This window comes from Halomonas sp. OfavH-34-E (genome assembly GCF_024124525.1).
Lineage (GTDB): Bacteria > Pseudomonadota > Gammaproteobacteria > Pseudomonadales > Halomonadaceae > Halomonas > Halomonas litopenaei.
The window spans coordinates 55,944-101,824 of sequence record NZ_JAMXRY010000012.1 but is presented as its reverse complement, the minus strand read 5'-3'; the positions used below and the strand labels follow the sequence as shown (position 1 = coordinate 101,824).

The following is a 45,881-nucleotide window of genomic DNA, read 5'->3' as shown; positions in this document are numbered from 1 at the left end:
GGTATGCCCGAGCGGGCAATGTCGCTCGAAGCAGGGCGAGCAGGACAAAGCCAGATAGTGAATCCGGGCGTTGTCGGTCAGCGGCGGCGTATAGGCCGGCGACGAGGAGCCATAGATCGCCTGGATATGGCGCGATCGAGGCCGGCGTCCTGCAGCAGGTGTTCGATGGCGGTGCCCAGGCGCGCGGTGACATTGCCGGGGCGTGCCAGCGCTCGGCCCGCCAGGGTCAGGGTGCGCTCGATCATCGGCTTGCCGAGCGCCACCGCGTCGTGGATGGCCGCCAGGGTCCCGGGATTGTGACACAGCACGCCGGCGTCAACCGGCAGCTGGTCAGAGGCGAGACGGCGGCCCAGCAGGCGCTCGATCAGCTGGCGCTCGCCGCCGCTGGGGTAGCGGGTGGGGATCACCTCGAGTCGTGCCGGACAGGGCAACTCGTTTAGCCGGGCCCGCACGGCGCTGGCCGCCTCGGGCTTGTCGTCTTCGATGCCGATGACAATAGAGGCGGCCCCGGTGGCATGGGCCACCATTGCTGCACCGAGCAGCACCCGGTCGGTGTGCTGGCGCAGTGTCTGGTCATCGGCGCTCAGGTAGGGTTCGCACTCGGCGGCGTTGACCACCAGGGTATCGATGCCCGCCTGGCGTGCCGCGCGGACCTTGAGATGGGCCGGAAATCCGCCGCCGCCCATGCCGGCGATGCCGGCGTCGGCAATCCGTTGGATGATCTCGTCGGGGGCCGCGCCTTGCCAGTCGAGCGGCGGCAGCCAGTGGTGCTGTGAAGCGCCGTCGGCCTCGATCACCACGGCGGGCGGGTGTTGTCCGCCGGCGTCCGCCTCGTCGTGCATGAACAGCGCGCTGACGTGGCCCGAGATGCTGGCGTGCACCGGCAGCGCCAGGTGGCCGACGGCGCGTGCCACTGGCTCGCCGGCACGCACGTACTGGCCTGGCTTGACGATGGGCTGGACCTCTCGCCAGGGCTGGTCGCGGCCATCTTCCAGCAACAATGTCACCCTGGCCGGTAGCGGCGGCGTGCGTATGCCCAGGTCACGGGTCTGCGACTTGCGGGTAGGAGGCAGCACGCCGCCAGCGGGCCGGGTACCCGTCGCCAGTGATCGCCAGAGCCGCTCAAGTACTGCCATGAAGCGTCTCCGTGGTACGGTCGCTGGGGATGATGCCGGCGGTCCAGCGGGGTTGTGGCTCTCTTGGCAGCATGTCGATGCAGTCCACCGGACAGGGAGCGATACACAGATCACAGCCGGTGCATTCGTGTGCGATGACCGTGTGCATCATCTTCGAGGCACCGAGGATGGCGTCCACCGGGCAGGCCTGGATGCACTTGGTGCAGCCGATGCATTCATCTTCCCGAATAAAGGCCACCCGGGGGGTATCGTCGGCGTCGCCGTCGAGCGGCAGAGGTTCCCGACCAAGCAGTTCGGCCAACTCAAGAATGGTTGCCTCGCCGCCCGGTGGACAGCGGTTGATGGCCTCTCCCTGCTCGACGGCTTCGGCGTAGGGCCGACAGCCGGGATAGCCACACTGGCCACATTGGGTCTGGGGCAAAAGGGCGTCGATCTGCTCCACCAGGCCATCCTCGCCGTCCTTGAAGCGACGGTTCAGCCAGCCCAGCAGTCCGCCGCAGACGCCGATCAGCGCGACCATCAGGACCACGCCGACAAGACTCGTCAGGCTCATGGGGAGCCCCCGGTGGCAAGTCCGGTGAAGCCCATGAAGGCCAGCGACATCAGGCTGGCGGTGATCATGGCGATGGCTGCACCGCGAAACGGGCGGGGTACATCGGCGCCCGCCAGGCGTTCGCGCATGGCCGCCAGCAGGATCAACACCAGCGAGAAGCCCAGAGCGGCGCTGAATCCGTACAGCAGCGCATCGAAGAAGCCGCCGTCGCGACCCAGGCTCAGCAGCGCCACGCCCAGCACCGCGCAGTTGGTGGTAATCAGCGGCAGGAAGATGCCGAGCACCCGATGCAGCAGGGGGCTCAGGTGGCGGACCATGACCTCGGTGGCCTGGACTACCACGGCGATCACCACGATAAAGGCGATGGTGCGCAGGTACTCAAGATCCAGCGGCACCAGCAGATAACGGTGCAGCAGGTGACTGGCCGCCGATGACAGGGTCAGTACGAAGGTGGTGGCAAGGGACATGCCCAGCGCCGATTCCAGCTTCGAGGACACCCCCAGGAAAGGGCATAACCCGAGAAACTGCACCAGCACGAAGTTGTTGACCAGGGCGGTACTGACGAGGACGAGAAGAACGTCGGTCATGGAATGCACGAGGTAACGGCCGGCGGGCAGGGTCCCGCCGGCGCATGGGCTTGATGGAACCCCTTAGCTGACCCGCTGGCCGGGTTCTGCGCCACTGTGGGGTTCGAGCAGATAGATGCCGTCGTCGTTGCCAGCCGCCAGCACCATGCCTTCGGAAACACCAAAGCGCATCTTGCGCGGTGCCAGGTTGGCCACCATGACGGTCAGCTTGCCTTCGAGAGCCTCCGGCGAATAGGCGCGACGGATGCCGGCGAAGACCTGGCGGCTTTCGCCGCCGAGATCCAGCGACAGCTTGAGCAGCTTGTCGGCCCCTTCGACGTATTCCGCCTTGGCGATTCGGGCGATACGCAGGTCCACCTTGGCGAAGTCGTCGAAGCTGATCTCGTCGGCGATCGGCGTCTCGGCCAGCGGTCCCTTGGGCGTTTCCTTGAGCTTCTGTTCTTCCACCAGATCCTCCTTCGATGCTTCGATCATGGCATCGATACGATCGTTCTCGACCCGGGTCATCAGCGGCTTGAACTTGTTGACGGGGTGATCGCCCAGCCAGGTCTCGCGGCTGTTCCAGTCGAGGGTGTCGAGATTCATGAACAGTCTGGCCTGTTCGGCCATGGCCGGTACGACCGGGGCCAGGTAGACCATCAGCTGACGGAACAGGTTGATTCCCATGGAGCAGATGTCGAGCACTTCCTGCTCGCGGCCTGCCTCCTTGGCCAGCACCCAGGGGGCCTGGTCGGCGATGTAGCTGTTGGCCTCGTCGGCCAGTTCCATCACCTTGCGCATGGCGCGGCCGAACTCCCGCTGTTCATAGTAGTCGGCGATCTCGTCACCGGCGGCGATGAAGCGTGCCAGCATGTCCGGCTCGGCGCAGTGAGTCGACAGCTGCCCACCTCCGAGCTTCTTGACGAAACCAGCGCAGCGGCTGGCGATGTTGACCACCTTGCCCACCAGGTCGGCATTGACCCTGAGCGCGAAGTCCTCGAGGTTCAGGTCGAGGTCATCGACACGGGAGGTGAGCTTGGCGGCGAAGTAGTAGCGCAGGTACTCGGGATTGAGATGCTCGGCGTAGGTCGCGGCCTTGATGAAGGTGCCGCGTGACTTGGACATCTTGGCGCCGTTGACCGTGACGAAGCCGTGGCAGTTGACTGCGGTGGGGGTGCGCATCTCGGCCCCGTGCAGCATCGCCGGCCAGAACAGGGCGTGGAAGTAGACGATGTCCTTGCCGATGAAATGGTAGACCTCGGCCTTTGAGTCGCGCTCCCAGTAGCTGTCGAAGTCCAGCCCCTCACGCTCGCACAGGTTCTTGAAGCTCGCCAGGTAGCCGATCGGAGCGTCCAGCCAGACATAGAAGTACTTGCCCGGCGCGTCAGGAATCTCGAAGCCGAAGTAGGGCGCGTCGCGGCTGATGTCCCACTCGTTGAATCCGGACTCGAACCATTCCATCAGCTTGTTGCGGATCTGCGGCTGGACATGGTCGTCCTTGATCCAGGCACTGAGGAAGTCGGCGAAGTCAGGCAGCTTGAAGAAGTAGTGGGTGGAGCTGCGGACTTCCGGGGTGGCGCCGGAAATAGCCGATACCGGATCGATCAACTCGGCAGGGGTATAGGTGGCGCCGCAGGCCTCGCAGTTGTCGCCGTACTGATCCGCGGTGTGGCACTTGGGACAGGTGCCCTTGATGAAACGATCGGCCAGGAACAGACCCTTGACCGGATCGTACATCTGCTCGATGTCACGGGTGGCGATGTGCCCCTTGTCGCGCAGGCGCTTATAGATAAGCTCGCTGAAGTGGCGGTTTTCCTCGGAGTGGGTCGAGTGGTAGTTGTCGAAGGCCACGCCGAAACGGGCGAAGTCCTGCTGGTGTTCGCGGGATACGCGGTCGATCAGCGCCTCGGAGGTGATGCCCTCCTGCTCGGCACGCAGCATGATCGCGGTGCCGTGGGCGTCATCGGCGCAGACGTAGTGGCACTGGTGGCCGCGACTCTTCTGGAACCGCACCCAGATATCCGTCTGGATGTACTCCAGCAGGTGGCCCAGGTGAATGGCGCCGTTGGCGTAGGGCAAGGCGCTGGTGACCAGAATCTGGCGCTTGTCGGGTGCGGTGATGGACATGGTGTGACGTGATATCCCGTTGAAAATCAGGCGACGATTGTAGCTAGGATCGAGGTCGTGTGCATCCGCTATCGTGCTTGGGCGCAGCCATGAAAAAGCCGTTGCGCAGACGGTGCATTGTCAGGAGGACGCCACCAGCAGGCCGACATGCTCAAGGCCTCGGTCCTTGAGGTGCAGCGCCTGGAGGCGGCTCATGACACCCTGGTCACAGTAGAGGAGATAGCGGGTGTCGGGATCAAGCGCATCGCTGCGGGTCGCCAGTTCATAGAAGGGAATATGATCGACGGGGCAGGCGAGTGGCCCAAGCGGACGGCGCTCGACGTCGTCCGGGGGCCGCACATCGATGACCCGGGTCGCCGTTCGGGCGAAGTCGTGGAGGCCTCCAAAGGAGACTTTTGCCAGAGGCTCCTGGGAGGGTGCGCTGACGCCTTTGGATACTGGCGCATCGACAGGCTGGCGAGTGGCGCTGGCCAGGGCGCGATCCAGCAGGTCGGCCGGTAGCCTGGCCTCTGCCGCCTGAAGTTCCTTCAGCGACGCCTTGACCCTGGGGCGGCTGGACATCCCGCCGCAGTACTCGGGCATTCGGCTCGACGCCTCAGCGGTAGCGATCCGGTGGGCCTCATCGATGATGGTCTGCTTGTCATCGGTCAGCAGCGGTCGCAACACCGGCAGGTGGCTGGCGCGGTCGATCAGGCCGAGATTGGTCAGTGTCTGGCTCGATACCTGGGCGATCGCCTCTCCTGTCACCAGGGCGGGGATGCGCGCGCGTTGCGCGACTCTTGCGGCGGCCTCGATCATCAAGCGCTTGAGCACCAGCGACACCAGGCCATCAGGTACCTCGCGACGCAGTGTCTCGACCACTTCCTCGAAGGGAACGGTGATGAAGTTGGCCTTGTGGGAGGCGCTGTATCGTTGCCACAGGTCTCGGGTCAGCGCCTTGACCGCGCTTTCCTGTTCCTGTCCGCCAAAACGAAAGAGGACAAAGTGACACTTGATGCCGCGCCTGAGCATCCGATAGGCCGCCACCGGGGAGTCATAACCCCCTGACATCAGTACCAGTGCCTCTCCCTGGGTGCCTAGTGGAAAGCCACCGAGGCCCGGCCCAAGGTCGACTTCCTCGATCAAGGTGTCGCCATCGATCCGCAGTGGCATCACTACCTCCGGGGTGCTCAGGTCGACCCTGGCATCAGCAGCATGGGCGAGCAGCGCTGCGCCCAGCGCACGCTCTACCTCCACCGAACCGAAGTCGTGATGTCCCTTGCGCTTGACCTTGACCTTGAAGCGCTTGCCTTCGAGCTCCGATGCTCGTTCGCGTGCCAGTTGTTCGATGGTGTTCCGCCAGTCCCCAAGCGGCCTGTTACGTGTCCTGGCCACGCGCTGAACGCCCGGTATCCGGGTCATGCTTGCTTCCAGTGCCAGACGATCCCCGCGAGAAAGCTCCCGCGGAAGTCTTACGACAAGATGGTCCCATTGGGCAACGACCTTGGTCTTGGGCTCCTGGCGCCTGAGTGCATTGCGCAGATTGGTGGCCAGGCAGCGACCCATGTGGCGTCTCACCGAGGCGGACTTGGTGGCGATGTCGGCAGAAAGGGAAAGACGATATTCCATGGTGTGAACGCCGAAACTACGATGTAAGAATAGTAACCTTGATCCAGATCAAGTTTGATGGAGATCTTCGAGATTCCGCCGACGGCAGGGGGGCGATCGGCGGGGGGCAGGAAAAAAAGAGGAAAAAATGCGTCAGTACAGCGCTTTTTCTTCCTGTACGACCTCTTTGAGAAGCTCCAGGAAGAGCCGGTCGGCTTCGGAGTGCTCCTCGGCGCTGTCAGGGATATGAATGCTGGTGGTGTCCGAGATTTCGTTGGCAATGTCGGCCATGACGCCACTATCGCTGCCACTCTCCAGGTGCCGGCGGGCGATCTCTAGAGAGGTCTCCAGGACCTTGGGGTCCTGCAGCAACTTTTTGATAAAGCCGGTCAATTCATTGATGACACGGGTTTTTTGAATTTCGGATGAGGCCATCGGTGACTCCTTGGCTAGGCGCTTGATCCAAGGGATTACGATAGCATGTTTGTGGACTGCTACGGGACAGGTTTGCTGTAGGGCGATGTTGTGGATTCTGTCAAGTGGTGCCTTGCCTGACCATGATGACATTGAATGACGAGATGTTACCGAATGTGTTCGAATGTGAGAGGATTGTAGTTGTAACAGTAGTTGTGGCTGGATGGGATGTTAGCAGCGTTGGGGAAGCGCTCGACAATCGGCGCTACAGGGAAACTGCTCGCCCATCCCGGGGATGATGAGAATGGTAGCGCCGAAGCAGCACGGCTGGTCCTGCAGAATCCGGGGTTGTTGGGCTAGTTCGTTGGTACTAGATTCAACTGTACTGGCTGCGGCCATTGATAATTAAGGGAACACGAATGAAAACGATCCGCCGAGAACCTCGCTCTTCCATGGTGCGGCCGCTGGTCAGTGCCATCGCATTGGCCTCTACGTCAATGCTGATGGGGTCAGGTGTCATGGCCCAGGACGCGCAGACATTGCCGCCTGGCACGACATCGCCCGGTGCGGCGACCCTGCGTGACGTCGTGGAGCAGACCATCAATACCAATCCTGAGGTGCTGGCCGCCTGGAATGGTTTCCAGGCGGCGGGCCACGATGAGCGGGTGGCCTTTGGGGGCTATCTGCCTCAGATTGACGTCAACGCAGGCGTCGGCCTCGAGGATCGTCAGAACGATCAACAGGGCAGCTACGACACCGACTATGTCGAGGTGACGCTGAACCAGATGATCTATGACGGCTTCGCCACCGCCAGCGAGGTCGAGCGTCTGAGCCGGGCAGAACTGGTACGCTACTACGAGCTGCTGGGGGCGAGTCAGGACGCGGCGTTGGACGCAACTAATGCCTATCTTGATGTTCAGCGTTACCGCCGCCTGGTGGGCCTGGCCCAGGACAACTATCAGAAGCACCTGGAGGTCTACCAGCAGATCGAGGCCCGTGCGCTGTCCGGCGCCGGTCGTCGCGTCGACCTCGAGCAGATCAGCGGTCGTCTGGCACTGGCCGAATCGAATCTGATCACCGAAGCCTCCAACCTGCACGATGTGTCTGCGCGATTCCAGCGTCTGGTGGGCGAATTGCCGCCGGAAGCGTTGGCGCCGGCGCCGACCTTTGCCGAGCAGCTACCCGCTGACGTCGCCCAGGCGTTGCAGCTAGCCTACGAGGGTAACCCGGACTTCCATGCCGCCATCGAGAACATCGAGGCCGCCCGCGCCGAGCGTGAAGGCACCAAGTCGCCCTTCCATCCCAGGCTTGACCTGGTGGGCCGCAGTGGTACCTACAAGGGCAGTGACACCGACGGCGACTTCATTTCCGACAATGATCATGAAGACCGTCACAGCATCGAACTGGTGGGTAGCCTCAATCTGTATCGCGGCGGCAGCGACCTGGCGTCGTTCCGCGCCGCCAGTGATCGCGTCGAGCAGGCGGTCAATCTGCGTGACAAGGCATGCGTCGACATTCGTCAGACCACCACCATCGCCTACAACGACACCCGTCGTCTGCGCGACCAGTTGGAATACCTGAACGAGCACCGTCAGACGACCGATCGCGTACGCGGAGCCTACAAGCAGCAGTTCGATATCGGTCAGCGTTCGCTGCTCGACCTGCTGGACATCGAGAATGAGTACTTCGAGGCGAGTCGTGCCTATGTGAACGCGCAGTATGACGTTGCTCTGGCAGATGCGCGCACCCTGCGTGCCACCGGTAGCCTGCTGGAGGTGCTGGAGGTACGCAAGGATGGACTGCCGAGCCTCGCCGAGCTGGACAGCAACGGTGTGTCGATCACGCCGGATATCGTCTGTCCGGCGGTAGGTCCGCGGTCCTACAGCATCGAGGAGCTCACCGGCTCCACACGGGCTCCGGACGTCGTCATGCCTGCGGACGCTCTGTTCGAGATCAACAGCTACGTGCTGAGCGCGAGCGCCAAGCAGGAACTGAGTGCGTTGGCCGACCGTATCCGTGGCCGTAACGACCTGGTCCGGGTATTCATCGCTGGCCATGCGGACATCTCGGGTACCGATGCCATCAATGATCCACTGTCGCGTAATCGAGCGGCAGCGGTGGGCCAGTACCTGGTCAGCCAGGGCGTCAGTGCTTCGCTGATTGAAACCCGGGGCTATGGCTCGCATCGGCCTGTTCAGTCCAACGACACCGTCGAAGGTCGTCGCCAGAACCGTCGAGTGGAGATCACACTTGAACGCAGTGGCGAGAATCTGGACATGGGGGCATTGCCTGGTTCCGCCGGTGATGACAGTGTGTCCCTTGCCTGGGCGCGAGGGGAACACGGTCGCGGCCTGGAGGGCTAGAAGCTCAGTGGATGATCGCGTCCTCGCTTATCGGGGACGCCATTTCCCGGAATATGGATGCAACTGCCACGTTCTGGTCCTTGCATTGCCGCAAAGGAAGCCGTGACGACAGCAGGGATGATAGGCCGGGTCGCACGGAAAGGGCGTTCTGGTACAGCCATCGGCCGACAGAGAGGTTTACGTGGACGATTCACGAGTTGCGGATGAAGCAGAATTTACAACACCTGAAGCGCAGGAGCAGGACGAAGACAGAGGCCCAGTCAAGGATGAGTTGCTGGAAGTGCTGCTGTCGATTGCTCACTATCACGAGCATGATGTCAGTGCGGATTCCCTGACAGCCGGGCTGCCGTTGGAAGATGGTGCACTGACGCCAGGGATATTTCCCCGGGCGTCGGAACGTGCCGGGCTGACGGCGCGACTCGTCAAGAGTCGCCTCGTTCAGTTGAATCCTGCGCTATTCCCTGTCGTGCTGTTGCTGGAGCCGGGGCGCGCCTGCGCATTGCTCGATATCGATGTCAAGGCGCGTACCGCTCAGGTGATTTACCCCGAATTGGGGCAGGCGTCGGTAGAAATCTCGCTGGACGAGCTTCACGAACGTTACAGCGGGACGGCGATCTATACGCGGCCGCGGTTCCGTTTCGACGCCCGGTCGAAGGATGTCAACGAGAAACGTTCTGGGCATTGGTTCTGGAGCGTGATCAAGGAAAACAGACGCCTTTACCGTGACGTGATACTGGGCTCCGTCGCCATCAACATCTTCGCGCTGGCGATGCCCCTGTTCGTTCTCAATGTCTATGACCGCGTGGTGCCCAATCACGCCACCGAGACACTGTGGGTGTTGTCCATCGGTGCATTGATCGTACTGGCATTCGACTTGACGCTCAGGTTGATGCGTTCGAGCTTTGTCGATCTTGCGGCCAGTCGAGCTGACGTCAAGCTCTCGTCGCGTATCATGTCTCGCGTCATGGGGATGCGGATGGAGGCCAAGCCTGCCTCGACCGGTTCCTTTGTCTCGATGCTGTAATCCTTCGAGTCGGTTCGGAGCTTTATCGGCTCCGCCACCGTGATCGCCTTGGTGGACCTGCCGTTCGTTCTGATGTTCATCGCCATCATTGGCCTGATAGGACCTGCACTGGTCATTCCTATCGTGGTTGGCGTGCTGTTTATCTTGCTCTACGCCCTCGGTGCCCAGGGAAAGCTGCACGACTTGTCGGAAACGACCTTGAAGGTAGGGGCGCAACGTAACGCCACTCTGGTGGAATCGGTCTCCCAGCTCGAGACGGTCAAGACGCTGCGGGGCGAGAGCCGAGTTCAGGGGCAATGGGAGCAGGCCAGTGCCTTCCTTTCGCGTACCGGCGCTCAGCTGAAGTTTCTCGGAACCTCGGTCACCAGTATCGCCCAGTGGACCCAGAATACCGTCGGTATCTGCGTCATCCTTATCGGCGTCTATCTGATCATCGACGGCAATCTCTCCCAGGGCGGGCTGATCGCTGCCTATATGCTGTCGTCTCGTGCGCTGGCACCGGTCAGTCAGGCCGCCGCACTGCTGGCTCAGTATCATCAATCGGCCACGGCCCTGGAGTCGTTGGATAGAGTGATGGAAATGCCGGTGGAACGTGAGGAAAAGAGCTACATCGATCGTCCCGCCGTCAAGGGGCTGGTGAAGTTCGACAAGGTTACCTTCCGCTACCCCCAGGCCGAGAATGACAGCCTTCGCGACGTCTCTCTGTCGGTAGCACCAGGCCAGAAGGTGGCGCTGCTGGGGCGAGTTGGCTGTGGCAAGACCACGTTGCAGAAGTTGTTGCTCGGTCTGTACCAGCCGACGTCGGGAGCGGTGCTGATCGACGATGTGGACATTCGTCAGTTCGACCCTCTGCAGTTGAGGCGACATATCGGCTATGTGCCTCAGGACGTTCGCCTGTTTTACGGCTCACTGAAGGACAACATCATCGCCGGTGCCGGCAGCGAAGGGGTGGATGACGATCTGCTGCTCAAGGCCATCCGTATCAGTGGGCTCGATGGACTCGTCAGCACACACCCTCAGGGCGTCGAGCTGCAGGTAGGCGAAGGCGGACAGATGCTTTCGGGTGGTCAGAAGCAGGCGGTAGCGATCGCGCGAGCCATCGTGCACGACCCGGCGATCTTGTTGCTGGATGAGCCGACCAGCGCCATGGACCACGCCAGCGAGGAGGCCTTCAAGCGCAACCTCAAGGATTACGCTGGGGGCAAGACGATGGTGGTGGTGACGCACCGCACGTCACTGCTGTCGCTGGTGGATCGTATCGTGGTCATCGACTCTGGCAAGGTGGTCGCAGATGGTGAGCGTGACAGCGTCATGGATGCGCTGCGCAAAGGCCAGATCGGGAGGGCCAGCTGATGTCCAGCAAGAGTGCCGAACAGAAGGGATTCGAAGGCGTCGGTCGCGTATCACGCAAAGGTGGCAAAGTCTTTCGCCCCTTTATCGACCGGTTGTTTGCGCGTCGCGTCAGCGCATCCCATCTCAACAGAGATTGGGCGAGCGACGCAGACTGGGCGCGAATGCAGCAGGATCCTCTGCGCGCCAGGCTGATGCTGTACATGGTTGTCGTAGCGATCATCTGCGTGATCGTCTGGGCCTGCTTTGCGCCGATCGATGAGGTGACACGCGGTAGCGGCAGGGTCATACCCTCCAGCCAGCTTCAGCGGGTGCAAAGCTTCGATGGAGGCGTGGTTCAGGAGATTCGCGTCAGCGAAGGTGATTTTGTTTCCACCGGCGATCTGCTGATGCGCATCGACCCGACGCGTTTTCTCTCGAACTTCAACGAGAACCGGGCGAAGGCGGAAACCCTGCAAGCCAAGGCCGAGCGACTGAGGGCGCTGGCTACCGGGTCGGACTTCTCTCCGTCGGAGGCATTGATCGAGCAGGCGCCCAATATCGTCTCCCGTGAGCGCGAGCTATACCACAGTAGTCTGGAAACGCTGGATGAGCAGAAGCAGATACTGCAGGAGCGACTGGCACAGCGCCGGGCGGAGCTCAACGAGGCGACTGCGCGTCGCAACGCAGCCAGTCGCGAGCTGAATCTTGCCAGTCAGGAACTCAACATGACGCGCCCTCTGCTGTCCAGCGGGGCGGTCTCAGAGGTTGAAGTGCTGCGCTTGCAGCGTGAGGTCTCCAGGGCGAGTGGTGAGCGCAATCAAGCGACGGCTCAGGTGTCGCGGCTGGAGTCGGCGATTCAGGAGGCGCTGGGTGAGCTTCGTGAGGTCGATGCGAAGGCGCGCAATGAGTGGCGTCAGGAGCTGTCGGCGACCCTGGGTGAACTGTCGGCCCTGGACGAGTCCAGCGAGGGGCTTCAGGACAGGGTGCGTCTCTCCGAGATACGCTCGCCGGTCGATGGTGTCGTTCAGCGTCTGGCGATCAATACGATCGGCGGGGTGGCTCAGCCCGGTCAGGAGGTGGTGGATATCGTCCCGACAGACGACGCCCTGGTGGTCGAGGCCAAGATCGCGCCGCAGGACATCGCGTTTCTACGCCCGGGCCTGCCTGCGACCATCAAGTTGACGGCCTATGACTTCTCCATCTATGGCGGGTTGGATGCCCAGCTGGAGCACATCAGCGCCGACACTACTACCGATGAAGAGGGAAACACCTACTATCGGGTTCGAGTGCGAACCGAAGACAGCGCTGAAGCCGAAGCGGTGGATGTCATCCCGGGCATGACCGCTCAGGTGGATATCCTGACCGGCAAGCGAACGGTGATGCAGTTCCTGCTGAAGCCGGTACTGCGCGCCTGGGGTAACGCGATGGGAGAGCGGTGATGACTCGATACCTGGTCTACCAAGGAAGTAGCGAGGTACCGCGCTGGAATGATGCCTTCAGTGAACTGGAAGTGGTCGCTCCTCACAGTGTCATCGACCATGCCGTCAAGGGCGATCTCGCCTGGGTAGTGGTTGAAGGCGGCGACTGGACGGGACTGTGCACGCGTTTGGCCAGCAAGGGAGTGCTGGTGTCGGTGCTGTCCTTCAACCCGCATTCCGCAGAAGCGTATGAAGCCTTCACCGCTGGCGCCAGGGGCTATGTCCACGCGCTTTCTACCCCCGAAGTGCTGCGTCAGGTCGATGTCGTGGTGAGGCACCGGGGCATCTGGCTTTGGCCCGAGTTGATGGACAGCCTGGTGGGCGGTGTCTTCAAGGCCATGGGTGGGGCGCCTGCCGTGCACCACGACTTGCTGGAAGGTTTGACCGAGCGCGAGAAGGATGTTGCGCTGGCTGTGGCGGAGGGCCAAAGCAACAAGCTGGTGGCGCGAGAGCTCGGTATTACCGAGCGAACCGTCAAGGCCCACCTCGGGGCAGTCTTCCGCAAGTTGGGGGTCAAGGATCGGATGCAGTTGATCCTGCGCCTCTCCAGGGATCGTTGACGGCGAAAGAAGTGGTCATTACCGCGCGACAGTTTAAAGGGGGCTTTTTGCCCCCTTTTTCTGTGGTAGAACGGTTGATCTGATGTCGTCAAGTGCTGGCGTCTCGGCCTCTGCACCTTACTCCGGAAATAGAGCCCTGGAATAGTGCCGTTACTTTTCGGTCTGGGAAAGTCGTTGGTTGAAGTAAGAGATTATCTTTATATTTTGCAATAAACACTTCTTAACTGTGCATTTGTGGGTTGTTCCGATGGAGAACTCTCCCACTTGACCTACTAGACAGTATCGCCCGCACGGGGCCGCCCCTATTTTCTGTGGAAACCCAATAAGCAGAAAGCACGGGGCTAAACCCATGAATATCATTGCTACCGCAGGAAGTGTGTGGATTGTCGACCAGGCAGGCGAACAGCGGGTGGCCAGGCCCGGCGATGTGCTGCAGCCAGGCCAGCGACTTGTCGCCGGAGATGACGGGCGAGTGGTTGTTTCGTCAAGTTCAGGACAGCTACCGCTGGTGCTTGAATCAGGCGAGACAATGGAAATGCCGCTGGGCCAGGGCGACGCCCAATCGTTTCCCTCAGATGATTTGCTTCTTGCGCAGACTGTCCCGTCCGAGTTGATTCAGGCTTCGCTGCTGCAGGACGAGCAGTTGGAAGAGGTGTTCGAGGTGCTGGAATCGGGCCGGGACCTCTTCGATGTCTTCGACGAGCCTGACGCGGGTCCGGGTGCTGGCCCCGGCAACGACAATGGGCATTCTTTCGTCCGTCTTTTGCGTATTCTCGAGCAGGTTTCTCCACTCGCCTTCGAGTACGGCCTGGACTCGTCCGATGGACAGGAACCCCGACTATTCCTGGGAGATATCGTCGATGGCGACAACCCTGGCGAGGACGGTGGCGAAGAGGAAGAAGACAACGATGTCAGCCTAGGCGGCTTGGAAGGTGGTCCAGACGGCTCTGGTATAGACCCAGACGCTGGTGATCTTCCGGGGGGGCTGGAAGGTGCCGAGCTCGTGGTACGAGAGTCTGCGCTAGCCCAGGGTAGTCGTCCATCGGCGGACGCCTTGGCGCAGTCCAGCAGTTTCAACTTCGACACTCCCGATGGTCTCGGCGCGCTGACGTTGGGAGGGACGCTCTCCTTGACGCTGGCGGACCTTCAGGCCCTGGAGGGGACTCCCAGGTCCCTCGATACGCCCCATGGCATCCTCTGGCTTGATGGTTTTCAGGGTGACGCCACTGGCGGGACCGTGCTTTACCACTTTGAGCTGACCAGTACCGTCGACAATGACGAGACGCAGGGGGCCACCGATGGCGGCTTCCTGGAGCAGATCGAAGTGACGGTGACGGATGTCGATGGTGACGGCCGCACTGCCAGCCTGGATGTGCTGATTCTCGATGATGTTCCCGGCATCGAGCTGGGCGGTCCCGCCGAGGTGGGGGAAGGCAGTACCATCGAGGGGAGCTGGAGCGCCGTTGATGGTGCCGATGGTGTGGCCAGTCTCGTTGTGTCGGTCGCTGGCATCGATGAGTCCTTTGCGCTGGGACAGGAGATCGTGCTCGAGGAAGGACGGTTGATCGTGGAGGCTGATGGAAGTTGGTCATTCACCGCTGCCGTCGGACTCGATCAGGGAGCATCACCGTCGGTGGAGTTCAGTCTGGTACAGACCGACGGAGACGGTGATCAAGCCGATGCTCACCAGCGTATCGAGATCTTCGACGCAACAGTCCCGACCACACCCACGGATGGCGGTGATCCGGATGCGGCGCCTGCCGAGGTAGTGCTCGATGAGGACGGCCTGGATGGCGGTATCCCCGGCGGTGATGGCGATGTCGCGGGCGAGGCCACGGTCATCACCGGTGCGCTCGGCTACGACTTCGGCGATGACGGGCCGGCAGTCAGCGGCGCCTTTGCCTGGTCGCAGGTGGGTCTGCCGGCGTTGAGCTCCCGCGGTGAGGTGCTGAATTTCGCCGTGTCGGATGATGGCCTGAGCCTGGTGGCGGCCACGGCAGCGGGCGAAGAGGCGCTGCGCATCACCCTGACAGACCTCGCCAGCGGTGCCTTCGAGGTGAGCCTGCTGCGTCCGCTCGACCATCCGGAAAATTCCACCGAGGACGATCTGGCCATGTCGGTCGGCTATACCGTCGCCGATATTGACGGTAGCGAGGCATCCGGCCAGCTTGACATTCGCATCGACGATGATACCCCGGTGGCGTCGGTGACCACGGGGAACACCCTGATCGACGCCAACGCCAGCTCAGGCGTTATCCAGGTGGCCGAGGGCGCCACCGTCGAAGGCAACTGGTCTCTGAGCCCCGGCGCGGATGGATTCTCCGTCATCGACGTACTGATCAATGGGGCGCCCCTGAGCTTTTCCAGTCTGCCTGGCAGTGACGAGCAGACCACGTTGACCCTGGCACAGGGCGACCTGACCCTGAGGGGTGACGGTAGCTGGTCCTTTACGGCAGCCAGCGGACTCGACAACAGTACGCCGCAGAACATCGATGTCGTGCTTCGCGTGACCGATGGTGACGGTGACGTCGTCGAACTGGATATCAGTGGCGAGATCCTGGATGCATCGGGGCCCACCACCCCAACGGATGGCGGTGATCCGGATGCGGCGCCTGCCGAGGTAGTGCTCGATGAGGACGGTCTGGATGGCGGTATCCCCGGCGGTGATGGCGATGTCGCGGGCGAAGCCACGGTCATCACCGGTGTGCTCGGTTACGACTTCGGCGACGACGGCCCGGCAGGCAGCGGCGCCTTTGCCTGGTCGCAGGTGGGTCTGCCGGCGTTGAGCTCGCGCGGTGAGGTGCTGAATTTCGCCGTGTCGGATAATGGCCTGAGCCTGGTGGCGGCCACGGCAGCGGGCGAAGAGGCGCTGCGCATCACCCTGACAGACCTCGCCAGCGGTGCCTTCGAGGTGAGCCTGCTGCGTCCGCTCGACCATCCGGAAAATTCCACCGAGGACGATCTGGCCATGTCGGTCGGCTATACCGTCGCCGATATTGACGGTAGCGAGGCTTCCGGCCAGCTCGACATTCGCATCGATGATGATACCCCGGTGGCGTCGGTGACCACGGGGAACACCCTGATCGACGCCAACGCCAGCTCAGGCGTTATCCAGGTGGCCGAGGGCGCCACCGTCGAAGGCAACTGGTCTCTGAGCCCCGGCGCGGATGGACTCTCCGTCATCGACGTACTGATCAATGGGGCGCCCCTGAGCTTTTCCAGTCTGCCTGGCAGTGACGAGCAGACCACGTTGACCCTGGCGCAGGGCGACCTGACCCTGAGAGGTGACGGTAGCTGGTCCTTTACGGCAGCCAGCGGACTCGACAACAGTACGCCGCAGAACGTCGATGTCGTGCTTCGCGTGACCGATGGTGACGGTGACATCGTCGAACTGGATATCAGTGGCGAGATCCTGGACGCATCGGGGCCTACCACCCCAACGGATGGCGGTGATCCGGATGCGGCACCGGACGAGGTGGTGCTCGATGAGGATGGCCTGGATGGCGGTATCCCTGGCGGTGATGGCGATGTCGCGGGCGAGGCCACGGTCATCACCGGTGCGCTCGGCTACGACTTCGGCGACGACGGCCCGGCAGGCACCGGCGCCTTCGCCTGGTCGCAGGTGGGTCTGCCGGCGTTGAGCTCCCGCGGTGAGGTGCTGAATTTTGCCGTGTCGGATGATGGCCTGAGCCTGGTGGCGGCCACGGCAGCGGGCGAAGAGGCGCTGCGCATCACCCTGACAGACCTCGCCAGCGGTGCCTTCGAGGTGAGCCTGCTGCGTCCGCTCGACCATCCGGAAAATTCCACCGAGGACGATCTGGCCATGTCGGTCGGTTACACCGTCGCCGATGTTGACGGTAGCGAGGCATCCGGCCAGCTCGACATTCGCATCGATGATGATGCGCCGGAGGGCATCGTCTCGGAAGCTTTACTGCTTGAAAATGGCAGCACTGGAGAACTGGCAATTCCGGGCGGGTATGGTGCGGATGGGCAAGGGGCCCCGATCCGCTTCGACGGTGCGCTGGATGAGGCGCCGGTGGAAGACGTCAATGGCAACACCATCATGTTGGATGGCGGACCACTGTCCTGGAGGCTGGCCGACAATGGGGTCGAGCTGGAGGCGGTGACAGCCACCGGACAGGTAGGCTTCAGCGTGGTGCTGGATGAATCAAGCAATCAGGCCCGTCTCGTTGTCGGGGAAGGTGAGCTGTCTGTTTTCATTCGGCTTGATGGTGACATCGTGGCGACCGCCATTTCGCAGAGCGCGACCCAGGGTGTGCTGGATGTCTCCGAGGGCGGTCTTGATTCGCAGCTGGTGTTCTCCGCGGTGGCCGGCGTTGCGATTGCCGACGGATCACTCATCGTCGGGGCGGGACAGATTGATGAAGGAGACCAGCTGCGTGTCGATATGGTCGCGGGGGCCGAGGAAACCGGCGGTGTGGTGTCCTGGGACTCACATGTGCGCGTCGGCGAGTTTCGCCAGAGTATCTCGATGGCTGGCGCTGACAACGCGCGAGCCACCCTGCTGCTCAGTGCCCGGGCCTACTCGTCACAGCAGGGGGAAGATGAGCCTCTGCCGCTGTCGGCCGGGGACCTGCGCATTCTCGATCAACGGGGCGTGGATGTGACGTCGGAGGTTCAGATCGATGTCATCGATGGGGATCTCAAGGTTGAAGGCTTGCAGGATGGCTGGTCGTTTGTCATCAACAGCGCCGAGGGCATCCAGGCCATCATCATCGAAGGCGGGAACGGTGAACCCTTTGGGCTTGGCAGCGTGGACATCGTCCGTGGGGCTGCGCCAGGAGACGCATCGGTGCCGCTGCCCCTCGAGGCTGCCGATGGCGACGGTGACAAGGCGTCCGGTGAGCTTTCCTTGATCCTGTCAGGCCCGGGCGAGCTCGTGGTGAGCAACAATGCCAACAATACTATCACCACGGGTGGGGGCGACGATGTCGTCATCGCGGACAAGGGTGGGGCAACGATCATCATCGACCCAGCAGGCAACTATAACCTCTCCTTTATTCTCGACTCGTCGGTCAGCATGAATGCAGAAGTCGATACGCCCAGGCCGGATGGATCGGGCAACTATACCCGCCTCGAGCTGCTGAAGGCAGCAATGCTGCGACAGCTCGAGACCCTGGCAGACTTCGAAGGTACCTTGAATCTTCAACTGATCGATTTCGACGGCGTAGCACGAAATCCTGTCGTGTTCGAAGACTTCAGTAGTGCTGACCTGGCTGCGGCCAGGGCCTATATCCTCGGTATGGAAGCCAAGGGATCCACCAATTTCGATGCAGGCTTCGTTGCCAGTACGGACTTCTTCACCCGCATGTCGGATATCAACAGCTTCGAGTCAACGGCGGTCTTTGTCACCGACGGGCTACCGACAATCTGGCTGGACGAGGATGGCAAGCTGGTGATACCCGAACCGCTGGAGCCCGGTTCTCTTGTGGCGGTGGAGGAATCGGTGGCGTCCTTCGAAGCACTGCTCGAAGTGGCTGATTCGGTCCACGGGATCGGCATAGGGGAAGATAGTCTGGTTGATTACATCCGCCATTTTGACAATACCGACATCCTGGCGGGTGACGTCGAGACTGCGTTGGAAGACGGCAATACCTATACCGGCTCCGCCGGTGAGATCAACGTGGTCAACACCGAGGAAGATCTAAATCTTGCTCTTGATACGGGGTCAAGTACCTCGGATCTAGAACCCTTGGGGAGTGACCAGGTGTTTGCCGGGGCGGGGGATGATCTTGTATTCGGTGACACGGTCAACTCCGATGATCTCGAATGGGTTAACGGCGATTCCGGGGAGGAGTTTTCATCGGGTGAGCACAATGGTCTAGGTTATGAAGGCCTCTATGAGTTTCTGAAGTGGTCTCCCGATTTTGGCAATGGCACCGCGCCAACGACTGATGAGGTCAAGGCGTATGTTCTGGCCAACGTAGATTCACTGATGAACCTTGAGCGCCAGGACGGTGGTATCGATGAGCTATATGGTGAAGAGGGCGATGATGTCCTGATAGGCGGGGCAGGGCAGGATGTTCTGGTGGGCGGTAAAGGAGACGATGTTCTGTGGGGAGGCCTGGATAGTGATCAATTTGTATGGGATGCCGCAGACGCCGAGGTCCCTTCTGTTGATCGTATCGAGGACTTCACTCTCGGAACCACCGATCAAGCTGACAAGCTCGATCTGAGCGGTCTGTTGATCGATGGCGCTGCGTCGGACCTGTCCAGCTATCTGGTGGCTGTCGACGAAGGCGAGGATATTCTCCTGAAAATCAAGACCGATGGCGGGATTGACGCGTCCGGGAACAACGCTGATCTGACCATCGAACTGGGCGGCCTCGGTGTGGCCGGAAGTGGTGAACAGGTGCTGCAGCAGATGCTTGATGATGGACAATTGATCGTCGAGTGACGATGCGTTTTGCAAAAGGGCCTGGCGATGCCAGGCCCTTTTTGTATGCGTCAGTTCACATTCGAGTATCAACAGCAGGACTTTCCTTCAGAAGCAGCCAGAGATGGCTGTGGTGGTCCGAGCGAAGCCGGGAAAGGAGGCATGATCCAGCTGCTGACGCTTTGTCATGTTTTGCTTTGCAGCTTCGCTATTTCTTCCTTCGTTTGTGCGAGGATTGTTCTTTAGTACGGTGCGTGTGCTCCCTTGCCTGTCATTTTTAGTGTTGTATGGATGAAATCGCATTAGGGACAGGTAAAGTGTCATGGAAGATGCCGTAATCGTCGCCGCTTCAGGAGGCGTCTGGATAAAAGACGCCGAAGGAAATCTGAAGGTGGCCTTGGCGGGAGATCGCCTTGAAGAGGGGAGTGTTCTGGTAACAGTGCCGACGCGAGTGGCTCGAGTAGATAGGGGAAAGGGCCTGCTCGACGAGCACAGCCTGCCCAAAGGTATCGCCGGCGGTCCCGGCGACGCCCCGGGAACCGAGGTGGTGAACACCGGCTGCAACGACAGCGCGAGCGCCAACCTCGGGTTCGACGCTGGGGCTGATGGTGCTGCCGTGCAGGGTGCTTTCCGCTGGGATCTCGACGGGCTGCCTGAGTTGACCAGCCGAGACTCTCCAGTCGAGTTTGTGGTGAGTTCAGACGGCTACACCGTGATGGGCAATGATGCTGATGGCGAGCGGGTCCTGACCATTAGTCTGGTGGATGCCGAGGCCGGTGATGTGGTGGTCTACCTGAGCAAGGATGTCGACCACCCGAAGGGCGGCCAGGAAAGCGATCTGTCGCTCGAGTTGGGCTACGCCACTACCGACAAGGATGGCTCGACAGTGAGCGGGACGCTTGAGGTGGTGATCAATGACGATACGCCAACCATCACCGGCATCGATCCGGAGGGCTTCGGGGCCGCGATGGCAGGGTCAAGCCGAGCAGCCGCGCTACCGCTGTTGGCGGAAGAGGATGAGCTGGCCTGGAGTCTGGGAGAGCCTGCGTCCAGCGCTGACAGCTCCTACGCCACTGCGGTCGATGTCTTGGGCAATATGCTGGATCTAAGAGAGTTGCTCGAAGACATTGGTGATCTGGAAGGTGGTGAAAAGGTCCTGGCCATCGCAGATGGCGAAGACACCGTGGTCCACGTGAAGCTCGATGGAGGGCTCTTGCAGGACGGCAGCAATGCGGATGTTCAGGTGACGCTAACGGGGGTGTCCATGGACGGAAGCAGTGACGACTTTCTGGTCAGGCTGCTGGAGAGTTCACAGCCGGATATCGGTTGAGCGAGTGGCAGCACGCCCGGCTGTAGCCGGGCGTGCTGTCAGGATGACGGCAGTGCTTTCTGGCGAGACAGAGTTGTCAGGCCGGCTGCTGTCGGTCAACGGCAGGTTGCGGTGACGCCAGCCGTTGCACCATTGCCGTCACCATACGGCTGGAGTGATCAGCCGCCTGCTCGAGGAATTCCTCGAAGGACAGGTGGTTGTCACCTTGCCCGGCGATATCGGACAAGGCGCGAATCACCACGAAGGGGCAACCGTAGAGGTGGCAGGTCTGGGCAATCGCGGCCGCCTCCATTTCTGCCGCCAGCATGGTGGGAAAGCGGTTGCGGGTGCGCGAGACAAGATCGGGGCACGCCATGAAGACGTCGCCGGTCGCGATCAGGCCCTCGACCACCTTGACCTCAGCCATGCCTTCGACGCAGTCCCGTGCCACCCGAACCAGGCGTTCATCCGGGAGATAGGCCGCCGGCATATTGGGCACCTGGCCATGTTCGTAGCCGAATACCACCGCGTCGACATCGTGGTGGCGCACCTCGCTGGACACCACCACGTCGCCGATCGACAGTCCTTCGCCGAACCCGCCTGCGGAACCCGTGTTGATGATCGCCTCGGGCTGGTAGTTGTCCAGCAGCAGCGTCGCCCCGATGGCGGCGTTGACCTTGCCGATCCCGGATTGCAGCAGTACGACCTCGACCCCATGCAGGCGGCCGATGTAGAAGGTGGAGCCGACGTGGGTGCGGGTCCTGACGTCTTCCAGCTGGGCCGCCAGTTGGGCGACTTCCTGCGCCATGGCTCCGATGATGCCAATGCGTTTCATGCGATTCCTCTTGAGGTGGAGCCTCGGCTCAGGCGAAGACCTGGTGCCACTCGTCACGCTTGGCCAGCAGGCCTTTTGCCAGCTCCTGGGCGCCTTCCAGGCTGTGGGATGCGGCCCAGCCACACTGCATTTCGTTGCAGGCAGGAACTTCGGTCGCCGACAGCACGTCGTTGAGCGTACCCTCGATCAGTGCCAGCACGTCGTCGTAGTCGTCGTGGTTGATCATGGCGATATAAAAGCCGGTCTGGCAGCCCATGGGGCTGATATCGACAACCTTGTCCGAGTGGTTGCGCGACAGCTCGGCCAACAGGTGCTCCAGGGAGTGCAGGGCAGGCATCTCCATGTGCTCCTTGTTGGGCTGGCAAATCCGCAAGTCATACTTGTGGATGCGATCGCCGTTGGCGCCGGTCTTGATATCTGCCAGACGCACATAGGGGGCGCGAACCTTGGTGTGGTCGAGGTTGAAGCTCTCGACATTCATCTTCTTGTCGCTCATGGAGTGTCTCCGTGATCCTGTGTTGGATGGGCGCGATGCTACGTCAATTGAGTCCATCACGCATGGATGTCGCAAGTGCAGGTTCAGCCGTCGGGAGTTTCGCGATGCTGGCCGTCATGAATGTCTGCGGCCATCAAGGTGTTTTCCAGCAGGCTGGCTACCGTCATCGGGCCAACGCCACCCGGGACCGGTGTGATGTGACCTGCACGTCGGGCGGCCTCGTCGAAGTCGACGTCGCCCACCAGGCGCCCATCTTCCTGTCGATTGATGCCCACATCGATGACGATCGCGCCGTCACGTACCCATTCGCCTTTCACCAGTCCTGGTTTTCCGACCGCAACCACCAGCAGTTCCGCCTTGCGTACCTGAGCCTCGAGGTCACGGGTAAAGCGGTGACAGACGGTGGTCGTGCAGCCCGCCAGCATCAATTCCAGTGCCATCGGCCGTCCCACGATATTGGAGGCACCGACCACCGTGGCGTCGAGGCCTCGCACCGCCAGACCCGAGTGATGCAGCAGCGTCATCACGCCCTTGGGGGTGCAGGGGCGCAGCAGCGGCAGACGTTGGGCCAGCCGTCCCAGGTTGTAGGGATGGAAGCCGTCCACGTCCTTGCTTGGCAGGATGCGCTCGAGGATAGGGCGAGCGTCCAGGTGGTCGGGCAGCGGAAGTTGAACCAGAATGCCATCGATGGATGCGTCGGCGTTGAGCTGGTCGACCAGGGCTTCGAGCTCTGCCTGTGATGTGGAAGCGGGCAGGGCGTGTTGAACAGATGAAATACCCGCCTGCTCGCAGGCGCGATGCTTGTTGCGTACATAGACGTGGGAGGCGGGGTCTTCACCGACCAGCACCACAGCAAGCCCCGGGATGCGTTCTCCGGCATCGATCCGCGCCTGTACCTGACGGGCGACCTGCTGGCGTACTGTGGCGGCAATGGACTTGCCATCGATGAGCTGGGCGGTCATGGGGTTCCCTCGGTCAGAAGTTGGTGTGCTGGATGAAATTGGCGGCCACGGATTTTCGCACGCTCCGCCATCCAGGCAAAGCTTGAGCCCGAATGACAACAGGAATGTCTCGGTAGCCTGTTGACTTGGCGGGAAAGTTCCGTAGAATACGCAGCGCTTGCAGAGACTGCTTCGGCGGTTTGCATGGCCGAGCGGCTGGCCGGCGGGGTGTAGCGCAGTCTGGTAGCGCGCCTGCTTTGGGAGCAGGATGTCGGGGGTTCGAATCCCTCCACCCCGACCACAACAGCTTGTTGGAGAAGAAGTTTTTCTCGAAAAGCGGGTTGTGGTGAAGAGTTCGGTTCTGTAGAATGCGCCTATAGCTCAACCGGATAGAGCAACGGCCTTCTAAGCCGTAGGTTGCAGGTTCGAGTCCTGCTGGGCGCGCCAGTGAAGTTTGCTGGTAGCTGCTTTTGACAGGCTCGGGCAAAGGTTGTAGCGGTATTGTCCTGATATGGTGGATGTAGCTCAGTGGTAGAGCCCCGGATTGTGGCTCCGGTGGTCGTGGGTTCGATCCCCATCATCCACCCCATTCAGGCGATGCAAGTGTGGTCAAGCCCGAACGTGGGTTCGGTAGCTGACAGGTTGTGGTGGATGTAGCTCAGTGGTAGAGCCCCGGATTGTGGCTCCGGTGGTCGTGGGTTCGATCCCCATCATCCACCCCATCAACCTGATTCCTTCCCCGAGTTTCTTTCTTGAACAAGTCGTTGTCGAATCTGAAGCTGGCAGGCAAAGTTGCTTGTCCGGCGTTTTGTCGTGCCTGTGTTTCGCCCTCGGCGGCGGTCGTGTCGTCATTCGGTGGCCACGAATTTTCCGATAGCCCCTTGTAAAAGACATGCCAGGCCCCATGTTGTGGGCGTTGGCGCTTGCCAGTGCCCGGCGGGATTCTTAGAATCTCCCCTTTGACGTTTTCAATTTTTCAGTACGCCCCCAGTCGGTAGAGGATTATTCATGCAAGTTTCCGTCGATACGACCTCCCAGATCGAACGCCGCATCAACGTCCAGGTGCCGGCCGCCGAGATCGACGAGGCCGTCGCCGCCCGTCTCAAGGATGCCGCCAAGAACGTTCGTCTCGACGGTTTCCGCAAGGGCAAGGTGCCGATGTCGGTCATCCGCCAGCGCTATGGTGCTGATGTGCGCAACGAGGTGGTGGGCGAGGTCATGCGTGAGCGCTATGTTCGCGCCATTACCGATGAGAAGCTCAATCCGGCCGGCTACCCGCAGATCGAAGCCACCGTCAACGAGACCGGCAAGGACCTGGAGTTCACGGCCACCCTCGAGGTCTATCCTGAGTTCGAGCTGGCGACCATTGAAGGCGCCGAGGTCGAGCGTCCGGTGGTTGAAGTGACCGATGCCGACGTCGACGAGATGATCGAGACGCTGCGCAAGCAGAACGCTGCCTGGGAAGAGGTTGAGCGTGCTGCAGAGCAGGGCGATCAGGTCAATATCGACTTCCAGGGCTTCCTGGGTGACGAGCCGTTTGAAGGCGGCAGCGCCGAGAGCCACGATCTGGTGCTGGGTTCCGGCAGCTTCATCCCCGGCTTCGAGGATCAGCTCGAAGGTGCCAAGGCGGGTGAGGACAAGGTCATCAGCGTGACCTTCCCCGAGGACTACCAGGCAGAGCAGCTGGCCGGCCAGGAAGCGACCTTCAAGGTCAAGGTCAACGCGGTCAAGGGCCAGGCGCTGCCGGAAGTCGATGCGGAATTCATCGAGAAATTCGGTGTCGAAGGTGGTGACGTCGAGGCGTTCCGCGCCGAGGTCAAGAAGAACATGAGCCGTGAGGCTGACCAGGCGGTCGAGAATCGCGTCAAGCAGCAGGTGCTCGAGGCCCTCAAGCAGGCCAACGAGATCCCCGTTCCCGAGTCGCTGGTCCAGCAGGAGGTCGATGGCCTCAAGCGTCAGGCGGCGCAGCAGTTTGGTCTGGGCGAGGACTTCGACGTCAGCCAGTTGCCCAACGAGCTGTTTACCGAACAGGCCAAGAGCCGCGTGCAGGTCGGTCTGCTGCTGGCTGAGGTGATCAAGGTCAACGAGCTGGATGCTTCCGACGACGAGATCAAGGCAAAGGTCGAGGAGCTTGCACAGCAGTATCAGGAGCCCGAGCAGGTCGTCGAGTACTATATGGGCAACGAGCAGATGAAGACCCAGGTCAAGTCTGCACTGCTGGAAGAAAAGGCCGTCGACGCTTTGCTCGATCAGGCCAATGTGAAGGACGTGGAAATGTCCTACCAGCAGGCCCTGGCTGCCGCGCAGCAGCAGCCGGGCGACGAGGCGGAGGAAGGCGAGGACGCTTGAGGCGCCTCTCCTGGCCGGCCCCGTCGGGCCGGCTTCGTCGTTTTGTCACGCAAGGAAACAAGGACATCTCCTCATGAACACCGAGTTCGATATCAACGCTGCCGGCGGCCTTGTGCCCATGGTGGTCGAGCAGAGCGCCCGCGGCGAGCGTGCCTACGACATCTACTCCCGGCTGTTGAAGGAGCGGGTGATCTTCCTGGTGGGGCCGGTCGAAGACTATATGGCCAACCTGCTGGTCGCCCAGCTGTTGTTCCTGGAGTCCGAGAACCCGGACAAGGACATCCACCTTTACATCAATTCGCCCGGCGGTTCGGTGACGGCGGGGATGTCCATCTACGACACCATGCAGTTCATCAAGCCTGACGTCTCGACCGTCTGTATCGGTCAGGCGGCGAGCATGGGAGCCCTGCTGCTGGCCGGTGGTGCCGCTGGCAAGCGCTATTGCCTGCCCAACTCGCGGATGATGATCCACCAGCCGCTGGGTGGCTATCAGGGGCAGGCCTCGGACATCGAGATTCACACCCGTGAAATTTTGGGCATCCGCGAGCGACTGAACCAGATCCTGGCGCACCACACCGGCCAGGATATCGAGACCATCGCCAAGGATACCGATCGCGACAACTTCATGAACGGCGCCCAGGCCGCGGAGTATGGCCTGATCGACGCAGTGCTGGATAAGCGCCCGGCATCCTGATAGCGTGATAGCTCGCGCGATGACTACGTGATTACCGGTGGCCCCTGGGGCCACCGCTGCCAGAGAGGTACGCGAATGGCCGACGGCAAAGGCAAGGACGACAACGGCAAGCTTCTGTATTGTTCGTTCTGTGGCAAGAACCAGAACGAAGTACGCAAGCTGATCGCCGGTCCGTCCGTTTATATCTGCGATGAGTGTGTCGATCTCTGCAACGACATCATTCGCGAAGAAGTTCTCGATGCCGATGCCGAGAGCGACGAGGAGCGTCTGCCCGTTCCGCGCGAAATTCGACACACCCTCGACGACTACGTGATCGGTCAGGACCGCGCCAAGACGGTGCTGTCGGTGGCCGTGTACAACCACTACAAGCGTCTGCGTCACAGTGGCAAGGATGAGGTCGAGCTCGGCAAGTCGAACATCCTGCTGATCGGGCCCACCGGTAGCGGCAAGACTCTGCTGGCGGAGACCCTGGCGCGGTTGCTCAATGTTCCCTTCACCATCGCCGATGCCACCACGCTGACCGAAGCGGGCTACGTCGGCGAGGATGTCGAGAACATCATCCAGAAGCTGCTGCAGAAGTGCGACTACGACGTGGACAAGGCCGAGCGTGGCATTGTCTACATCGACGAGATCGACAAGATCTCGCGCAAGTCGGACAATCCGTCGATCACCCGGGATGTTTCTGGCGAGGGCGTGCAGCAGGCGCTGTTGAAGCTGATCGAGGGCACCACGGCCTCGGTGCCTCCGCAAGGTGGTCGCAAGCATCCGCAGCAGGAGTTTCTGCAGGTCGATACCGGCAATATCCTGTTTATCGTCGGCGGTGCCTTCGCCGGCCTCGACAAGGTTATCCGGGATCGTGCCGAGACCGGTGGCATTGGCTTCAATGCCGAGGTCAAGAGCAAGGATGAGACCAAGGGTGTCGGCGATCTGCTGCTGGACGTGGAACCCGAGGATCTGGTCAAGTTCGGCCTGATTCCCGAGTTCGTCGGACGTCTGCCGGTCATCGCAACCTTGACCGAGCTGACCGAAGACGCACTGATTCAGATTCTGACCGAGCCGAAGAACTCGCTGGTCAAGCAGTACGCTCGGTTGTTCGACATGGAAGGCGTCGAGCTGGACTTCCGCGAGGATGCCCTGCGCGCGGTGGCCCACAAGGCAATGGCGCGCAAGACCGGCGCCCGTGGCCTACGTTCGATTCTCGAGTCGGTGCTGCTCGACACCATGTACGAGATTCCCTCTCTCGAGGGCGTCAGCAAGGTGGTTATCGACGCCTCTGTCATCGGTGGGGAGAGTGATCCCCTGCTGATCTACAGCCAGGCCAGCGACGCTGAGGAAGACACTCGCGTGGACGGCACCGACGGCTAGTCCGTCAGCGCTTCCCGCGACGCCGTCAAAAGGGGCCGCAGACGCGGCCCCTTTGTCTGCCGGAGCCTTCGATGGCGATTCGGCTAGGCGTTTCCCCTTGCAATGCCTCGGGGCTGCCCCCATCCCCTTAGGTTTCACCCGCTAAGTTTGAGGAACGTCTGCGATGCAGCAGAACGCCGAACAGACTATGAGTCTGCCCCTTTTGCCACTGCGTGACGTGGTGGTATACCCGCAGATGGTCATCCCCTTGTTTGTCGGCAGAGAGAAGTCGATTCAAGCGCTGGAAGCCGCCATGGCGGATGACAAGCGGGTCTTGCTGGTCGCCCAGCGTGAGGCGAGCAAGGATGATCCCGATGACGAAGATCTGTTCGCCATCGGCACGGTAGCCGAGATCATGCAGCTGCTGAAACTCCCGGACGGTACCGTCAAGGTGCTGATCGAGGGCGAGTCTCGCGCCGATATCGGTGAGATCTCGGTAGCCGAAGAGGGTTACTCCACGGCCCAGGTGATACTGCGTTCCAGCGAGCCCCTGAGCGAGCGTGAGCAGGAGTCGTTGGTGCGGGTGCTGCTCAACCAGTTCGAGCAGTACGTCAAGATGTCGAAGAAGGTGCCCAACGAGGTACTGAATTCGCTGTCCGGGATCGAGGATCCCAGCCGCCTGGTGGATACGATCTGCGCCCATCTGTCGCTGAAGATCGGCGACAAGCAGGAATTGCTCGAGATGGATCGCGTCCGCGATCGTATCGAGCACCTGATGGCGCTGATCGAAGCCGAGATCGACCTGCTGCAGGTAGAGAAGCGCATTCGCTCCAGGGTCAAGGACCAGATGGAGAAGTCCCAGCGCGAGTACTACCTCAACGAGCAGATGAAGGCCATCCAGAAGGAGATGGGCGAGCTCGAGAACGCGCCAAACGAGGCCGACAAGTACGAGCAGGCCATCAAGGACTCCGGGATGCCCAAGGAGGCCGCCGACAAGGCCAACCAGGAGCTCGGCAAGTTGCGCATGATGTCACCTTCCTCGGCGGAGGCGACGGTGGTGCGCTCTTACCTCGACTGGCTGGTGTCGGTACCGTGGAAGAAACGTACCCGGGTCAAGCACGATCTGATCAATGCCCAGAAGGTGCTCGACGAGGACCACTATGGACTGGATGAGGTCAAGGAACGCATCCTCGAGTATCTGGCCGTGCACAAGCGGGTCAAGAAGCTCAAGGGGCCGGTGCTGTGTCTGGTGGGGCCTCCCGGCGTCGGCAAGACCTCGCTGGGCAAGTCCATCGCCCGGGCGACCAATCGCAAGTATGTGCGTCTGGCCCTCGGCGGCGTGCGTGATGAATCGGAAATCCGTGGGCATCGCCGGACCTATATCGGCTCTCTGCCCGGAAAGCCGATCCAGCGCATGGCCAAGGCGGGGGTGAAGAACCCGTTGTTCCTGCTTGACGAGGTCGACAAGGTCGGCATGGACCATCGTGGAGATCCTGCGTCTGCGCTGCTTGAGGTGCTGGACCCCGAACAGAACAACACCTTCAGTGACCACTACCTGGAGCTGGACTACGATCTGTCGGAAACCCTGTTCATCTGTACCGCCAACTCGATGAATATTCCGGGGCCGCTGCTGGACCGCATGGAGGTGATACGCCTCCCGGGGTACACCGAGGATGAGAAGCTGGCCATCGCCACGCGCTATCTGGTGCCCAAGCAGCTGGCCGCTAACGGCTTCAAGGAAGATGAGCTGAGCTTTGGTGAGGATGCGCTGCTGGAGCTGATTCGCTACTACACCCGCGAAGCCGGCGTTCGCGAGCTCGAGCGGCAGATCGCCAAGGTCAGTCGCAAGGTGTTGCGTGAGCGGCTCGAGAAGGAAGGCAAGGAAGGCGCCCTGGGCTCGCAGACGCTGGCGGCCGAGGATATCGAAGCCTACGCTGGCGTGCGGCGTTACAGCTACGGTCTGGCCGACCAGCAGGACCAGGTCGGTCGTGTGACCGGACTCGCCTGGACCTCGGTGGGAGGTGAGTTGCTCAATATCGAGTCGGTGGTGACGCCTGGCAAGGGGCGTCTCAACAAGACCGGTTCACTGGGTGACGTCATGAAGGAGTCGGTGAGTGCCGCCCAGACGGTGGTGCGGGCCCGCGCCGAGGCGCTGGGGATCGATCCCGAGCGGTTCGAGAAGGAAGACCTGCATATCCACGTGCCGGAGGGAGCCACCCCCAAGGACGGCCCCAGCGCGGGTATCGCCATGGTGACCGCCATGGTCTCGGCTTTCTGCAACCGTCCTGTGCGTTGCGACGTTGCGATGACCGGTGAGGTCAACCTGAGAGGCGAAGTCATGCCGATCGGTGGGCTCAAGGAGAAATTGCTGGCGGCCAGGCGCGGTGGTATAAAGACGGTGCTAATACCCGAGGAGAACCGTCGCGATCTCAAGGAGGTCCCTGAAAATATCAAGGATGCTCTGACGATCCATCCGGTTCGCTGGATTGATGAAGTGCTCGAGCTCGCTCTGTCACAAAAGGTGGATCAAAAAACCGACGATTCACTGTCGACAGAGTCGTCTGCGACACACTCAATGGTCAGCACACACTAGTGACGTTTTTTCCATGATCTTGGGTGTAGAATGCCGAGTTCATGCGGATTGGCAAGGAAGGTTGCTTGACAGGTCTTTTGCTGCATTGCTATAAATTATCGCCATGCTGCGATCGAGCCTGTCGGCAAGAAGTATCGCCGTTTCGAATTTTTTCTGTAATAGTCAAGGGGTGAAGTGTGAACAAGTCCGAGCTGATTGATGCCATTGCCGCGTCTGCCGATATTCCGAAGGCCGCCGCTTCTCGCGCGCTGGATGCTATGGTGGAATCCGTGACCGAGAGCCTGAAGCAGGGCGACAGCGTTTCACTGGTTGGCTTTGGTACCTTCTCCGTCAAGGAGCGCGCTGCACGTACCGGCCGCAACCCGCAGACCGGTCAGCCGATCGAAATCAGTGCCGCCAAGGTGCCGAGCTTCAAGGCCGGCAAGGCTCTGAAGGATTCCGTCAACTAAGACGCGTGGTCTCGGCGGCACGTCGAGCATCGTCACGTTGACACGAGTCTGGCGGCCACCGCCTACGCCGGACTCGCCAAGGGCGCATCGCTATCGCGGTGCGCCTTTTTCATGAGTTTGGGGGAGGTCGCGCCAGGCCCTCGGGTGCGTATACTGGTGCGCGACGAATCCCCATCCTTTCGCAGAGGCATGCATGCTGCAGAGTATTCGCGACCGATCCCAGAGCTGGATCGCAAAGATCATCATTGGTGCCGTGATCGTCACCATGGCACTGTTTGGCGTGGAGTCGTTGATTGGTCTATTCGGACAATCCGGCGATGAGGTCGCCACGGTCAATGGTGAGCCCATCAATCGCCAGCAGGTCGAACTGAATGTCCAGCGCGCCATGCGCTCCAACCAGGTGCCGGCCGACCAGGAGCGCGCGCTGCGCGGCGAAGTGCTCGAAGGCTTGATCAGTGACCGCTTGATGATCGACTACGCCAAGAACGGCGGACTAGCGGTTTCGGACAATCAACTCGACCAGTTGATCGTCAGTCGCCCGGAGTTTCAGAATGCCGATGGCCAGTTCGACCAGGAGCTCTTCCGCAGCCGTCTTTCCAGCGTCGGCTATACGCCATTGTCCTTCCGCGAGCAGCTCAGTCGTGACGTCATGCGCGGGCACATTCAGCAAGGCCTGATCGCCAGCGACTTCACCTTGCCAGGTGAACGCGAGCGGCTTGCCGAGTTGCAGCGCCAGACGCGTAGTTTCCGCTACCACCGGCTGACCGAGGCGGACCTCGAGGCGCCTGTCGAGGTGTCTCAGGCGGAAATGACAGCCTACTACAACGAGCATCAGCAGGAATTCCTGCGGCCGGAGCAGGTCAAGCTCGGTTACATCGTGCTCGACCAGGAGGCCATGGCCGCCGATATCGAGGTGAGCGAGGAGGACCTGCGCGAAGCCTGGGAAGCCCAGGCAGAGAACGCCGATCGTCAGATATCACACATCATGGTGACCTTCGGCGACGAGCGCAGCAGAGACGAGGCCGAGGCCCGTATCGAAGCCATCAAGGCGCGACTGGCCGATGGCGACGCGTTCGACGATCTGGCGGCCGAGTTCTCCGATGACACATCCACCAGCGACGACGGTGGCGATCTTGGGGTGATCACCCGGGGTATCTTCGGCGAGGCCTTTGAAGAGGCCGCCTTTGCCCTCGACGAGGGCCAGGTCTCCGAGGCGGTCGAGACCGACAACGGACTGCACCTGATCAAGGTGACCGAGATCGATCGTGCGGACTTTGCCTCCGAGCGTGACCGTCTGCGTGATCAACTTGCTCAGGCACAGGTGCGCGACGCCTTCAATGACAAGGCCCAGCAGTTGATCGACGAGAGCTTCGCTGCAGACGATCTTCAGAGTGTGGCTGACGACCTTGGACTCGAGCGTCAGACCAGTGATTGGGTCGGTCGTGAAGGCGCTGAAGGCGTACTGGCCGAACCTGGCGTGATGGACCAGGCCTTCAGCGATGAGGTGCTTGGAGAGGGGTTCAACAGCGAGGTCATCGAGCTGGATGGCTCGCGGCGTCTGGTGCTGCGGGTGCTCGATCACCGCGACGCGGCGACGCTCCCGCTGGAGCAGGTGAAGGACCAGGTCGAAGCGGCGGTGCGTCAAGCCAAGACCCGCGACGCCTTGATCGAGCTTGCTGAAGAGCGAGTGTCGCAGCTGCAGGGGGGCCAGTCTCTGGACATCGATTGGCAGCGTGCTGACAACATCAGCCGTCAGGACGCGCCCAGCGTACCCGATGCAGTGCTGACCACCGCGTTCAAGCTGCCGCATCCTGAAGAGGGCCAGGTGGTTTACGGCCGGGCGGTCGATGGCGCCGATGTCAGTCTTATTGCCCTAGAGAGCATTGGCCAGGGTGAGGGTAACCAGCAGATGGAGCAGTTTGTCGCCAGCATGGCCGAGCGGCTGCGTGCCCAGGCGGTGCTGGATGGCCTGTTGACCCATCTACGCGATACCGGCGAGATCGAGCGTTACTAGCCAACTCGTCTAGCCAGCGCGGAGAGGGGCCGCACGCGTGTCGCGGTCCCCCTGCTGTCGAAAAGGAGCGCCATCTGGCGCTCCTTTTCGTTGGCGCCGGCCTGTGAAGTCCTGTTGGAACGATTGTTGGAGCGATGTTTCGGGTATTGCGTGCCTGCTCGATGGTTCTTTTTATACCGTTATCTTGCGTTCTAGTGAAGCGCATACGGCGTTCAGGGTATAGCGTCGCACAAGGCCTCTGCATATGCATAGGCTGTTTATATTTATACCGTTATCTTATTGGTCGTCATCTGCTGCCAATCTTCTAGCCGGAGCCAAGAACCATCATGCAACCACTGGCCAGCATCCCCACCCATGTCATCACCGGATTTCTCGGCAGCGGCAAGAGCCAGTTGATCCGCCATTGGATCGATCGCAAACCCGTTGGTGAGCGGTGGGCAATCCTGATCAATGAATTTGGTCAGGTGGGCATCGACCAAGCGATAGTCGGGGAGCGCGACGACGTCACCGTGCAGGGGGTGCCAGGAGGGTGTCTCTGCTGTCAGGTGGCGACGGTCTTCCGCTCGGTGCTGGTGCAGTTGCTGCGCCGCGAACGGCCAGATCGACTGCTGATCGAGCCCTCCGGGCTCGGCCACCCGGCCGGCCTGCTGGAGGTGCTGGGGGGCGGCGATCTTGCCCAGGTGCTGGATCTCCGCCAGGTCATCACTGTGCTCGATGCACGCCGTCTCGATGATCCCAGAGTCACTAACCACTCCACCTTTATCGATCAGCTGGCAGTGGCCGATGGATGGGTGCTGTCCATGCAGGACCTGCTCGAGGACGAGCATCGCCAAGGGGTTGAACGATGGCGCCAGGAGAGTGGCTTGGCACCATCCTGGATGGTGCCAAGCGGCGCGAAAGGGTTGCCGATCAGCCATCTGCTCGACTCCCCGGCGCGAGGCCGTCAGAACGTCCGTGGCGATGCTCAGAGTCTGCTGCTGCGTCGGCCTTCGCTGCATGCCGAGACGATCGACTCGTCGCCAGGTACGCCAGAGGTCCCGGCGCCCATCGCCGGTGGTGCAGCAAGACAGAACGGACACGGTCTGGGGTATCGCTCCGCAAGCTGGCATTGGCACCGCGAGGAGTGCTTCGATCTCGCAGCGCTGGACCAGTGGTGGAAGCAACTGCCATCTGGCGTGCGGGTGAAAGGGGTCATGCGAACCGGCCGGGGCTGGCGCACCTTCCCGCTTCCGTCCGTTCCCGGCAAGGAGGCTCAGGTGTCCTGGCGCAAGGATTCGCGGCTCGAGATGATCTGGCCAGAGGATATGGAACTCGATATCGATGGCCTGGAGCGGGCGCTCGAGCAGTGTCGACGTCGGCCGTCGGGTGAGGCGGGGCCGGACGCCTGAGCGTCCGGCGTGTCATCGACGCCCGAAGGCCCAGGGCGGGCAGGGCGTCGATAAAGGCTGCGTCAGAAGGAAAAGCGGTTGAGTGATGGGGCCTCGCCGTCTTCGATGCGCACCTCCCAGCCCTGATCGCGGGTCCAGTCGCCGACCACGATACGTTGCGCCGACACGGGATCGCCCTGAGGGCCGGCAAGGCTCAAGTCATGCACGGCGGGACGATGGGTATGACCGTGAATCAGCCTGCGAACCTCGTGGGCCTGCATCACGTCGACGACTTCCTCGGGGGTGACGTCCATGATGTCAGCGGCCTTGGTGCTGTTGGCCTCGCCGGACTGCTGACGCAACTGGCTTGCCAAGGCCAGACGCTCCGGGATCGGCATGGCAAGGACTCCTGCCTGCCACTGCGGGTCACGGGCCTTGGCGCGAAACGCCATGTAGGCTTCGTCGCTGGTGCACAGGCTGTCACCGTGCATCACCAGCGTAGGCTCACCGCCAAGGTCAAGTCGTTGTGGTTCGTCGAGCAGGGTGGCGCCGGCCCGCTGGGCGAAGCTTTCGCCCAGCAGGAAGTCGCGGTTGCCGTGCATCAGGAAAAGTCGCATGCCGGCGTCGCTGGCAGCCTTGAGGCGTTCGGCCACCTGGCAGGCCAGAGCCGCGTGGCCAGACGGATCCGCGGCGCCGAGATCCATCAGGTCGTCGCCGATCCAGGCGTCGAAGATGTCACCGATCAGGTAAAGATCGGTGCCTTCGGCGGTGTTGCGCTCGAGGTAGTCGAAGAATCCCTGGGTGATCTGCGGCGCCTCGGGATGCAGGTGCAGGTCAGCGATCAACAGAGTGGTCATGGTGTTCATGGTCTCCTGAACGCAGCACGCCCGCAGCGCGGGCGTGCTCGGTGGAAAGGCAGGAGGATCAGGCGTCGTCCTTGACGTAGGCGCGCTGGATGATCACGTCCTCGGCAGGGACGTCGGCGTGCATGCCGCGTCGGGTGGTGGCCACGTCCTTGATCCGGTTGACCACGTCCATGCCGTCGACCACACGACCGAAGACACAGTAGCCCCAGCCCTGCATGTTCTTGCCGGTATGATTGAGGAAGTCGTTGTCGGCCACATTGATGAAGAACTGGGCGGTGGCGGAGTGAGGGTCCTGGGTCCGCGCCATGGCCAGGGTGCCGGTGGCGTTCTTGAGGCCATTGTCCGCTTCGTTCTCGATGGGGTCACGCGTGGGCTTCTGCTCGAAGTTGCTGTCGAAGCCGCCGCCCTGGACCATGAAGCCGTCGATCACGCGATGGAAAAGGGTGCCATCGTAGAAGCCATCGCGGACGTACTGCTCGAAGTTGGCCGCGGTCTTTGGCGCCTCTTCATGGTTGAGTTCGATCGAGATGTCGCCAAAATTGGTCTGCAGAATGATCATGGAGTGGTCCTGTAGCGTTTACAGCGCCTCTTGGCGCCTTTCTCGTTCTCGGCCCGGCTTGGCGCCGGGCCCTGGCGTGACGCTATAATAGCCGTTTTGCTTCGCAGCGCGAAGCCGGGGGCGGATCTGTGCCCTTCAAAGCCCTTACTTCACCAGAGGTTGATTCATCAACATGACCACCGAGACCAGCAACGCGCCGAATTTCATTCGCAATCAGATTCGCGAGGAAATCGAGGCCGGACGGTCACAGAAGATCGTGACGCGATTCCCCCCCGAGCCGAATGGCTTCTTGCACATCGGGCACGCCAAGTCGATCTGTCTCAACTTCGGACTCGCGGAGCAGTTCGGTGGTGACTGCCATCTTCGCTTCGATGACACCAACCCCGCCAAGGAAGAGCAGGCCTACATCGACGCCATCAAGGAAGACGTGCACTGGCTGGGCTTCCAGTGGGCGGGCGACATTCGTTTCGCCTCCGACTACTTCGACCAGCTCTACGCCTGGGCGCAGCATCTGGTGAAGGAAGGCAAGGCCTATGTCGATGATCTGTCTCCGGATGAGATTCGCGAATACCGCGGTACCCTGACCGAAGCCGGTCGCCCCAGTCCCTACCGCGACCGCAGCGCAGAGGAGAACCTCGATCTGCTCGAGCGCATGCGCCAGGGGGAATTTGCCGAAGGCGAAAAGGTGCTGCGCGCGAAGATCGACATGGCCTCGCCCAACATCAACCTGCGCGACCCGATCCTGTATCGCATTCGGCATGCCAGCCACCACCAGACCGGCGACAAGTGGAAGATCTATCCGTCCTACGACTTCACCCACGGCCAGTCTGACGCTATCGAAGGGATTACCCACTCGGTCTGCACCCTGGAGTTCGAGGACCACAGGCCGCTCTACGAATGGTTTCTGGAGCAGCTGCCGGTGCCGGCCAAGCCCCGGCAGATCGAGTTTGCGCGCCTGAATCTGAACTATACCCTGACCTCCAAGCGCAAGCTCAAGCTGCTGGTCGACAACGGCATCGTCGATGGCTGGGATGATCCGCGCATGCCTACCATCTCCGGGATGCGTCGGCGCGGTTATACACCGGCGTCGATTCGCAAGTTCTGCGAGATGATCGGTGTGACCCGGGCCGACGGCGGTCTGGTGGACATCGCCATGCTGACCCATGCCATCCGCTCCGACCTCGAGGACAATGCGCCTCGTGCCATGTGCGTGCTGAAGCCGCTCAAGGTGGTGTTGACCAATGTCGACGCCGACCACGAAGAGGTCTATGAGGTGGCGGGACACCCGGCCCGTGACGACATGCCGGTGCGCCGTATCCCCTTTACCCGAGAGCTGTGGATCGACCGCGACGATTTCATGGAAGAGCCGCCGAAGAAGTTCTTCCGTCTGGCCCCGGGCAAGGAGGTTCGCCTGCGCAACAGCTACGTGATCCGTTGTGACGAGGTGGTCAAGGACGAGGCGGGCGAGATCCAGGAGCTGCGTTGCAGTGTGGACTTCGACACCCTGGGCAAGAACCCGGAAGGGCGCAAGGTGAAAGGGGTCATCCACTGGGTCAGTGCCAGCCACGGGGTGCCGATCGAGGTGCGGCTCTACGACAATCTGTTCCTGGTCGAGCAGCCGGACAAGGACAAGGACGCCGATTTCCTCGAGCACCTGAACCCCGAGTCGCTGGTGACCGTCCAGGGTGTCGGCGAGCCGAGCCTGGCCGATGCCGGCAACGAGGATCGCTATCAGTTCGAGCGCGTCGGCTACTTCTGTGCCGACCGCTACGCCAGCCGCCCCGATCACCTGGTGTTCAATCGCACGGTCGGTCTCAAGGACACCTGGGCCAAGATGCAGAAGAAGGGCTGACATGCAGATCTACAACACGCTGAGCCGCACCAAGGAAGAGTTCACGCCCATCGAGCCGGGCAAGGTACGCATGTACGTCTGTGGCATGACGGTATATGACTTCTGCCACCTGGGACATGCCCGGGTCATGGTCGCCTTCGATGTCATCAGCCGCTATCTGCGCCATCGTGGCTATGACGTCACCTACGTGCGCAACATCACCGATATCGACGACAAGATCCTGCGTCGCGCCGAAGAGAACGGCGAGAGCATCGGTGAACTGACCGAGCGCATGATCGACGCCATGCACGAGGATGAAGGTCGACTGTTTGTCCAGCGTCCGGACCAGGAGCCCAGGGCCACCGGTCACGTGGCCGAGATCATCGGCATGATCGAGGTGCTGATCGACAAGGGCTTTGCCTACGCGCCGGGTAACGGTGATGTCTACTATCGCGTGCGCAAGTTCGAAGGCTACGGCAAGCTCAATAATCGTAACCTCGACGATATGCGCTCCGGCGCCCGCGTCGAGGTCGACGAGCACAAGGAAGATCCGCTGGACTTCGTGCTGTGGAAGGGTGCCAAGCCGGGTGAGGCCAGCTGGGCCTCTCCCTGGGGCGAGGGGCGTCCGGGTTGGCATATCGAATGTTCGGCAATGTCCACCTGCTGCCTGGGCAACACCTTCGACATCCACGGTGGAGGTCCGGACCTGACCTTCCCGCACCACGAGAACGAGATCGCCCAGAGCGAGGCGGCCACAGGCGAGCGCTACGTCAATACCTGGATGCACGCCGGAGCGGTGCGGGTCGACAGCGAAAAGATGTCGAAGTCACTGGGCAACTTCTTCACCATTCGCGAGGTGCTGGAGCACCACGATCCAGAGGTGGTCCGGTATCTGCTGGTGGCAAGCCACTATCGCAGTGCCATCAACTACGCCCCGGAGGCGCTTGGCGAGGCACGCAAGTCACTCGAGCGCTTCTATACCGCGCTTGACGGTGTCGCGCTGCCGGCGGAAATCGAAGTAGGGCCGGGCGACTACGCCGCACGCTTCAGCGCCGCCATGGACGATGACTTCAACACGCCGGAGGCCCTGTCGGTGCTGTTCGAACTGGTACGCGAGCTCAATCGTGCGCGCAAGGAAGGCAGCGATGACGTTCCTGCCCTGGCGCTCGAGCTCAAGCGTCTGGGCGGTATCCTGGGCTTGTTGACCCAGGAGCCGGCCGCCTTCCTCAAGGGTGGTTCGGTAGCGCTGTCCGAAGACGAGATCAATGCGCGTATCGCGGCGCGGGCGGAGGCCAAGAAGGCCAGGCAGTTCGCCGAAGCGGACCGCATCCGCGACGAGCTCGCCGCCCTGGGGATCGTGCTCAAGGACTCCCGCGAAGGTACCACCTGGGTGGTCGACAAGGGCTGAGCTCAGCCCGTAGTCGCCTGTCGCTTGTGCACCGCACGGGGCGGCAGGGGGACCTGTCGGGGCCAGTCGTCGCCGACCACGAAGATGCGCCGTCCGCATGCCGCGGGCGGCGCATTTTTCATGTCCGGGGTGGCAGGCTCATCGGCATCCTGGCCAAGGACCCATGAGCCATCCAGCGGCGGGTCCAGTGCCTCTCGCTCGAAGCGCAGGGGGTCCTCGGTCAGCATCACCTGTACCGGTGTCGCATAGGTGGCGAAATGTGCCGCCAGCGCCCGTGTCAGGTCGTCACGGCTGCTCCAGTGTCGCGGTTGTGGCGGGGCCAGCCAATGGGGTTTCGCCAGGCAGGTACCGAAGCGCATGTTCTCGAACTGTCGGCACAGGGCCGACCAGTCGCGCCAGTGACACCAGAGCCCCTGTAGCGCCGAATCCGGCACGCCGCGGGGTAGCGCCATGGGACAGTGCCAGGGTTGAAACAACACCCCGGGCATCGCCAGGTGGGCCTCGATTCCGTGTTGCAGTGACGCCAGGGGAGCCCCTTTGATCGTGTTGGCGGGGCTGTCATTCAGGCCCAGACGCAAAAGCTCTCGGGCGCGCTGGCTCTGCAGCAGGGGCAGTTGATGATGCAACAGATGGCTGACCTTCAGCGCCAGGCTGTCCAGCCCCCCGGGGCCTATCCAGCGACAGGTATCGCTCGAGTCCCCCGGACCGCAGGGGAGGCCGAGAAAGAACTTGATCGCCACTTCCAGGTGTTGAAGGCGCCCATCGGCGTTGCGGTAGAGCAGGTCCAGTTCGCCCAGGGTCCGCTTTTCTTCTCGAATAGGCACATTGTGAGCCAGCAACTCGGTAGCCGGTGCCGTAGAGAGCAAAAATTGCCAAAGAAACTCGTGATATTGTCCAAGCCGGGTGGTGGCGGTGCGCCCCACCATCGCCTCAAGTGCGCTCGGGTCGGCGTCGATGGCCGCCAGATAGGCGTGTCGGTGCTCCGGCTCGCCCAGCCCGAGCTGGGTCAGACTCGGACGCCCGGGCCAGTCGGTGTCGATCAGGTCGGGAGCCGTCATCAGCCATGCCAGATCACGCACCATGGGATGGTTGGGTACTGCGCCGAGCTGGACGGCGGTGGTTGCGCCTTGGCATGAGGTCATGATGGACTCACGTTGGTGAAACGTTCAGCAGGCTTGGCCTTGCCTCCTTATACTCAGCATACACACACAAGGAATTGGGTGAGATATATGAAACGTCCCCTGGTGTTAGCCGTGATGGTCGCCTCTGCCCTGGCGGGGCAGGTTCAAGCACAGGACCCGCTGGTGGTGTCCTCCAAGATCGATACCGAGGGCTCCGTGCTGGGTCAGATGATCCTGCAGCGCCTGGAAGCGGCAGGGCTCGAGGTCGAGGATCGGCTTCAGCTTGGCGGCACCAGCATCGTGCGCGAGGCCTTGATCAACGGCGAGATCGATATCTATCCGGAATACACCGGCAACGGTGCCTTCTTCCACGACATGACCGACAGCCCGGTGTGGCATGACGCGGACAAGGCCTATGAAACGGTGAAGAGCAAGGACGCCGAGCAGGGGCTGGTATGGCTCGAGCCGGCCTCGGCCAATAATACCTACGCCATCAGCGTGCGCGGAGACGTCGCCCGTGACAACGGGCTCGAGACCCTGGAAGACATGGCTGACTTCATCAACCAGGGGGGCGAATACAAGCTCGCGGCCAGTACCGATTTCGTCGAGTCCGCCTTTGCCTTGCCGGCGTTCGAGGAGGCTTACGGCTTCTCTCTGGACGATGATGACCTGCTGGTACTCTCCGGGGGTAATACCGCCGCGACCATGCGCGCCGCGGCCCAGCAGACCAGCGGCGTGAATTCTGCGATGACCTACGGCACCGATGGTGGCTTGCAGGCGCTGGACCTTACCGTGATGACCGACACCAAGGGTGTTCAGCCGGTCTATCAGCCGGCTCCCGTCGTGCGCAAGGAGGTGCTCGAGGCTCACCCCGAGATCGAAGAGGCTTTGGCGCCGGTGTTCCAGTCGCTGGATCTGGAGACCCTGCAGCGTCTCAACGGTGACGTGGCGGTGAACGGTCTGGACCCGGCGAAGGTGGCCGCCGACTACCTGTCGACTCTCGAGGACTGAGCCATCGGTCTCTTGAGTGCAGTGAACGGTGAGCGCGGCAATACGGTATTGTTGACTCTGATGCTGGTGGGGCTCGGTGCCTGGTGGGCCTTGCCTGTGGTCAGCGTCGCACCGAATCGTATTGTGCCCAGCGAGGCTCGCTACGCCTGGGAGGTGGCCGGGCCCGCCATGGCGCTGCTGGCCAGCCTGCCCATGGCCCTTGCGGCATTGTCGGCGCGTAGCGCTGACCCCGGCTGGCGCTCGCTTGGGCTGGTGCTGCTGGCGCTGGCGGGCCTGCCGCTGTGGCTGGTGTTGGCGGTGCACCAGCTCATCGATCCTGAGCTGCCCCAGGCGCGGCTCGGGATCGGTTCAGGCATCTGGTGTGCGCTGTTTGTGCTGATGTTGGCGCTTTTGGACCTGCGGACTCGACAGCGGCTGTCGACCGGGGTGTCCTGGCTCTTGATGCTGACTCCGCTGGCGCTGCTCGCCGTCTGCCTGCCGCTGGGGCTGAATCGTCTGGCGTTGTGGCAGGAGTACCAGGGCCGTGCCGATGACTTCTGGCTGGCCATCGGCGAGCACCTGCTGCTGGTCACTACCACCGTCGGCGTCAGTCTGGTCCTCGGCGCCGGCATCGCGCTGCTGATGCGGCGCTACCCCGAAGTGCAACGGGGCGCCTTCGCGGTACTCAATTTCCTGCAGACGATCCCCAGTCTGGCCTTGTTCGGCTTGTTGCTCGGACCGCTGGCGTGGCTTGCCAATCGCTACCCCTGGGTCGATTCGCTCGGCATCAGCGGCATCGGTTGGGCGCCGGCGCTGTTGGCCCTGGTGGCCTACAGCCTGTTGCCGATGGTCAGAAACACCTTTGTTGCCCTGGAGGGCGTTTCCCCCGGTGTGATCGAGGCGGCGCGCGGCATGGGCATGAGTCGGTTGCAGATCTTCTTTCAGGTGCGCCTGCCACTGGCGGTGCCGGTACTGCTGGAAGGGGTGCGCATCACCACGGTGCAGGCTATCGGCCTGACCGCGGTGGCGGCCCTGATCGGCGCCGGTGGGCTCGGGCGTTTCATCTTTCAAGGGCTGGGTCAGGCCGCCATGGATCTGGTGCTGTTGGGGGCCTTGCCCATTCTGGTGATGGCAATACTCGCCGATGCGGTACTCGGCAACCTGTCGAGGCGACTGGGGAGAGGAGAGGCCGCATGATCGAATTGATCAATATCAGCAAGCGTTTCGGGTCGACCACTGCGGTGGACAGCATTTCGCTGAAGGTGGAGAGCGGGGAGTTCTGCTGCCTGGTGGGGACCTCCGGCTGCGGCAAGTCCACCACCCTGAGGATGATCAACCGGCTGATCGAACACAGCGATGGCGAGATCCATATCGACCAGCAGCCCATTCGCAGCTTCAGGGAAGAGGCGCTGAGGCGTCGGATCGGCTACGCCATCCAGAGCACCGGTCTGTTCCCCCACTGGACCGTGGCGCGCAACATCGGCCTGGTGCCGCGACTGCTCAAGTGGCCAAAGGCCAGGATCGACGCACGGGTCGAGGAGCTGATGGCCTTGCTGGGGCTGTCGATGGACGAATTTGCCGGCAAGTACCCCGACCAGTTGTCCGGGGGGCAGGCGCAGCGGGTCGGGGTCGCCCGCGCCCTGGCGGCGGACCCGGATATCCTCCTGATGGACGAGCCGTTTGGCGCCCTGGACCCGATCACCCGCGAGAGCCTGCAACTGGAGCTGCGTGATCTTCAGGCGCGGCTGGGCAAGACCATCGTATTCGTGACCCACGACATGGACGAGGCCCTGACCCTGGCTGACCGGCTGGTGGTGATGCACGAAGGGCAGATCATGCAGCAGGGGCATCCATTGAGCGTGCTGAGAGACCCCGCCAACGATTTCGTCGCCTCGTTGCTGGGGGGCGAGGATCGCGGCCTCAAGGAGGCAGCGCTACTGCCGGTCAGCGAGCGCATGATGCCTCTGGGCACCGGTGGCGTGGCGCGCGAGCGGATCGACCAGGGCGCCTCGCTCAGGGAGGCGCTATCGGTGATGCTATGGCGCCGGGTCGAGCGCCTGGCAGTGGTCGATGACGATGATATTCCGATCGGCGAACTGAGCTTTCGTCGGCTGGTGGGAGCCCGGGGCCATGACTGAGCACTGGGCCAGCCGCTGGCGGGTTCCTGTCATCTGGGGGCTGTTGCTGCTGGCGGGTTGTCTGTTGATGGGGCAGCTGGAAGCGCTGTTTCGCTGGGTCGAGCCCGATAGCCGTGACGTGATCTTCTCGCGGGTGGACTTTCTGGTGTTGTTGGGACGCCATCTGCTGGTGGTCAGCGTTGCCGCCGTGCTGGCTACCTTGATCGGGGTGGGCGGCGCCATCGCCGTCACCCGTCCGGGAGGACGCGATTTTCTGCCGCTGGTCGCCCAGGTGGCATCGCTGGGACAGACGTTTCCTCCGGTGGCGGTACTGGCGCTGGCGGTGCCGGTGCTGGGTTTCGGCACCCTGCCCATCGTGGTGGCATTGCTGCTCTATGGTCTGCTGCCCATCGTGCGTAACACTCTCGCCGGGATCGAGGGTATCGATCCCTCGGTGCGGGAGGCCGCCCGTGGCATGGGCATGACCAGTGGCCAGATCTTGCTCCAGGTGGAATTGCCGCTGGCGGCACCGGTGATCCTGGCCGGTATTCGCACCTCGGTGACGATCAACATCGCCACCGCCGCCCTGGGTGCTACCGTTGGTTCAAGCAACCTTGGGGACCCGATCATCTCCGGTATCGTCAATGGCAACACCGCCTACATCGTCCAGGGCGCAGTGCTGATTGCACTGCTGGCGCTGACGGTGGACAGCGTGTTCGCGCGCCTGGCTCCTGCTCGCCGGGCCTGATGGCGTCGTCCGGGTCCGAACACCGAGACCTGGTCCGCTTTCCCTTTCCTGATCTCCGTATCCGCGAACCCCCCGTGCAGAGAGGGGGGCTTCGTGGTGGCCTGCGTCTCTCACCAGCCAGTCTCCCCGTCACGGTGGCCCGGTTCGGGCGTCCCATGGTGCTCGCCGCAAAGCGGTCCATCGAGGCAATTCGAGACGAATTTTCGACCAAAGTCGCGGCTAGGCAGGCGTCTCAGTTTACGTTAACGTCAAGTCAGTGCGTTGGTCCCGCCACGGGCAATCCCCTGGCAAGGGGCGGGAATAAAGACAACACTGCCCTCAAAAGGGGCAAAGGAACAGCACGATGACGACGACCGCACAGACCCACCGCCCGGACTTTCTGTCCGGCGACGAATACAGCATTCCCACCTATGCGGTGCTATCCCAGGACGGCACCCTCCATGACGGCGCCGAAGGGCCGGATCTCGAGCGCGACAAGGCGCTGAGAATCTACCACGCCATGGTGGCCACCCGGGTGCTGGACGAGCGCATGATGGCGGCGCAGCGTCAGGGACGCCTGAGCTTCTACATGCAGTGCACCGGCGAGGAAGCGGCGGTCATCGGCAGCGCCGCCGCCCTGGACGACGCCGACATGATCATGGCTCAGTACCGAGAGCAGGGCGCCTTGGCCTATCGCGGCTTCAGCTTCGACGAGTTCATGAACCAGTTGTTCGGCAATGAACTGGACTACGGCAAGGGCCGGCAGATGCCGATCCACTATGGGTCGCGCAAGCTGCACTACATGACCATTTCATCACCGCTGGCGACTCAGATTCCCCAGGCCACGGGCTATGCCTATGGCCAGAAGCTGGCGGGAGAGGGCCTCTGCACCATCGTCTATTTTGGTGAGGGCGCTGCCTCCGAGGGCGATTTCCACGCGGCGCTCAATATGGCGGCGGTACACGAAGCGCCGGTGATCTTCTTCTGTCGCAACAATGGCTACGCCATTTCCACGCCGTCGGTGGAGCAGTTCGCCGCGGATGGCGTGGCGCCCAGGGCGCTGGGATATCGCATGCACGTGATCCGCGTCGACGGCAACGACGTGCTGGCGGTCTACCGGGCCACCGAAAAGGCACGACGTCTGGCGGTGGAGGAGAACAAGCCCGTACTGATCGAGGCCATGACCTACCGTCTGGCGGCCCACAGCTCTTCCGATGACCCATCGGGCTATCGTTCGCGCAAGGAAGAGGACGCCTGGCGGGCCAAGGACCCGATCCGGCGCATGCAGCTGTGGCTCGAGGCCCAGGGCTGGTGGAGCGAAGACGAGGAAAAGGCGTTGCAGGACGAACTGCGTCGCGAGGTGCTGGAAACCATGAAACGGGCCGAAAAGCGCCCACCTCCGGCGATCGATACCATGGTCACCGACGTCTATGCCGACGTGACGCCTGCGCTGCAGCATCAGCTCGATGCTCTCAAGCAGCATGTTCGTCGCTACCCGGAGGCCTATCCGCGTGGGGCCAGGTCGCTGGACCCGGCGTTGAGCCATCGCGATGCCGACCAGGGAGGGGACTGAGATGCCGACCATCAATATGCTGCAGGCCATCAACCAGGCGCTGGACATCGCCATGGCCGAAGACGACAAGGTGCTGTGCTTCGGTGAGGACGTCGGGGGCTTCGGTGGCGTCTTCCGTGCGACCAGTCACCTTCAGGAAAAGTACGGCAAGGCGCGCTGCTTCAACACGCCATTGGTGGAGCAGGGCATCATCGGCTTCGCCAATGGGCTGGCGGCCCAGGGATCGGTGCCGGTGGCGGAGATCCAGTTCGCCGACTACATCTTTCCGGCCTTCGACCAGATCGTCAACGAGACCGCCAAGTTTCGCTACCGCTCCGGCGATCTGTTCAACGTCGGCGGGTTGACCATCCGCGCGCCCTACGGCGGTGGTATCTCCGGTGGCCTCTATCACTCCCAGTCGCCCGAGGCCTATTTCGCCCACACCCCGGGTCTCAAGATCGTGGTGCCGCGCAATCCCTACGAGGCCAAGGGCCTGTTGCTGGCCGCCATTCGTGACCCAGATCCGGTGCTGTTCTTCGAGCCGAAGCGCCTCTATCGCGCCTCCACCGGCGAGGTCCCGGAAGAGGATTACCAGCTGCCGCTGGGAGAAGCCGAGGTGACCAAGGAAGGAGCCGATATCACGCTGCTGGGCTGGGGGGCTCAGATGGAGGTGATCGATCGGGCGGTGGAGATGGCAGAAAAGGACGGGGTGTCCTGCGAAGTGATCGATCTGCGCAGCATCCTGCCCTGGGACGAGGATACCGTCGCCGAGTCGGTACTGA

General features: G+C 62.0%; 32 protein-coding genes, 4 tRNA genes and 2 pseudogenes (1 of these 38 only partly in view). 25 read left to right on the top strand and 13 right to left on the bottom strand.

Translation table 11 applies throughout. The features are described from left to right. The 7 genes and pseudogenes from NH448_RS07615 to NH448_RS07585 all read right to left on the bottom strand — a co-directional run. A pseudogene (locus NH448_RS07615) lies at positions 1-126 on the bottom strand (glycosyltransferase family 9 protein); the annotation flags it as partial. Next, entirely contained in the window at positions 78-1,136 is a 1,059-nt protein-coding gene (locus NH448_RS07610) for an RnfABCDGE type electron transport complex subunit C (RefSeq protein WP_253028642.1), read from the bottom strand. The pseudogene NH448_RS07615 and the gene NH448_RS07610, both read right to left, overlap by 49 nt. After that, entirely contained in the window at positions 1,123-1,689 is a 567-nt protein-coding gene (gene rsxB / locus NH448_RS07605) for an electron transport complex subunit RsxB (RefSeq protein ID WP_253028641.1), read from the bottom strand. Before rsxB ends, NH448_RS07610 begins: the two co-directional genes overlap by 14 nt. Continuing rightward, entirely contained in the window at positions 1,686-2,276 is a 591-nt protein-coding gene (rsxA, locus tag NH448_RS07600) for an electron transport complex subunit RsxA (RefSeq protein WP_045994778.1), read from the bottom strand. Before rsxA ends, rsxB begins: the two co-directional genes overlap by 4 nt. Positions 2,277-2,339: 63 nt before the next feature. Beyond that, a complete protein-coding gene (gene metG / locus NH448_RS07595; protein WP_045994777.1) occupies positions 2,340-4,382 on the bottom strand; it encodes a methionine--tRNA ligase in 2,043 nt (680 codons plus the stop codon). A 120-nt stretch (positions 4,383-4,502) separates the two neighbouring features. After that, positions 4,503-5,990 (bottom strand): tRNA uracil 4-sulfurtransferase ThiI, encoded by a 1,488-nt coding sequence (thiI, locus tag NH448_RS07590; RefSeq protein WP_045994776.1) that lies wholly within the window; start codon positions 5,988-5,990, stop codon positions 4,503-4,505. 132 nt (positions 5,991-6,122) lie between these two features. Next, positions 6,123-6,404, bottom strand: coding sequence for a hypothetical protein (locus tag NH448_RS07585; RefSeq protein WP_045994775.1), 282 nt, complete (start codon positions 6,402-6,404; stop codon positions 6,123-6,125). Between the two features lie 398 nt (positions 6,405-6,802). Between NH448_RS07585 and NH448_RS07580 the strand changes: the two genes are divergently transcribed. The 6 genes and pseudogenes from NH448_RS07580 (at position 6,803) to NH448_RS07555 (ending at position 20,867) form a co-directional block, all read left to right on the top strand. Further along, a complete protein-coding gene (locus NH448_RS07580) occupies positions 6,803-8,746 on the top strand; it encodes a TolC family outer membrane protein (protein ID WP_249742783.1) in 1,944 nt (647 codons plus the stop codon). Between the two features lie 271 nt (positions 8,747-9,017). Then, a pseudogene (locus NH448_RS07575) lies at positions 9,018-11,123 on the top strand (type I secretion system permease/ATPase). After that, positions 11,123-12,541 carry an HlyD family type I secretion periplasmic adaptor subunit gene (locus tag NH448_RS07570; protein ID WP_045993760.1) on the top strand — a complete coding sequence of 473 codons (1,419 nt, stop codon included), beginning with the start codon at positions 11,123-11,125 and terminating at the stop codon, positions 12,539-12,541. Before NH448_RS07575 ends, NH448_RS07570 begins: the two are co-directional and overlap by 1 nt. Next, positions 12,541-13,140 (top strand): response regulator transcription factor, encoded by a 600-nt coding sequence (locus NH448_RS07565; RefSeq protein ID WP_045993759.1) that lies wholly within the window; start codon positions 12,541-12,543, stop codon positions 13,138-13,140. Before NH448_RS07570 ends, NH448_RS07565 begins: the two co-directional genes overlap by 1 nt. A 349-nt stretch (positions 13,141-13,489) precedes the next feature. Further along, positions 13,490-19,558, top strand: a complete 6,069-nt coding sequence (locus NH448_RS07560) for a retention module-containing protein (protein WP_253028640.1) — start codon at positions 13,490-13,492, stop codon at positions 19,556-19,558. Between the two features lie 301 nt (positions 19,559-19,859). Continuing rightward, positions 19,860-20,867: a DUF5801 repeats-in-toxin domain-containing protein gene (locus NH448_RS07555; RefSeq protein ID WP_124804794.1), complete on the top strand. Its 1,008-nt coding sequence runs from the start codon at positions 19,860-19,862 to the stop codon at positions 20,865-20,867. 76 nt (positions 20,868-20,943) lie between these two features. On the opposite strand, the gene mtnN is transcribed toward NH448_RS07555, so the two are convergent. The 3 genes from mtnN to folD form a co-directional block, all read right to left on the bottom strand. Further along, positions 20,944-21,681 (bottom strand): 5'-methylthioadenosine/S-adenosylhomocysteine nucleosidase, encoded by a 738-nt coding sequence (gene mtnN / locus NH448_RS07550; protein WP_045993756.1) that lies wholly within the window; start codon positions 21,679-21,681, stop codon positions 20,944-20,946. A gap of 28 nt (positions 21,682-21,709) precedes the next feature. Then, positions 21,710-22,177 (bottom strand): S-ribosylhomocysteine lyase, encoded by a 468-nt coding sequence (locus NH448_RS07545; RefSeq protein WP_045993755.1) that lies wholly within the window; start codon positions 22,175-22,177, stop codon positions 21,710-21,712. 83 nt (positions 22,178-22,260) lie between these two features. Beyond that, complete coding sequence (gene folD / locus NH448_RS07540) at positions 22,261-23,139, bottom strand: bifunctional methylenetetrahydrofolate dehydrogenase/methenyltetrahydrofolate cyclohydrolase FolD (protein ID WP_045993754.1); 879 nt, start codon at positions 23,137-23,139, stop codon at positions 22,261-22,263. Positions 23,140-23,342: 203 nt separating this feature from the next. Here folD and NH448_RS07535 point away from each other — a divergent pair. The 11 genes from NH448_RS07535 to NH448_RS07485 all read left to right on the top strand — a co-directional run bounded on the left by NH448_RS07535 (position 23,343) and on the right by NH448_RS07485 (position 33,949). Continuing rightward, positions 23,343-23,419, top strand: a tRNA-Pro gene (locus NH448_RS07535). A gap of 69 nt (positions 23,420-23,488) precedes the next feature. Then, a tRNA-Arg gene (locus tag NH448_RS07530) sits at positions 23,489-23,565 on the top strand. Between the two features lie 67 nt (positions 23,566-23,632). Then, positions 23,633-23,707: transfer RNA gene (locus tag NH448_RS07525), tRNA-His, on the top strand. Positions 23,708-23,765: 58 nt separating this feature from the next. Beyond that, positions 23,766-23,840, top strand: a tRNA-His gene (locus NH448_RS07520). 286 nt (positions 23,841-24,126) lie between these two features. After that, the gene (gene tig, locus NH448_RS07515; protein WP_045993753.1) at positions 24,127-25,467 is read left to right on the top strand and encodes a trigger factor; all 1,341 of its coding nucleotides are present in this window, start codon (positions 24,127-24,129) and stop codon (positions 25,465-25,467) included. A 73-nt stretch (positions 25,468-25,540) separates the two neighbouring features. Continuing rightward, complete coding sequence (gene clpP, locus NH448_RS07510) at positions 25,541-26,161, top strand: ATP-dependent Clp endopeptidase proteolytic subunit ClpP (protein WP_045993752.1); 621 nt, start codon at positions 25,541-25,543, stop codon at positions 26,159-26,161. Between the two features lie 75 nt (positions 26,162-26,236). Then, a complete protein-coding gene (gene clpX / locus NH448_RS07505) occupies positions 26,237-27,526 on the top strand; it encodes an ATP-dependent Clp protease ATP-binding subunit ClpX (protein ID WP_045993751.1) in 1,290 nt (429 codons plus the stop codon). Positions 27,527-27,689: 163 nt separating this feature from the next. After that, positions 27,690-30,098: an endopeptidase La gene (lon, locus tag NH448_RS07500; protein WP_045993750.1), complete on the top strand. Its 2,409-nt coding sequence runs from the start codon at positions 27,690-27,692 to the stop codon at positions 30,096-30,098. Between the two features lie 176 nt (positions 30,099-30,274). Continuing rightward, positions 30,275-30,547 (top strand): nucleoid-associated protein HU-beta, encoded by a 273-nt coding sequence (gene hupB, locus NH448_RS07495; protein ID WP_045993749.1) that lies wholly within the window; start codon positions 30,275-30,277, stop codon positions 30,545-30,547. 193 nt (positions 30,548-30,740) lie between these two features. Further along, positions 30,741-32,561 (top strand): SurA N-terminal domain-containing protein, encoded by a 1,821-nt coding sequence (locus NH448_RS07490; protein WP_045993748.1) that lies wholly within the window; start codon positions 30,741-30,743, stop codon positions 32,559-32,561. A gap of 326 nt (positions 32,562-32,887) precedes the next feature. Next, entirely contained in the window at positions 32,888-33,949 is a 1,062-nt protein-coding gene (locus tag NH448_RS07485) for a GTP-binding protein (protein WP_253028639.1), read from the top strand. A gap of 62 nt (positions 33,950-34,011) precedes the next feature. Here NH448_RS07485 and NH448_RS07480 read toward each other — a convergent pair whose 3' ends face one another. Then, on the bottom strand, positions 34,012-34,794 hold the full coding sequence (locus NH448_RS07480; protein WP_311767537.1) for a UDP-2,3-diacylglucosamine diphosphatase: 783 nt from the start codon (positions 34,792-34,794) through the stop codon (positions 34,012-34,014). Between the two features lie 58 nt (positions 34,795-34,852). After that, positions 34,853-35,353, bottom strand: coding sequence for a peptidylprolyl isomerase (locus tag NH448_RS07475; protein WP_045993746.1), 501 nt, complete (start codon positions 35,351-35,353; stop codon positions 34,853-34,855). Positions 35,354-35,525: 172 nt separating this feature from the next. Here NH448_RS07475 and NH448_RS07470 point away from each other — a divergent pair, with 172 nt between their 5' ends. Together NH448_RS07470 and cysS are read left to right on the top strand one after the other, a co-directional pair. Continuing rightward, on the top strand, positions 35,526-37,205 hold the full coding sequence (locus NH448_RS07470) for a glutamine--tRNA ligase/YqeY domain fusion protein (RefSeq protein WP_045993745.1): 1,680 nt from the start codon (positions 35,526-35,528) through the stop codon (positions 37,203-37,205). Position 37,206: 1 nt separating this feature from the next. Next, a complete protein-coding gene (gene cysS, locus NH448_RS07465; RefSeq protein WP_124804790.1) occupies positions 37,207-38,592 on the top strand; it encodes a cysteine--tRNA ligase in 1,386 nt (461 codons plus the stop codon). Between the two features lie 2 nt (positions 38,593-38,594). On the opposite strand, the gene NH448_RS07460 is transcribed toward cysS, so the two are convergent. Next, positions 38,595-39,734, bottom strand: coding sequence for a DUF1853 family protein (locus tag NH448_RS07460; RefSeq protein WP_124804789.1), 1,140 nt, complete (start codon positions 39,732-39,734; stop codon positions 38,595-38,597). Positions 39,735-39,821: 87 nt separating this feature from the next. Here NH448_RS07460 and NH448_RS07455 point away from each other — a divergent pair, with 87 nt between their 5' ends. The 6 genes from NH448_RS07455 to NH448_RS07430 form a co-directional block, all read left to right on the top strand. Beyond that, complete coding sequence (locus NH448_RS07455; RefSeq protein ID WP_045993742.1) at positions 39,822-40,724, top strand: ABC transporter substrate-binding protein; 903 nt, start codon at positions 39,822-39,824, stop codon at positions 40,722-40,724. Positions 40,725-40,745: 21 nt separating this feature from the next. After that, positions 40,746-41,900, top strand: a complete 1,155-nt coding sequence (locus tag NH448_RS07450) for an ABC transporter permease (protein ID WP_311767540.1) — start codon at positions 40,746-40,748, stop codon at positions 41,898-41,900. Continuing rightward, a complete protein-coding gene (locus NH448_RS07445) occupies positions 41,897-42,841 on the top strand; it encodes an ABC transporter ATP-binding protein (RefSeq protein WP_124804788.1) in 945 nt (314 codons plus the stop codon). The genes NH448_RS07450 and NH448_RS07445 overlap by 4 nt, the downstream gene beginning before the upstream one ends. Then, positions 42,834-43,568, top strand: coding sequence for an ABC transporter permease (locus NH448_RS07440; protein WP_124804787.1), 735 nt, complete (start codon positions 42,834-42,836; stop codon positions 43,566-43,568). Before NH448_RS07445 ends, NH448_RS07440 begins: the two co-directional genes overlap by 8 nt. 343 nt (positions 43,569-43,911) lie before the next feature. Next, entirely contained in the window at positions 43,912-45,120 is a 1,209-nt protein-coding gene (locus tag NH448_RS07435) for a thiamine pyrophosphate-dependent dehydrogenase E1 component subunit alpha (RefSeq protein ID WP_045993738.1), read from the top strand. A gap of 1 nt (position 45,121) precedes the next feature. Continuing rightward, a protein-coding gene (locus NH448_RS07430; RefSeq protein ID WP_045993737.1) for a transketolase C-terminal domain-containing protein crosses the window boundary here: on the top strand, positions 45,122-45,881 show its 5' portion. 218 nt of this gene lie beyond the right edge of the window; only the first 760 of its 978 coding nucleotides appear in the window; its start codon is at positions 45,122-45,124; its stop codon lies off the right edge, out of view.

Excerpts from the sequence above, each read along its gene's own strand:
- lon (WP_045993750.1), top strand. The coding sequence starts at position 27,690 with ATGCAGCAGAACGCCGAACAGACTATGAGTCTGCCCCTTTTGCCACTG.
- NH448_RS07560 (WP_253028640.1), top strand. The coding sequence starts at position 13,490 with ATGAATATCATTGCTACCGCAGGAAGTGTGTGGATTGTCGACCAGGCA.
- cysS (WP_124804790.1), top strand. The coding sequence starts at position 37,207 with ATGCAGATCTACAACACGCTGAGCCGCACCAAGGAAGAGTTCACGCCC.
- NH448_RS07460 (WP_124804789.1), bottom strand. The coding sequence starts at position 39,734 with ATGACCTCATGCCAAGGCGCAACCACCGCCGTCCAGCTCGGCGCAGTA.
- NH448_RS07455 (WP_045993742.1), top strand. The coding sequence starts at position 39,822 with ATGAAACGTCCCCTGGTGTTAGCCGTGATGGTCGCCTCTGCCCTGGCG.
- clpX (WP_045993751.1), top strand. The coding sequence starts at position 26,237 with ATGGCCGACGGCAAAGGCAAGGACGACAACGGCAAGCTTCTGTATTGT.
- NH448_RS07435 (WP_045993738.1), top strand. The coding sequence starts at position 43,912 with ATGACGACGACCGCACAGACCCACCGCCCGGACTTTCTGTCCGGCGAC.
- NH448_RS07580 (WP_249742783.1), top strand. The coding sequence starts at position 6,803 with ATGAAAACGATCCGCCGAGAACCTCGCTCTTCCATGGTGCGGCCGCTG.
- thiI (WP_045994776.1), bottom strand. The coding sequence starts at position 5,990 with ATGGAATATCGTCTTTCCCTTTCTGCCGACATCGCCACCAAGTCCGCC.
- NH448_RS07555 (WP_124804794.1), top strand. The coding sequence starts at position 19,860 with ATGGAAGATGCCGTAATCGTCGCCGCTTCAGGAGGCGTCTGGATAAAA.
- clpP (WP_045993752.1), top strand. The coding sequence starts at position 25,541 with ATGAACACCGAGTTCGATATCAACGCTGCCGGCGGCCTTGTGCCCATG.
- NH448_RS07445 (WP_124804788.1), top strand. The coding sequence starts at position 41,897 with ATGATCGAATTGATCAATATCAGCAAGCGTTTCGGGTCGACCACTGCG.
- rsxA (WP_045994778.1), bottom strand. The coding sequence starts at position 2,276 with ATGACCGACGTTCTTCTCGTCCTCGTCAGTACCGCCCTGGTCAACAAC.
- metG (WP_045994777.1), bottom strand. The coding sequence starts at position 4,382 with ATGTCCATCACCGCACCCGACAAGCGCCAGATTCTGGTCACCAGCGCC.
- NH448_RS07570 (WP_045993760.1), top strand. The coding sequence starts at position 11,123 with ATGTCCAGCAAGAGTGCCGAACAGAAGGGATTCGAAGGCGTCGGTCGC.
- NH448_RS07470 (WP_045993745.1), top strand. The coding sequence starts at position 35,526 with ATGACCACCGAGACCAGCAACGCGCCGAATTTCATTCGCAATCAGATT.
- NH448_RS07475 (WP_045993746.1), bottom strand. The coding sequence starts at position 35,353 with ATGATCATTCTGCAGACCAATTTTGGCGACATCTCGATCGAACTCAAC.
- NH448_RS07585 (WP_045994775.1), bottom strand. The coding sequence starts at position 6,404 with ATGGCCTCATCCGAAATTCAAAAAACCCGTGTCATCAATGAATTGACC.
- tig (WP_045993753.1), top strand. The coding sequence starts at position 24,127 with ATGCAAGTTTCCGTCGATACGACCTCCCAGATCGAACGCCGCATCAAC.
- NH448_RS07565 (WP_045993759.1), top strand. The coding sequence starts at position 12,541 with ATGACTCGATACCTGGTCTACCAAGGAAGTAGCGAGGTACCGCGCTGG.
- rsxB (WP_253028641.1), bottom strand. The coding sequence starts at position 1,689 with ATGAGCCTGACGAGTCTTGTCGGCGTGGTCCTGATGGTCGCGCTGATC.
- NH448_RS07480 (WP_311767537.1), bottom strand. The coding sequence starts at position 34,794 with ATGAACACCATGACCACTCTGTTGATCGCTGACCTGCACCTGCATCCC.
- NH448_RS07440 (WP_124804787.1), top strand. The coding sequence starts at position 42,834 with ATGACTGAGCACTGGGCCAGCCGCTGGCGGGTTCCTGTCATCTGGGGG.
- NH448_RS07485 (WP_253028639.1), top strand. The coding sequence starts at position 32,888 with ATGCAACCACTGGCCAGCATCCCCACCCATGTCATCACCGGATTTCTC.
- NH448_RS07545 (WP_045993755.1), bottom strand. The coding sequence starts at position 22,177 with ATGAGCGACAAGAAGATGAATGTCGAGAGCTTCAACCTCGACCACACC.
- folD (WP_045993754.1), bottom strand. The coding sequence starts at position 23,139 with ATGACCGCCCAGCTCATCGATGGCAAGTCCATTGCCGCCACAGTACGC.
- NH448_RS07610 (WP_253028642.1), bottom strand. The coding sequence starts at position 1,136 with ATGGCAGTACTTGAGCGGCTCTGGCGATCACTGGCGACGGGTACCCGG.
- NH448_RS07490 (WP_045993748.1), top strand. The coding sequence starts at position 30,741 with ATGCTGCAGAGTATTCGCGACCGATCCCAGAGCTGGATCGCAAAGATC.
- mtnN (WP_045993756.1), bottom strand. The coding sequence starts at position 21,681 with ATGAAACGCATTGGCATCATCGGAGCCATGGCGCAGGAAGTCGCCCAA.